Here is a 54,451-nt window from a genome sequence, read left to right on the forward strand (position 1 = left end):
CCAACAGCAGCTTCTACATTCCACAGTTCACTCTTGATACCCTGTCGTGGTCGCCACCAATATATGACACTACAGCCACGGACCTGGCTTACGATGCCTACACCACTTTACTGCCTGCCAAAGCATACGTCACACCGGGCGAAACCTACCACATCAAAATTGGTATTGCAGATGCTGGGGACGGGGTCTATGACTCCGGTGTTTTCATTGGGATTACCAGTCTGGGCGGTGACTCCCTGCTTACCCCTACTGCTAACGCGAACCTTAGCGTCATCGATAATCAACTCATTGCGGAGAATACTTCTTCATTTGCCAAGGCCTTCGAATGGGACTTTGGTGATGGCACCACTTCCACAGAGCGGCATCCGGAGCCTCACACGTACGCAGCGTATGGGACGTACACAATAGAGCTCAAAGTACATACCTGGTGCTGTTCCGCCACTTTCGTGGAAACCGTGACGGTAGCCCCGCCGTTGCTCACCAATTTTGGCGTCACCCCCGAGGCAGGGAATTGCCCCGGCGATGCTTTTTCCTTTGAGGACCTCTCGGAAGGCGCCGTTGACACCTGGTCCTGGGCTTTCCCCGGCGGGCAGCCGGCGACTGCTGATGCCCCTAATCCAACCGTAACCTACGATGAGCCTGGCGTGTACCCCGTAACGCTCACCGTCACCGATACCTTCGGGCAGACAGCGACGATTGAAATGGAGGCCGCCGTTGAAATTCAGGCCCTGCCTATCGCTGCTTTCGAAGCCACGGTCAATGAGCTGCAGGTGGCTTTCCAGAATAATGCAGCACATGCCACGTCCTACCTATGGGATTTCGGGGATGGCCAGCAAAGCACGGAGCAGTCGCCCACGCATACCTACGCTTCTGAAGGTAGCTACACCGTAACTCTCACGGCTATGAATGACTGTGGGGAGGCTATTGCGGTGTCACAGGTGAGCGTTATGGTCGTCAGTACCCGGGATTTGCCTGCTACGGCTTTTGCGCTATTCCCCAACCCGGTCAAAGACCGCCTGACCATCCGCCCGGCAATGACCGCAGCTTATGACGTGTCTGTTTTTCGCGCCGACGGACAACTGTTGCTCTGCCGGCAGGGGCTACAGGGGCAGTCCACCATTCCAATGGAGCAGTGGAGTGCGGGTGTTTATGTCATCGAACTGACCAATGAGCAGGGCGCTTTACAACGGCTGGTGAGTAAGCAGTAAAGGGTTTCTGCCGGTAAAATAGGGCTGTTAGGCAGGTGGGGAACTTCCCTGTCTGCCTAATCTCACCCTCTTCGGTGACCATCCTCACTGTAGTTCAGGCTTTTGTCGCTTACTTTTCGGAGAATAAAAAAATTAGCGATGAAAAAATGGATACTCGCCGGTCTGCTGCTGGCTACTTTGAATACATTAGGCACTGCCCAAACCGAAGAATGGGTGTGCAAAGATCAGGAAGCCATCACCGCCATGGAACGTGGCGCAGCCGAGCGGCAGCTGAATTTCCGTTCCTCCGCATTGACCGATGACTACGATATCAAGTACCATCGGCTGGAGTGGAATATCAACCCCAACAACTACTACATTTCCGGTACGGTTACTACCTACTTCATGCCTAAGGAGGCCAACTTCGTAGCGCTCCACTTCGATCTTGCCAATACCCTGCAGGTCAATAGTGTCATTTTTCACGGGCAGGAAGTGGAAACCTACAGCCAAAGCAACAATACGCTGACCATCAACCTCCCCAATTCCCTGTCAATGGCGGAGCTGGACTCGGTAAGCGTTACCTACGAAGGCGCACCGCCGTCCAATGGCTTCGGCTCCTTCGCGCAAGCCACCCATAGCGGCAATCCGGTGCTCTGGACCCTTTCCGAGCCCTATGGTGCCCGGGATTGGTGGCCCTGCAAGCAAGACCTGAGCGACAAAATTGACAGTATTGATGTACTGGTGCGTACCCCGGTTGCCTACAAGGTGGCCAGTAATGGTTTGTTGCAAGAAATTATCGAAGATGGCAATGAGCATATCTACCACTGGAAGCACCGCTATCCCATCCCTGCCTACCTGATTGCCATTGCAGTGACCAACTATGCGGAGTACTCCGACTTCGTGCCGGTGGAAAACGGAGCCCCGATCGAGGTGCTCAACTACGTCTTCCCTGAAAACCTGGCAGATGCCCAACAGGCTACTACTGCTACGGTGGAAATCATGCAACTCTTCAACGAGCTCTTCGGGCTGTACCCCTTTGCTGAAGAAAAATACGGCCATGCCCAATTCGGCTGGGGCGGTGGCATGGAGCACCAAACGATGAGCTTTATGGGCGGCTTTTCCCACCTTTTGCAGGCGCACGAGCTGGCCCACCAATGGTTTGGCAACAAAGTTACCTGTGGCAGCTGGCAGGATATCTGGCTCAACGAAGGCTTCGCCACCTACCTGGAAGGACTGACGTATCAGTACGACCTGGGGCCCAATACCTGGAATAACTGGCTGTCCGGTAAAATCAACCATGTGACAAGCGCACCCGACGGCTCCGTTTTTGTGTATGACACGAGCAGCGTAAGCCGCATTTTCAGCAGCCGCCTGTCCTATTCCAAGGGGGCGATGCTCCTCCACATGCTACGCTGGAAACTGGGCGACGAAGCTTTCTTCCAGGGCGTACGCAACTATGTAGATGCACCTGAGCTGGTCTTTGGCTACGCCAAATCTGAGGACCTCAAAGGGTATCTGGAAGCCGAAAGCGGGCAGGACCTGACCGAATTCTTCGACGACTGGCTCTACGGTCAGGGCTACCCGTCCTATCAGATGCGTTGGTTTCAGGAAGGGAGTACGCTGTACGTCCGCCTGGATCAGCAGACCTCCCACGCTTCGGTCGACTTTTTCGAAATGCCGGTCCCCGTACGCTTCCTGATCAGCGGCGGTATTGACACCACCATCGTCTTCGACCATACTTTTGATGGGCAGCAATTTGCCATCGAGGTGCCGGGGAATGTTGGGATTGTCTACTTTGATCCCGAGCAGCGTATCGTGAGCCGCAACAACAGCGTGACGCAGGGGCAGTTTACCAATACCGAAGGCGCACTGCTGGAAGCGGTACAGGTATTCCCTAACCCGGTACAAGACAAGCTAAATCTAAGCCTCCCCGCCGGCACAACCCTTGAGCAAGCCCGCCTTTACCATGCCAACGGGCAGTTGCTGGCTCAGTGGGCAGGTACCGTCCGGCAGCTCGAGGTAGGGCAGTGGCCCAATGGTGCTTACACGGTGGAGTTGCAGACGAATTATGGTGTTGTCCGCAGGTTGGTGATGAAGCAGTAGGGACGGCTGGGGGTTAGGCGCTAAGGTTTTCTCTGAGGTTGCAGGCGGTCTGGTGTTATGGCTTTTCCCCTCCTTCGCCTGAAAGCTTCGGTGGGTAGAGGGTGTTATGGTTTTTCCGACCCGGTGCCTGAGCTTGCGTCGCCGATCGCAGCTTCGCCCCTGCGGGGAGCTTTCTCCCGGTGTTTTATCTGGGTCCGTCGGACTAAGCTGGAGCAGAGCCTTGTGAAGTGCTTGGGCTCAAGCTCTACCCCAGCAGTCTTGGCAAGTGCCGGGCATTCACCCAGTGTGCTTTATGTCAAAGTCAGTACCTGCGCCGAATGCCCCTGGCTATTCCCATTCCACCCCCTCATAAACAGCTGACAATGGGATTTCAAGATTTAGGGCCTCAATAGCGAGGCTTTTGTCTAATCCAGTGGTGCGGGTAATTTGCCAAAGGTCGCCGATGCGGTTGTAGGTTTCGATGCTTGGTGAATACTGGTCGATGAGAATGTAAGCCTTCAAGGTGGGGATTTGGCGGTAGAAGAAGAATTTATCCCCCCGGTCATAGCGCTCTGTGGATGCAGACAGGACTTCCACAATAATGGTTGGGTTAATAATGGCATCTTGATGTTGCGGTGCACGCTGCAGTGGTCCGCAAATGGCCATGGCATCCGGATATAAATACTTATTGAAACTGGCAATGTGAAGTTTGACCTCGCCATTGATGGCTCTGCAGGGCTTTTGATGACCGCGGAGTCCCAATTTGAGTTCACCAAAAATATTGCCGCTAATTAATCCGTGTTCAATGGTGCCGCCTGCCATAGCGACTACAGTACCATCGTGGTACTCATACTTTATCCCGGATTCCTGTTCTAAAGACAAATAAGCTTCTAACGAAAAGTCTTTAAGGGGCTCTGCTTCCATGGCATAGCTTTAAGTGTTCAGTAAAAATACATAAATCCATAGCCAAAGCCGCGTTTTTCCCCGACCTTTCGTTTTAGTTGGGCAATCAAACGCTTTGCCATGAAAATCACCCATTGGGCCGGCTTGCTGCTGGCCGTAACGTTTTTAGCTGGCTGCTACACCGAGCCGGTAGAGATTCCGGAAGAAACGGTAGGGCTGGCGCCTGTCTATTCTGATGGCGACTGGAAGACCATTGAGAGCCAACCCCCTCAGCCCATCATTGAGCTCAACAAAATTTACTACAAAGACAGCCTTATCTTCGTAGGCGAAGCCCAGAAAGGCATCCACATCATTGATAACCGCAACCCGGCAGAACCGGAGCGCATTGCCTTCATCAGCATTCAGGGCAACTCTGATATTTCCATCAAGGGTAATCTGTTGTATGCCAACAACCTTGCCGATCTGGTGGTCCTCAATATCAGTGACATCAACAACGTGGAGCTGGTAAGCCGGGTGGAAGGGGCTTTCCCGCAGAGCGGTGCAACCCTGCCCCAAGGCTACTTTGGCTTCTTTGAATGCCCGGACCCCGCCCTCGGGACCATCGTGGGCTGGACCGAAAAGACCCTCCAATCGCCGGAATGCTGGCGCTAATCTCTAAACTGAATACGACCATGACTAAGATATCCACTTTTATCCTTGCCTTACTTGCCTTCTTTGTATTGAGCTGCGCAGAGGATAGCGCCGATATTAGTGCGGCTGCTTCCAGCGGGACAGGCGTCGGCGGTTCACTGGCCCGTTTTACTATTATTGGCGATTACCTGTACACAGTAGACAATACGACTTTGGCCACTTTTGATATCAGTGCGCCGGAAGCGCCCGAAAAGATAGACGAAACCGTCGTCACCCGGGGTGTTGAGACCATCTTCCCGCTCAAGGACCACTTGCTGCTGGGTACACAAAACGGGATGTATATCTATCGGGTAAGCGACAACGGGCTGCCGGCTTATGTGTCTGAATACCAGCACGTAGTCAGTTGCGACCCGGTAGTAGCCAACCAAAATTACGCTTACGTAACCCTGCGTGTATCTGAATGCCGGGAGGCAGCTGCTGGCGCAGCCAATACGCTGGATGTAATCGACATCAGCAATATCGAAAGCCCCAATCTGGTCAACTCCCTTTCCCTGGATGGCCCCTACGGCTTAGGGCTGGACGGGAATGTCCTTTTTGTATGTGAAGGGTCAAACGGGCTCCGTGTTTTCAACCTTGATGACCCGGAGTCGCCGGAGGAAATCCGCTACCTCAATGACATTAACGCCATCGACGTCATCCCTCTTGGTGGAACGTTACTTGTGGTTGGCACGGATGCGCTCATTCAATTAGACTACACCGATATCAATAATATTCAGGTGATTTCCGTAATGTCAATTGGCGCTTAAATGAAGCATTCTGCAGCGATTGTCGTGTTGCTCCTTGGTATTGCAGGTTTTCTCAATGCCCAGCCCGAAGCTTCGGTTCCTAAGATGACGGTCAAGCTCGGTGCGCTGAGCCTAATCGATCCTGTTTTACCCTCCTTTAATCTGGCAGGAGAGTTTCAGATTAGTGGTCGCTGGTACGGGCAGATGGAGGCAGGGCTGATCCTTAACCTTGAGGATCAGGTGGATGGACTGAGGACTGGCGACAAAAGTGGTTTCAGGTTACGGCCAGCCGTTCGTTTCTACTACCAGGAACAGCGCAACCGGTACTTTCTGGAATTTTTGCTGGTATACCGGCAGGTATCAATGGATATAGATGGCGAGTTTTGGATTGCCCCACCAAACGAACTCTCCTATAACCGATTGGTCAATTACTCTGTGGACAGCCGGAAATTATCAGCATTCCTTAACGTCGGCCTGTTTGACCACAGTTTTAATGAGCGCCTGTTAGTTGAGTTAGGCATGGGGCTGGGCCTAACCGGGCAAGACAATTCCTTCAGCAATATACCTGATTATGGTTCCCTTCGGCGGACGAGTATCTTCAGTGGGGCCTTTGATCCGGATTATGCAATCAATACAGCCGATATCCGGGTCACGGGCATGTTGTACCTGAATATTGGGTACGTCCTTTTCTGACAGCGTCACTGACGCTCATCCTTCCATGCGGCCTGTTTTTCCTGAACAGTCTTCCCATACCGGGCTTTGAAGTTGTTATCTGCCAGCTTTAGTGCTTCAGATGTTGCTTCGAGCGCAGCCTGGTAAGCTTCCTGTTTGGCGTTAATGCGGGCGAGGAGCCAATAGCCTTGTGCTGTGGGCTTATTGTCTACTGATTTTTGCGCGTAAGTTCGGGCCGGGTTGACAGCCCCTGACCAAAAAAGGAAATCCGCCGCCTGAAGGTAAATTTCCCATTCCCCTTCATCCGGCGTGGCTGCAAGGGCTTCTTCTATTTCCGTGATGGCCCGGTCCATAGTTTCCACTTTGATTGGCAGGTAGAGCCGTAGCTTTTCCCAGCTGAGTAGTATGTAGCCGTTCTCAATATTTTGCCGGACGATCTCATATTGCAGCATTTCCTGGTGCCGGGTACGTGCAAATTTTGGGCGGATGTCTACCCTGAGGGCATCTTGTTCGGGTTGGTAGCCATTGGTGCCACGCAGGGAGGTGTTCTGATTGAAAATCACGGTCCAGGTACTGTCTTTTCTGGGCAGGACCAGCAAAGCATACTTACCTGCTTTCAGGGGTTGCCCATTGACCTTGACATCGGTACTGAACCCGATTGTGGTAGCCGCATTAGCGCCGGCGCGCCAGAGGGTGTCATAAGGTACGAGCCCGCCCCATATTTCACGGTCCAGTACTGAAGGGGCGCTATAGTCTATAGAAATATGAGTATAGCCGATGGTAAGCGCAGTACTTGCAGCCGGGCTTTTCAGGGGTAGCTCAACCGTTTGGGCAAAGGCCAGTGTTTGTTGCAGCAGTAGGAACAGGAAGAAAAGAGTAATTCGCATGTTGGTTGGTTTTGTGTGGCACAGACCATTGATTATGCAATGTCTGTAATGGAAAACGAAGCCGGGAAAGGGTTTGTTTTACCAGCTACAGATTGAAAATATTATAAAAAAAACTATTAGTTTTGGGCTGATTTCAGCCGTGAGGCCTGCTGTACTATTCCAAAAACTGATTCCAATGGCACGTATCTTCTTCGGGCTGTTCCTTATATGCTGTTTCTTTACGACTGCCGCCCAGGTAGTGGACCCTGGTGATGCGGTGGATTTTTACAAAGCCGGGGAAGAAGCCTTGCTGGCCGGGAAGGAGGAACAGGCCCTTCGGTTATTTAGGAAAGCAGTAAAAGCAAAGCCTGATTTTAATGCTGCCAGACGAGGTATGGCGCTCTGTCTGGAACTGCAGCGGGATTATGCAGGTGCTGCACAGGAGTACAAACAGATTCTTGACCGGGATTCCCTTTTTTCGCGGGCCATGTACTTTCAGGCCGGAGAGGCGTTTTATAAGGCTGGAAAGCCGGAGGAAGCGCTGGCCTATTTTTCCCGCTATAAAGCACTCCTGGCATGGGGTGTGGATACCTTCAGCCTAAATACAGAAAGAGAGCTTGAAATAGAAGAAGAATACCTGCAGCGGCTGCCAGGTAGCATACGTGCCTGCGAGGTCTCCCTTGATTCCATCAAGTTTATCAACATTACTACCGTAGAACCGCTCAATGGGCAAGTCAATACAAAAGCAGACGATTATTTCCCCTTTCTGACCAACGATCAGAAGCTGCTGTATTTCACCCGTAAAACGGATAAGGGGGACGAAGACCTCTATGAAAGCGAATTCACTAACGGGCAGTGGTCCAGAGGGCGCCCCGTCCGCGACCTGAACACCAGCAAGGATGAGGGCATGAGCACTTTTGTACGGGATGGGCGGGTATTGTTTTACACTGTTTGCGGCCGGGAAGGCGTGCTCGGTGGTTGCGACATCTGGCAGGTGGAAATGGACCAAAACAGGGAGGTAACTGCCATGGCGCCTTTGGAAGGCTTTGCCAATTCCGGAGGGTGGGAATCTCAGGCGGCGATCAGCTGCGATGGGCAAGCCCTCTATTTTGCCAGTAACCGCCCCGGTGGAGTGGGAGGAACAGACCTCTACGTTTGTGAGCGGCAGGCAGATGGATCCTGGGGGGAGGCCGTCAACCTGGGGGCAGGCATCAACTCGAAATTGGACGAAGAAGCCCCCTTCATCACCAACGATGGGCAGACCCTGTACTTCTCCTCCAATGGTCATCCGGGTATGGGCGATCAGGATATCTTCATGAGCTGGAAAGATAAAGACGGGGAGTGGTCGGTGCCTATCAATCTGGGGCCACCCGTGAATTCTGCCTTCCGGGAACTGGGGTTTTTTCTTACCGCAGACGGGCAGACCGGCTATTTTGCCTCTGACCGGCCGGAGGAAAGTACCGGCGGGCTTGATATTTTTCGCTTTCGACTGGATACACAACTGTATAGCCGCCCGATAACTTTTGTTGAAGGGCTGGTCATCGACAGCTCGCTGGAGATGACCGTGAGCGCTACGGTTTCCATCGCAGGGCGTCAGGATATTCAGGTTGGGCGGGACGGGCGGTTTTTCCTTTGTGTACCCGCTGGCGACACGCTATTCACGGCGGTCAGCAAAAAGTTTTTTCACCCCTATGAAAATGCCTTTATCATCCCGCGATGGAACAACCGTCAGTTCTACACCATTGAGCTGTTGCTCCATTCCACATTTGATATACCTGATGCTGCTCCGGCCATTGAGCAGGACACCCTTCAGGCCATAGCTCAACCGCTGCCACGCAAGAAATTTGTTGAGTACACCCATACCGTTTTCTTCCCCTTTGATGAAGACAAGATGGAAATAGAAGAGCGGGAAAAACTATTAGCTTTCCTGAAGCCGCTGCAGAAAAAAGATGCTCAGGATATTCGTATTGTGGGGTTCTCTGATGACATTGGAACGGATGATTACAATCTACGGCTCTCCGAAGAACGTGCCAAGCAGATTGCACTCGTCATCATGGACAACGGGCTGGAAGTAGACCATATATACATGGAGGGCAAAGGGGAAGTGAAAGATGAAACCACAAAAGCCCTTAACCGCCGGGTGGAAGTGAAAATCAGAGTGCTGGAATAGCGCTAGGGTAGGGTATTCTGTACCCTTCGTACACCATATACCCAGCACTTGCGCAAACTTGTCAAATTAACCCTATCAGAATGGTGAACAAAACCATTGAGGCTCTGTTCCGCATTTGTAACCTTGCCTGAGTTCTTTTTCTAATCTGCATTCGGAATTCAACTGCTGCTTATGGCCACAAAAATCAACGAAGAAAAACTGGTGCGCCGCCTTCAAGCGAGGGACAAGTCAGCCATTGCCGAAGTGTATGACGCCTACGCACCTTCACTGTACGGTATTGCGCTGCATATTGTAAGGTCTGAGGCCATAGCTCAGGATGTGGTACAAGAGACGTTCATCAAAGTCTGGAAAAATGCGGCCACATATGACACCAGGAAAGGGACTTTATTTACCTGGTTGCTAAATATCACCCGGAATGGAGCGATTGATAAAACCCGATCTGCGGCATTTCGGCGAAGGCGGCAGAACCTACCTGTAGATGAGCATTTGAAAAACAACCATAAACTGAGTACCGCGCAGAACACGGATCAAATAGGGTTAAGGTCCTTTGTGAATCAATTAGAGGAAAAGTACAGAGACATAATCGAACTGGCCTATTTTCAGGGGTACACTCAGCAGGAAATTGCTGAAGACCTGGATTTGCCAATTGGTACGGTAAAGTCGAGAGTTCGAATAGGACTCCGTGAGTTGAGGAAAATCTTTTCAGAGCCAGGTCTAACCCACCTCCTGATCGCAGCTTTTTGCCTGTCGGTATATTGGTTCGTCGTTTAAGAATAATGCCATGAATAAAGATAAATTTTTACAAACCGGATTATTAGAGCAGTATATCCTTGGTCTGACGGATGAGGAAGAGACCAAGATTGTAAAAGATTATGCGGAAACCTACCCGGAGGTTCAATCGGAAATTGATCAGATGCGGGAAGCACTGGATCAGTATGCAAAGCAGTACGCTGTCATGCCTCCGGAAGAGCTGAAGTCAAGAGTCATGAAGGGGGTAGATCAGGCTGATCAGCGTTCTGATACGGGTACAGCTGTCCCTGGCCCCGCCAGTTCAGGCTCCAACTGGATGGGAGCAGCTCTAATGGTTCTGTTAATAGGGGCTTCGCTGTTTTTATACAGGGGCAAAGCTGCCGCAGAACGTGATTTGGCTTCATTGGAAAGCCGGCATACCATTTTCCAGGAAGAATGTGAGCGCCAAAAAGCCGCGCTTCAGCAGCAACAGCAAATATTTGCCATTCTAAATCATGAGGCAACAGTGCCTGTTCGCCTTCATACCACAGGGCTGCAAGCAAATGCAGAAGCCGTAGCTTACCTCAACGGCCTCGAAAAAGTAGCCTATATCAATACTGGTTTGCTGCCAGAATTGCCTTCCGGGAAAACCTATCAGCTGTGGGCTGATGTGGAAGGGGAAATGATCAACATGGGGGTCCTCGAACAACAAAGCAAAGGGTTAAAAGCCGTATCTTATATCGATCACGCAGAGAGCCTTAATATCACTATAGAGCCTGAAGGCGGGAGCGATGAACCTACCGTCGAACAGCTCATTGCAAACGGTGAAGTGTAGCTTTAATCCCCTTTTGAGCTTTTGCCATTTTACAGTGTCGGGTTTTATTAAAAAATATGAGGAATAATTATGTAGAGTATTAAAAAATCACCATTTTAGTAGCGCCCTCAGAACATATCCACCCTAATAGTCCAAAATTTATTGTTTAATTTTAAATCCAATCGGCCTATGTTAATCCTATACATTGCCTCAGGCGCATTTGTTGTAGGTGGAGGGTTAGTGTTCTTTTCAAATCTTATGGCTCAAAAAACACGCAGCCGTTACTATTAATTGATCTGATCACCCCCCCTACCTTGTAAGAACGGAGGACTGCCAAAGCTCCTCCCTGCATTAGTAAGCTATGGCACACACCCCAATCAAAACCAAACACATTACTATACTCACTGCATTCGTCCTTCACTGCTTCAGTGATGGCAGGCAGTAACGAAGCCCTTCGGCTTCTGGTACTTTCCCATGAACTTATTGGTGACGGGGCTTTCATTAGCTTTGTCTAATCCATATGGTGCGATGCTGCATTACAGTTGCCATTCATGCCGGGCGATCTCGTTCGGCTGACTGCAACGTAGTGCTAAAACACCTAAAGCACAGTTATTGTCCCTCCTGCCTGTTTACAGGTGAGCAGGGGCAATAGCTTTTGTTGCATAAGCTGTCAAAACAAAACGAAAAACGAACCTACTACAGCTTCATGCTAAAAACAGCAAAGGCACTGCCTACCCATTGGGTAAGACAGTGCCTTCTGCTTTTTGTAGGAAACCCCGCACGCAGGGCACCTGTTTGCTTTTTGTATTAGAGCTTCAGCACGTCAAGGAATGCCTTTTGGGGCACCTCGACTTTTCCAAACTGCCGCATACGGCGCTTACCAGCCTTCTGCTTTTCGAGCAGTTTCCGCTTCCGCGTAATATCACCACCGTAACACTTGGCTGTTACATCCTTGCGCAGGGCGGAGATGGTTTCCCGTGCAATGACCTTGGCGCCCACTGCCGCTTGTATGGCAATAACGAACTGTTGGCGGGGTAGTAGTTCCTTGAGCTTTTTGCAGATTTGCCGGCCAAAGGCTTCAGCTTTAGACCGGTGCACCAGCGCGGAGAGTGCATCCACCGGCTCACCGTTTAGGCGGATATCCAGTTTGACCAGGTCCGTCTCCCGGTACTCTATAGGCTGATAGTCGAAACTCGCGTAGCCCCGGGAGACCGACTTGAGGCGGTCGTAAAAGTCAAACACGATCTCAGCCAGCGGCAGATCAAAGGATAGCTCCACCCGTTCAGGCGTAAGGTAGTGCTGCTTCGTCAGCGTGCCCCGTTTCTCCATGCAGAGGGTCATGATGGTTCCGATAAACTCGGGCTTGGTGATGATCTGAGCCGTGATGTAGGGCTCTTCCACCATTTCAATGGTATGCTGTTCAGGCAACTCCGAAGGCGTCCGTACGGTGTATTCCTCTCCGGACTTGTCCATTAGGTTATAGGAAACGTTGGGAACGGTCGTAATGACATCCATATCAAACTCCCGGTAGAGGCGCTCCTGCACAATTTCCAGGTGCAGCATACCCAGAAATCCACAGCGGAAACCGAAGCCCAGTGCAGCGGAAGTTTCCGGCTCAAATACCAGGGATGCATCGTTGAGCTGCAATTTCTCCAGGCTGTCGCGCAGGTCTTCAAAGTCATCGTTGTCGAGAGGGAAAATCCCGGCAAAGACCATGGGCTTGACATCTTCAAAACCCTGAATCGCCTTTTCGCAGGGGCGTTCCACCGTAGTGATGGTATCCCCCACCTTAATCTCCTTGGACTCCTTAATGCCGGTGATAATATAGCCTACGTTGCCAGCCTCCAGTTTGTCCTTAGGGTGCTGCGTCATTTTGAGCACGCCAATCTCGTCCGCTTCGTACTCCTTGCCTGTATTCACAAACCGGACAAGGTCGCCTTTGCGCATTGTGCCGTTGAGTATCCGGAAGTAAGCAATGACACCGCGGTAGGCATTAAAAACGGAATCAAAAATCAATGCCTGCAGTGGGGCCCCGGGATCACCCTCCGGTGCCGGGATGCGCTCCACAATGGCTTCCATAATGTCAGGTACGCCCAGCCCGGTCTTGCCGCTGGCCAGAACAATGTCTTCTTTTTCACAACCGATGAGGTCAATGATCTGATCAGAGACTTCATCGATCATAGCACTTTCCATATCTACCTTATTGAGAATCGGGATGATCTCAAGGTCATGGTCAATCGCCAGATAGAGGTTGGAAATGGTCTGCGCCTGAATACCCTGAGAGGCATCCACAAGCAGGAGCGCGCCTTCGCAGGCGGCAATAGAGCGGGAAACCTCGTAGCTAAAGTCCACGTGGCCCGGTGTATCGATAAGGTTGAACGTATATTGTTTCCCATCGCTTGGACGGTCGTAATACATCTGTATGGCATGGCTCTTAATGGTAATGCCACGCTCCCGCTCCAGGTCCATGTTGTCCAGGGCCTGGTCTTGCATCTCCCGGTCGGCAATCGTTTTGGTATACTCCAAAAGCCGGTCGGAGAGCGTACTCTTCCCATGGTCAATATGGGCGATTACACAAAAGTTTCTAATCTGCTTCATAGCTTGCAAATATACGCTATTTTAGATGTTGGTATGCACTATTTCTGCGACAGGGCTGATTATTACATCTATTTTACGTCGGCATACCCGTTTAGATGCCCTGCGCCTTCTTATATAATGGAATGCGCTGCAAATAGTTGGCTTGGGCCAAATTGATATTCGTCAAACTTTTATATTTAGAAAAAGCTGATGTGCTGCTGAAACCTTCAGTGCCCTGTAGCGTATACCTACTTACGAATTAGCCGGTTAAATCAATCCAATACAAACAACCTGATACGGGTTCTGCCTCTCCCGGGGCGAAGCCTGATGGCAGCAAAACCGATTTGAAGTATGGCCAAAGTTCTCATCGTTGACGACGAAAAAAGTATTCGCCGAACCCTGCGGGACATCCTTGAATTCGAAAAGTACGAGGTGGAAGAAGCTTCGGACGGCATGGAGTGCCTGGTAAAGCTAAAGCAATCCCGGTACGATGTGGTGATTATGGACATCAAGATGCCTAAAATGGACGGCATGGAAGCACTGGAGCGCGTTCAAATATTGGCACCGGATACCCCCGTCGTCATGATTTCCGGGCATGCTAACATCGACACAGCAGTGGAAGCCGTAAAAAAAGGCGCTTTCGACTTTATTTCCAAACCACCGGACCTCAACCGACTGCTGATTACTATCCGGAATGCGATGGACAAATCCAGCCTCGTTACCGAAACTAAGCTGCTCAAGCGTAAGGTGTCCAAGTCTAAAGTACAGGAAATCATTGGGGAGTCGGAAGGCGTACAGGAAGTCAAAAACACCATCGATCAGGTAGGGCCAACCGATGCCCGGGTGCTCATCCTCGGGCCAAACGGTACCGGCAAGGAGCTCGTAGCCCGCTGGCTGCACGAAAAGAGCGCCCGCTCGGATCAGCCCATCATAGAAGTCAACTGTGCGGCCATACCAGCTGAGCTGATTGAAAGCGAGTTGTTTGGCCATGAGAAAGGCGCGTTTACTTCCGCTCACAAGCAGCGCATCGGTAAATTTGAGCAAGCTAACGGCGGCACCCTCTTCCTGGATGAAATCGGCGATATGAGCCTTTCCGCTCAGGCTAAAGTACTTCGGGCACTACAGGAAAGCCGGATCACCCGCGTAGGCGGGGACAAGGAGATCAGCGTCGATGTCCGAGTAGTAGCAGCTACCAACAAAGACCTGCGCAAAGAAATAGAAGAAGGCCGCTTCAGGGAAGACCTTTACCACCGCCTGGCGGTGATCATCATCCGGGTGCCGTCGCTGAATGAGCGCAAAGATGATATTCCTACCCTGGCCAGGCATTTTGTCAAGCAGGTCTGCCAGGAGTACGGTGTCCCTGCAAAGCCCATAGCCCCCAGTGCGCTGGAACGGCTCAAGGAAGTCAACTGGACCGGCAATATCCGCGAGCTGCGCAATGCCATAGAGCGGCTGGTGATCCTGAGCAAGGACCGTATAAACGAAGGTGACGTGGAACATTACGTGCTTCCTACCAGCGCTGCGCCCAGCCAGAAACTGAAGGATATCTTCGCCCGCTTCGAGAGCAAGGAGGCCTTGCTGGCCTTTATTGACGAGCAATTTGCCGTCTATCAGAATGCCTGAATTGAACTAAACGCTCGTTTCAGTTGTCTTTATATGCCCCTTTGCCACGGCTGCCTTTTCCAAACAGGAAAGGCAGCCGTTCGATTGTACAGGCAGAAGGGATGAACCAACTATACTGAATAAAAGAATAGCCTATGACCAGTAATCAAGTGAAAAAGCACGAAATGCGGCAGTGGGGCCGCGCGATGAAAGGGGAGAATTCCTGGACGATGTTCAAGGTCATCTCCGAGTTTGTAGATGGCTTTGAAACCCTGAACAAGATGGGGCCCTGTGTGTCCATTTTTGGCTCTGCCCGCACTAAGCCGGACCATCCTAATTACAAGAAAGCCGTTGACATAGCGCGTATCCTCACAGAAGCAGGCTACGGGGTGATTACCGGTGGCGGTCCAGGTATTATGGAGGCTGGCAATAAAGGTGCGCACCTGTATGGCGGCCGCTCCGTGGGGCTCAATATCGACCTGCCCTTTGAGCAGGGCTCTAACCAATATGTAGACCACGATGCTAACCTCAACTTCCGTTACTTCTTCGTCCGTAAGGTCATGTTTGTGAAGTACGCTCAGGCCTTCGTTGCCCTGCCCGGTGGGTTTGGCACCATGGATGAGTTGTTTGAGGTGCTGACGCTGGTACAAACCAAAAAGATTACCCAAGTCCCAATTATTTTGGTAGGTACTGAATTCTGGGGAGGCATGAAGGAATGGATCAAGCAGGTGATGCTCGAAGAACACCACAATATTAATCCTGATGACCTGGACCTGATGCCGATCGTCGATGATCCGGAAGATGTGGTAGCAATTATCGACCAATTCTACGCAGATAAGGGCGAGGAACTCAGTCCGAATTACGAATTATAGACCCTGTCGTGCTCATGGTAGTGCCTCCTGTTTGCAGGTAGCAGGCGCAGGATGGTAAAAGACAATGAAAAGACCAATCGGTCTTTTTTTTCGACAAAATTGAAAAACGTCAGGCAACCAATTGGCGATGGTGTTCGTTATCTACCTCGAAAAGTAACGCAATACCCGCTATGACAAATCAGATAATTGTAGAATCATCATCTACCCCAAACGCTATACAGGATCGCATCATTGACCTGATCAGCTGGCGTTTGAATATGCCGGTTGATAATATTCACCCTTACAGCCGCCTTCAGGAAGACCTATATCTGGATACTATCGACCTGATGCTGCTGATCGCTGAACTGGAAAGCCGCTTCAACGCTTACCTTTCCGCTGAGGAATATGATGCCATTGAAACCGTGGAGGACGCGACGAATTACCTGATGAAGTATGCCGCTTAGTGACGGAGAAAAAACTGCATCATTTATTCCTGCCTGCCCGTGCCGGCCATGGCCGGGTAAGCAAGTTCATCAAACTACTTGATAAAAGGCAGCTTTGTTAGGTTGCCTGAACTCCTTTCAACAAAGGTACAGGTTCTTACGGCTTGTACAAAAAAACAACAAGCGTTCCCTGTTTACGGAGAGCGCTTGTTCTGTTTCTAAATATCCCATCCGCCTTGAAAGGTCCGCTGCCGGTGTGGAAAACTCTTTCCCGATTTAGTTTTTTGGCTCAACCGAAAGCCCTATTTTCGGTGTTATACTGACGATTGAATGGTTTGCCATAGCAAACCTACTCAATGTCAGCATTTACGCTGAGAAGTGGCTTGCGCTTGCCCTGATAAGCTACGCTTCGTCACGGGCGATGCTGCAAACCACTTCATATTGCGTATATCGTAGAAACTGTCAATAACAGCTCGAAAAACCTGCCTTTTTTCAGCCGAAACCGATAATACCATGCCGGAATTTGTACACCTGCACTGTCATACTCAATATTCACTGCTCGATGGGGCTTCCGAGATCGGGGCCATGATGGACAAAGCCGCCAAAGACGGTCAAAAAGGCGTTGCCCTGACAGACCACGGCAATATGTTTGGCGCTTTCAAGTTTGTAGCGGAAGCCGAAAGGCGTGACCTCAAGCCTATCATCGGCTGTGAATTTTATGTCGTGGAGGACCGGCATAAGAAAGCCTTCTCCAGAGCCAAAGGGGAAAGAGACCGCCGCTACCACCAACTCATGCTGGCCAAAAACCAGAAAGGGTATGAAAACCTGAGCAAGCTTTGCTCTCTGGGCTTCATCGAGGGCACGTACAGTAAGTACCCCCGGATCGATAAGGAACTAATAGAAAAGTACCACGAAGGCCTGGTTGTCACTTCCTGTTGCATCGGCGCCATCATCCCTCAGCTCTTTCTGGCGGGTAAAGATGAAGAAGCAGAACAGGAGTTGAAGTGGTGGCTGAATATTTTCGGGGATGATTACTACATTGAGCTACAGCGCCACCGCGGGCTGGACAATATCGACGTGGGTAAAGATAGCAAAGGCAATCCGATCTACTCCAATCTCAGTCAGGAAGCCGTCAACCAAAAGCTGCTGAAGCTGGCCCAAAAGCACAACGTCAAGGTCATTGCCACCAATGATTCTCACTACGTGGAGGAGGACGATTGGATGCCCCACGATATCCTGCTCTGTATCAATACCGGCAGTTTGCTGGAAGAGAGCACCCGTTTCAAGTTCCCGAGTTCTGACTTCTACTTTAAGACACAGCAGCAGATGTCAGAGCTCTTCCACGACCACGAAGAGGCACTGGCGAATACCATTGAGATCTACGACAAGATCGATAAGCTCACGCTTGCCCGGGACATCCTCCTGCCGGCTTTCCCCATGCCGGAGCAATTTGCCACGCAAGACGATTACCTGCGCCACCTGACCTACGAAGGCGCTAAAAAAAGATACGGCACCATCACGCCTGAGATCAAAGAACGCCTCGACTTCGAGCTTTCTGTGATTGAGAACTCCGGCTATCCAGGCTACTTCCTTATCGTGCAGGATTTTACCACCACGGCGCGGGAAATGGGCGTTTCCGTTGGTCCCGGACGGGGTTCGGCGGCGGGTTCGGCAGTGGCCTATTGTATCGGTATTACAAATGTCGATCCGATCAAGTACGACCTCCTGTTTGAGCGATTCCTCAACCCGGAGCGGATTTCCATGCCGGATATTGATATTGACTTTGATGACGAAGGCCGGCAGAAGGTCATCGACTATGTGATCGACAAATACGGGCAAAACCAGGTCGCCCAAATTGTCACCTACGGTACGATGGCTGCTAAATCCAGCCTGCGCGATGTAGGCCGGGTGATGGATGTGCCGCTTTCTGAAGTGGACCGGGTGGCTAAGACGTTCCCCAACCACCTCAAAGCCAGCCTCGCTAAAGTGCTGAAGGATGGCGATATCGACGACAAGCTCAAAGGCGCCCTCAACAGCGAAGAGCGCGAAAAAGCCTACCAGTTCCGGCAATTGGCCGAGGCCGACGACAAAATCGGGCAGATGATCCAAACGGCCCGTAAACTTGAAGGCTCCGTCCGGAATACCGGCATACACGCTTGTGGAGTGGTCATTACACCAGATGACATCACCCGCTACGTACCGGTGACGGCGGACAAGGACACGGGCATGCTCGTCTCTCAGTTTGACAACAGCGTGGCGGAAGACGCCGGCCTGCTTAAGATGGACTTTCTGGGCCTGAAAACCCTGACCATCATCAAAAAAGCGGTGGCCATGGCAGAACGGAACCACGATGTCAAGCTCGATATGGATATGATCCCGCTGGATGACCCCAAGACCTACGAGCTTTTCCAGCGTGGGGAGACGGTTGGCATTTTCCAGTACGAGTCCGCAGGCATGCAGAAGTACATGAAGGAGCTCAAGCCCACCGCCTTTGAGGACCTCATCGCCATGAATGCCCTCTACCGCCCCGGCCCGCTGGAGTACATCCCGGAATTTATCGACCGTAAGCACGGGCGCAAACCGGTGACTTACGACTTGCCCGATATGCAGGAGTACCTGGAGGAAACTTACGGTATTACGGTCTATCAGGAGCAGGTAATGTTGCTTTCGCAAAAGCTGGCCGGCTTTACCAAAGGCCAGGCAGACATGCTGCGGAAGGGCATGGGTAAGAAGAAAAAGAAGATCATTGACGAACTGCACCCTAAGTTTATCGAAGGAGGGGTGGAGCGCGGCCATGATAAGGACAAGCTGGAGAAAGTCTGGAAGGACTGGGAAGCTTTTGCCTCTTATGCCTTTAATAAATCACATTCTACCTGCTATGCTTTCGTCGCCTTCCAAACCGCCTACCTCAAGGCGCATTACCCGGCGGAATTCATGGCCAGCGTGCTGACCAACAACAAGAGCGATATTAGCAAGGTGACCTTCTTCCTGCAGGAATGCAAGCGCATGGGGCTGAATGTACTTGGGCCAAGTGTGAATGAATCGGTTGCCGACTTTTCGGTAGACAAGAGCGGACATATCCGCTTTGGTCTGACTGCCCTGCGTGGGGTGGGAGAGGGGCCCGTGGAAGCTATTGTGGAGGAGCGGGATGAAAATGGGAAGTTTGAGAGCATCTTCGACATGATGCGCCGGCTCAACCTCCGCTCCGTTAACAAGAAGGTGATGGAAAGCCTGGCAATGGGCGGTGGCTTCGACTGCTTTGAGGACACCCACCGGGCACAGTATTTTACCCCCTCCGATAAATTCGACAGCCTCCTGGAGCACGCCCTGCGCTACGGCAATGCCTATCAGGCGCAAAAGGCACAGGCGGTGAATTCCCTTTTCGGAGATTCAGATGAAGTTCTGATCCCTGAGCCCGAGGTGCCCGAGTGCGAGCCCTGGCCGCTCATCGAGCAGCTCAACAATGAGAAAAACGTCACCGGCATCTTCATCAGCGGGCATCCGCTGGATGACTACAAAGTGGAAGTGGAAAACTTCACCAACTGCCCGCTGGACCAGGTGGAAGACAGCAAAAACCGCCCCTCCCTCAACGTAGCCGGCATGGTGATCAATGCCCGCCACCTCATCAGCAAAAATGGCAATGGCTGGGGCATCTTCGAGCTGCAAGATTACAATGGCTCCCTGGAGTTCAAGCTGTTTGGAGAGGACTATCAGAAGTTCAAGCACCTGCTGGAAATCGGGAAAGCCCTCTACCTCAACCTGGGTTGGCAGAAGAGCTGGCGCGATGAAAGCCTGGAAATCAAGGTAAAAGAAATCAAACTCCTGGACGGCATTGCAGAAAACATGACCGATGCCATCACCCTGAAAATCCCGGTGGAAGGGCTGACCATGGAGCTCATCGAAGCTGTGGACAAAGCCTGCGCTGAGCACGCCGGCCCGCACAGCCTCCGCATGGAGATCATCGACCGTTCCAAACGCCTGAAGCTGAAGATGAAAGCCAAGCAGCGGAAAGTGAATGCCGCGAATGGTTTTATTGCGGAGCTGGAGAAGATTGGGGTGGAGTATGTGTTGAATTAACGCGGGTAGGTGGAAGGGCCCTTCCTCCTACCCGCGTTAAGCCCGAGATCTGGGCATAAGTTTGCTTTATTGGTCGAAACAGAGTATATTACATTGTTCTTTCTGGGAAATCAAGTTTTCATTTGCTCTCCCCAGTCTCTCTTAACAGTTATGTAAATCAAGCATGATGAAAAAGTTATTCTTCTTTCTTTCTTTCTTTCTTTCTTTTGAACTATTAGCCCAATGTCCGCCTACAGGTTTTGGAAAGTGTTTGGAAAACGATCCATCTGAATATATCTGCATTGAAGCCCCTCCGTCGGGGGCATTCAAAATCAGTGACTTTGTTGGTTCTAATCCTGGCGATCTTCCACTTGGTGGTGGGGTTGTAAGCGTTATAATTGATGGAAATTTAATTGTTGATATAGATTATTTATTCAATCCCGGCTCTCATGTGTTGTTAACCTCTAATTCAAGTATCAGTGTGACAGATCAACTTGCTGTTCCTAATCAGAATAGCCCTAAATTAATATTTGATGGTACTATTATCTCATCATGTGGGAACGATAGGTGGTCTTTTATTAGCGCTACAGATGAATTTTCAGAGATAAGTTTTATAAACGGAACAATTGCAAAGCAAGGAACTTCAGGCATATTTATTGGAGAAAACGCTGTACTTACTGCTACTAATTCGACATTTTCGGACATTTCCATAAGTTGTATTACTCTAGGGTCTACAGCTGGTTCCTATGCTCAAAATGTTAATGCCACCATAGTAAATAATGTCTTTGAGTTTAGCCCTTTTGGCGTACGGGTCTTTCATACTCAGCCAATAAGTATTGGAACTGGAAACATCTTTAGGTTTCCGGTAGCCGCTCCGCCTTCGTTTGGTAATCCAGTGGCAATCCTTGGTAGTAGCAGCTCAATATCAGTCGCTTCAGGAAATGCGATCGAGGGGTTCCCCATTGGCATCTGGTCCAATAATAAATCAGCTGATTTTCGCTATTTAAGCTGTTCAGGAATTGATATTTCTGATTGTGGTACAGGAATTGATATTAGAGCGCTTAATGATGGTACATCCTCTCCTCAAGACGGGGTAAATCTATATCTTCGTTCATCTCTCTTTAAAAATAATACCACGGATATATCTGCAGATGCACAATTAGGAAATTCCTATTTGATTTTTGATAACCAATTCCTGAATCAAGGGAACAGCACAACTAGTGTTGCAATTGGTGGAACAATACCTCAATCTATCAGGTTTCAGAATAACATAATAGACCGTCCAACTGGGAATGGCATTAGGTTAAGTTTACCCGTTTGGGATGCAGGGGCATCAGGGCTGAACGTTGAAAACAATGATATTACAACCAATATAGATGGAATAGGTCTGTCACTGTTCAGGGGTGGCAGGATTGGGGATAATATTGTCACTTGTTCTGGTAATACTGCCATTGAGATTGTTAATTGTGATGGCGCTTACATTTATGATAATGAGGTTTCGGCTACAGGAATTGGCGATGGCCAATTTTCAGGTTCAATCTATCTGGAAAACTCTGTCAATTGCATTTTGGAGTGCAATCAAACAGATGGAATGGGGAATGGAGGAGGCATCAGCTTTTTTGAACACTGCGACAATTCAATAATTCTGCGTAATACTATGTCTAATCATGTTCGGGGGCTGGCTTCAGTTGCATTTGCAGGTGATCCAGTAATTGGGCAACAGCCCTATAGCGATAATATTTGGCTGGGCGGTAGCACCGCTGAAGCTGCTTTGGAGGCGTTTAGCGGTACAGTACTTCCATTTTTCTTTATTGCTAGCCAGTTTACAGTTCAGAATAATACAGGGCAGATATGGCCTGCCCCTATCATTCCTCCTCAGGATCCTTTGGGCGCGGATCCCTTGGCATGGTTTCGTGTTGTGCCTTCCCCTTCAAATCCTCCCCAAGCGTGCTTTGACACCCCTCCTATTGAGGAGGTATTTAGAAATCTAACTCGGTTTGAGGAAGGGCTTATAGATGGAACGGTTAATCCGCCGGTTGGCTCTTCCGGTAAATATCGGGATATAGACTTTCAGATTTTTTCGAAGTTAAAGAGCGATTTATCTCCTTTGAATATCAATAGCTATGTATACTATGAGTCACTTAGCTCTTCCTACTTCAATGATCGTTATTCGCTTGAGGAGCATATAATGCTTGCATCCGATGCATCAGCAACCTTGGATATTGGAGAAGAGAATCAGCTTCTATTGGAGAACTTAGAACTGCTGGCTAGTATAGATGATGGCACTCAGGAATCTCTTAGGGATAGTACATTGGAAAGTGTTCATTCACTCTCATCCTTAATCTCTGAGTCTGTACTTTTCTATCAAACGGGAATGGAAGAAAAAATAACCGATATACAGTTATTGCTTCAGGGAATGTCAGGTACAGTGCCTTCCGATTCTGCATTTATTGAGGTAGCTACTGTTTATTTCAATAATTTTGGAACGGTATATGAACAGTACTCCCAGACAGACCAGTCTGTTGTAGACTATTATGCAGGACTTTGCGTATTGGAATATGGAGAGGCTGTGTACCTGGCTAATGCAATTGCAGGAACTGCGTTCAAATATGACCTGATCTCAGCTTGTACGACTGAAAACTTATTTTTTCAGGCAACGGATAAGCCTCAAACCAATATGAGTTTTCGGATATACCCATCTCCAACAAGGGGTGAAATCAATATTCATTACCCTTTTGAAGAGTTTAAGTTAGTGAAGGTGTACAATGCCCTTGGTAAAGTCATCCTGGAGTATAAAAGCCCTCAGCAAACAATCAACCTGAACGGCGAAGCAACTGGAATCTACTTTGTTGAACTGATCAACCAAAACAACGAACGTTATGTACAGAAGGTTATCCTTCAATAACCTCTTACTATGGTCAATGCTTTTGATCTGCTTCCTCCCTGGCGAGGGGGCAGGCCAAAAGCATGACCATATTTGGTTTTATGGCTGGAACAATTCAACCGATCAGCCAGATTTTCACGGTGGAAGGATAGACTTTAACTACGCTCCACCCCTGGCGACTCCGGATTTACGAAATGTAAATATGGAGCTCTATGGCCATATTATGTCCGATAGTACAGGCGAAAATGTACTGTACTATTCTCAGGGTCGGCATATCTTTCATATGGGAGGTCAGGTAATGGAAGGCGGCAATAATATTAACCCTGGTTATTGGTGGGACATTAGCCACCCTGGTCCATACATATCTTCAATGTCGGGGTTGTCAATACGCTATCCGGGCAGGGAGAATGAGTATTTATACTTCCATCAGCGGTATGATTCTCTGCGTACGCCGCCCGTTTGCTGCCTTTTTCCAAGGGATATTTATTATTCTGTTATCGATATGTCAGCGAACGAAGGGTTGGGAGCGGTCACATCCAAAGGGACCGTGCTGACGGATGCCTACAATGCGGGCTTTGGAATGACCAAAACCGCCGATAATGCTGGTTGGTGGCTGGTTTTTGGCCAGCATCAGTCCAATATCTATCATACTTATCGGGTAGACAGCAGCGGCGTGCACCTGCACCGGTTTGATACCCTGGGCATCAATATTTACGAAAATCCGGAGAAAGTGGATCAACCAGGCTATAGCCTTTTTTCTCCGGACGGGACTATGTTTGCCCGTTCTGACTTTTGGAATGGTATAACCGTCCTTTCCTTTGACCGCTGTGAAGGCAGGCTGTATAATGCACGGTTCTATCCTACAGAATTCAGGAATACCTTTACGGGGTTAGCCTTCTCGCCTAATTCCCGTTTTGTTTACTACAACACCTCTGGACAATTAATTCAGTTAGACACCCGGGAAGAGCCGGAAGCCTATGCTTTGGATACGATTGCCAACTGGGATCGTTACCACGAGCTGGATATGCTCCCTTTTAGCGATGGTTTTGCCTTTAGCGAATTGGCGCCGGATGGGAAAATTTATATTTCTGCGATAGGGTCCAGCCGTCATTTGCATGTGATTGAGCGGCCGAACCTTCCGGGGCAAGCCTGTGGCTTCCGGCAACATGGTTTTCCACTGCCTACTTCAAATGTAGCCACGGTCCCGCATTTTCCAAATTACCGGCTAGAGCCCATAGACTGTGAATAAATGAAGCGACTATACCTACTTATTACGTTAACTGCTTTGCCGATGCTCATCGGCGCACAGGAATTTTGGGCTGGAGGCTATACCGAAAGCCTGGATACGATTGTGAACGGCAGAATGCTTATTAAAGCGATGCCAGATACGGTTGTGTTTGAGCCTTTTGATTCGCCAGTACAGTTTGAAAGCACGATGGCGGGGGTATTCGATGAGGCGGGGGAGGTACTGTTTTACACGAATGGCTGCCATCTTTACGGACAAAACCATCACATCTTAATCGGAGGGGAAAATTTGAACCCCGGGCCAATACACGATTTGGTCTGTGACGACTATGGTTACATAGCCCCCAAAGGTGCCACAATTGTAAATTTCAGGACACACCCTCACCTATACTATGTCCTTCATCTGGGGGTGCAGGACGATATTTCGCACTCCATTAGTTACGGCCCGCTTTATCTGACCCAAGTGGAGCATGACGCGTCCTCCGGGGAGTTGACCGTACTTTCCGCCAATGAGATTTTATTGGATGGAGAAGTAGACCCTTTCGATATGATCCGGCATGGCAATGGCAATGACTGGTGGCTGATAACCAATGACTTTGGCACTTCCAGCTACCACAAAATACTGCTTACGCCAGACGGTGTGCAACAGCACGAGGTGCAGGAGATTGGGTATGCGTTTCCCTTTCCCCCATGCCGGGGGCAGCGCTCCTTATCGGCCTCACCCTCCGGTGAACGGCTCGTGCGGTATGGCTCTAAATGTGGAGCGCAGTTCCTGACCTTTGACCGTTGCAGCGGTGATCTTGAGGAGGCAGGCTTTTCTCCACTGCCCTACAATGTAGTAGGTGGGGGAGGAAGCGTCTTTTCTGATGATTCCGAGTATGTCTACCTGACTTACTGGCATCAGATTATGAAGGTAACATTTAGTGATCCGCCAGATACGCTGCGCCATGCTTATCGCCCGCCCCTCAATATTGGAGCGAGTTTTATACATGCTTATCGTGCCCCTCACGGTACATTATTCATTGCACCACATGCATCTGAGCCTTACCTGCATACCATCCCTGCCAATGATGATCATCCGGATACGGCTATGGTAGCACTCGAGGGCCTGCCGCTGCCTTACCGCATGCAGCGTACCATCCCGCACTATCCCAATACGGCGTTGGGGGACTGGCAGGATGCGCCCTGTGATACTTTGCTGACCAGCACGAAGGAGACAGCCCCTGGTCCGCAGCACGATTTATTAAAACTATATCCCAACCCTGCCCATCAATATATTACGCTGGACATAGCATTGGAAGGGGAGAAAACTGTGACGCTGGTCAATGGCGTAGGGCAAGTCATCCAGGAGCAGACCGTTCGAACCGATCACTTGCGCCTGCCGCTGGCGGGTTTTCCGCCGGGGCTCTATTTTATGGTATTGAGTCAGAATGGTGTCTCTTTGGATGTGGAGCGGTTTATCCGGCAGTAGGGTGGAGGCAGGCAACTGCATTGTTTTCGAGCATTTTAATGTAAATATTTGGCAGAGGATTGATTTTTTGTGCCCAACATTGCTGGTTTTAAAAAATTCATTGCCGTACACTTTTAGCTCGGCAAAAAGTTCATTGAAAGTTTGGAAAGAGAGACAGAAAAAATAAGGGTTTTCTGAGATTTTAAAAATCTTTGCAGAAAACCCTTTCAAAATGCCGTTCTGCAAAGATCTAAAAAATGGTTGATAAAGCATCAATCTGAGGTTCCACAAGGCAACGCCTTGCGTCGATTAACCGTCTTATCTGGTTTATTAGGTGCCTTAATCAAAGGTGGCCGGGCATCTTTATCAGAGTTGGGCCGCCATATGGAAGACCCCACTGACCTGGAAAGTCGGGTCAAGAAGGCCAAGCGTTGGTTGCAAAATAAGTGGACCGATGTCACGGTACACTTTATACCCTACCTTCTTCCGATTCTCCACTCTCTGAGCAAGGCTGGAGAGTTAGTTCTGGCCATCGATGGCTCCTGTGTGGGCAAAGACTGCATGGCGCTGATGGTCAGTGTAATCTGGCGCAGGCGAGCCATTCCCATTTGTTGGGTAGTTCGTAAAGCTCCCAAAGGCCATTTCCCGGAACACATGCACGTGGCCATTATCGGTCAAGTGGCGATGCTTATGGACAGTATCCTGGAACAGGATTGCCGGATTTTCCTGCTGGGAGATGCCGAATTCGACGGCTGCGAGTTGCAACAGTCTTGTTTGGCTCACGGTTGGGAGTACGTGCTAAAAACGGCGAAGGATACTTTGGTAGCCGATCATCCGAACATGGAGAATGCTTCGGCTTTTGGCCATTTGGCCGCAAGTATCGGTCAAAAAAGCTTGTTCCTGCCCCAAATGTATGTGACTAAGCAAGGGTTTGGGCCAGTCAATGTCTTGTTCTGGCATGACCGGACCCGATATGACCGACCTTTGTATCTGTTGACCAGCTTGGAATATGGCCCGCAAGCCGAAACATATTACCGAAAGAGGTATCACATTGAAACCTTTTTCGGCGATATCAAATCTCGCGGATTCCACATTCATAAAACCAGGATTGAAGAGCCTCAAACCTTGTTCAATCTCTTGATCGTGGCTAGCCTGGCTTTCATCATCTGTATCTTGTTCGAGTTTGATGCCCGAACCTCAGCCCAGTTGGGTAAATTCTGCCGTAAAGACCGAATCGATAGCTTGTCCGTGTTTCAGATTGGACTGAGGGCTGTCCGATTTTATGTCAGGCATGCTTTAAATCTTTCTTTCCAATTTTCAAAGAACTTCCCGTAAAATAAAAGTGTACGGCAATGAATTAAAAAAAAGCCTTAACTTAATGTTGTGAAATTTTCGGAACGCCTCTTTTATCTCTTTTATCTCTTTTATCTCGGGTGTAAAAAGGCTGTTCGAATGTACATTTAGTCTGGTACTAAAAGGCTGATGCGTCGAGCATCGGTAGTGCTTCTATTGACGCATCAGCCACATTATTAATATCAAAAGTTTAAATTATGCAATTTAAGCGAAACATTCAAAGCGTAAGTGTAGGCGTTTTATTCTACTTTGCGATGGGGGCTTTTATTGCCCCCCTATTCGGACAAACGGTCTTTTACCAGGGGCAAGTTGTTGATTATTGTTCAGGCGACCCATTAGAGGGAGTTGAAGTTCGTTTTCTACCTTGAATGTACAAGTCAGCCAGACAGAAGATGCCCAAATAGAGCTTACGTTATTGAACAGTACCGGGCAGGTGCTGCAAAATATCGAAGATGTCCAAGCGGTTGAAGGCTTCAACCGCTACGAGATTGACGTATCCACCTACCCTCCGGGATTGTATATGATTTTCATTTCCAATCGAGAGCAGCGGATCAGCCGTAAGGTGATCGTAGAGTAATTAAATTGCAGGGTGGCAGATGTTTCTCTGCTGCCCTGCCCATTATACTTTTCTAGCTATGAAAAAGTATTTACAATGCTTATTTCTTCTGTTTCTTCTGTTCCCAATATTGTCTAGTGCCCAACAAAATCTAGTCATCAACCCAGGATTTGAAGATTATGAAAACTGCCCAACCGAGCCAGGTTTATTTTCAGGATATTTATTGGATTGGACCTATTATTTTGCAGCTCCAGAATACCTTAATGTGTGCGGATATACGGACATGAGGGCTTTCCCAAGAACCGGAGATGGTTTCGCTGCTGCTTACCTTTATAATATAATTACCAATACGTATTCTCACCATGAGTATTTGTACGGTCAGTTATCAGAACCCCTAGAAAAAGACAGCTTTTATTACGCTGAATTCCATATCCGGCCTGATTCTGATCGAGGCTTCATCAATAAATATGAAATGATCGTAACTCTTGAGCCTATCGACTCCACATTGCCTTTCGATGGCGTGCTCAACATGGAGCCGACTATCGAGTACGTAGGGGACATCATCACCGATACCACTCAGTATACCAAAATTTCAGGCTGCTTCACGGCGCAGGGGGGCGAGCGCTACATCACCCTGGGCAATTTCAATGCCGACCAGGAGACCGATTTTATCTGGGACCCCAATACTGCTATTGAGAAATCCAATTATTCCTACTTTGACGATGTTGGGGTGTTTAAGTTCAGCTTCGAGCACCTGCTCAATTTTGATACGACGATATGCGCAGGGAGCTGCATCAACATCGCCAACCGTATAGACGGAGACTACAACTGGCAGTTTGCCGGCGCTTCCCCAAGTGTTTCTCAGGAGATCGCGCCCCAGCAAATCTGTTACGACGAGCCCGGCGTATTCGACATAGAGGTAGTCATGACCCACTGCGCCGGCCAAGACACCCTGCTGCTGGAAGGGGCTGTGACGGTAGTGCCGCAGCCCACGCTCACCGCTGATACTTTGCAGCAGCTGCAAGTCACTGCGGGGGATACCGTGCCGTTACAAGCTTGTGCTACGGGCGACACCTACCAATGGGAACCCAGCCAGGGGCTGAGCTGCACCGATTGCACCAATCCCCTGGCTACGCCGCAGGAGGATATAACGTATACCGTGCAAGTTTGGAACGCCGGGCAGTGCGCCCAAAGCTGCACTTACGAGGTGGAAGTTTTCGAGCAGCCTGACCCAAGTTTTGCTTTATCTCAGGATACCATTTGTAGCGGACAGTGCGCCACTGTAGAATACACCGGCACAAACTTGGATATCGGGCTGGCATTCTGGTCATTCGAGTCGGCTGCGCCTGCGCAGGCAAGCGGGCTGGAGCCGCAGGAAGTTTGTTTTGACGAGCCTGGCCAATACGAAATCAGCCTGCAGGTAGGCACTGCACTTGATACCCTCACCGCTGTGGACACCATCGTGGTCTTGCCTCAGCCGGAAGCTTCCACTACTGCTCCAGTGCCCTACCGCTTGCAGTTTGGAGAGCGTCTGCGCTTGTCGCCCTGCGCCGATGGGCAATTCTACGCCTGGCAGTCCAGCTACCCGCTTTCCTGCCGCGATTGCCCTGACCCGGAGCTGGAGGCGATTGGCAACGATACTTTGCAGCTTTTGGTAAGCAATGGTGGCAATTGTGCTGTAACATGCCGCTATTTTGTGGAAGTCGAAGTCCCGGATAATATCTATTTGCCTACGGCTTTCTCCCCCAATGATGACGGGCGCAATGACTTTTTTGAGCCGCTGGGGCCTTATCATGAAACCCTTAGGTTAGAAGTTTATGACCGCTGGGGCGGTTTGCTATATAAAGGTGAAGGTATTGCTGCACGTTGGGATGGCATTTCCGGAGGGGAGCCAGCCACTGCAGGGCTTTATACTTATCAGTTGTTGTACCGTGATGTTCGCGATGGTCTGGTAAAAAAGGTCTCCGGAGGTGTGATGCTATTGAGGTAGCTAATGTATATTTCAATAATTTTGGAACGGTATAGGAGGAGGAGGTGGAAGGCACTTCAGAAGTGCCTTCCACCTCCTCCTCTGCCCTCTTTACTTCTTAAGCAAGTCCCGGATTTCAGCCAGCAGTTCTTCCTGCGAAGGACCCTTAGGTGCAGGTGGAGCCTCCTCTGCCTCTTTCTTTTCCGTCAGGCGGTTGTAAGACCGGATGATCATGAAAACAATGAAGGCGATGATCAGGAAGTCCAAAATCCGCTGTATGAAAATACCATAGCGGATGGCAACCTCCTCCTGCACGAGCTCGCCCGCGTCATTGGACACGCCCTCCTGAAGCACAATAGCGAGGCTGGAGAAGTCTACCCCGCCCAGCGCGAGGCCAATCGGTGGCATAATGACATCAGCCGTGAGCGACTTGACAATGGCTCCAAATGCACCCGCAATAATTACGGCTACGGCCAGTTCCAGTACGTTGCCTTTCATGATGAAGGCCTTGAATTCTTTTAGCATTGTTCAGTGTGTTTGGTTTAAGGCCTGAAAAATACGACAGAATCTCAAATAGTTGATCACTAAAACGGGCGAAACAATGCTTTTCTACATTTTCCGTGGCTTTGGCAGGAGCGAACAAATAAAGCCTGCCGCTTGCGCTATATCATATTTATCCTTACTTTAGCTGTGCACGTTGAAACACAAGGGCAGTAGCGCTTCCCCCCGGATTCCTGCTGCCCGCTTTTTTGCCTCCTCTTTTCCTAATAGTAATACTATATCTCTTTCTTTAAAGCATCTCCCGGAAGAATGGCCAGCCATTTTATTGCTATCAAAAAAAGTAGCTTTTTCGCGAACCAAGCTCAGTTTGCTTTGTTTTTATAGTAAAGCTATCAATAAAGCTAGTTTTGCTGAAAAGATGGCTTTCGTTTGGGCTCACGAAACGCGTCCTGTGGTACTAAATCATCAATGTTATGGTTTATTGATCACCTTAAAATTAATGGCTATGAAAAATTTCCTGTTTTTAATGATGTGCTTGGCGCTGTCCGCGCTTACGACCAGCTGTACCGTAGTAAAGCAAGGAGAGGTCGGCGTCAAGCGCACTTTTGGGAAGTATGCTGACCGGCCATATACCGAAGGGCTTCGGGTATTCAACCCCTTCACCACTACGGTAGTCAAAGTGCCGGTCCAAACCGAAAATATGGAGGTCAGCCTCAACCTGCCTTCCAAAGAAGGGCTCAATATCCGGGCCGACATTTCTATCCTGTATAATCTAAAGGCAAACAAAGCACCTGATCTGCTCCGGGAAATTGGGCGGAATTATGAAAACAATGTTATCCTTCCCGTCTTCCGGTCCACGGTTTCCGACGTTACTGCCCGTTACTTCGCCAAGGACATGCACACCGGCGAGCGTGCAACCATCGAAGTGGCGATCCGCGATCAGATGGCGGGCCTGCTAGAAGAACGCGGGATCCTCATCGAAGCGGTGCTGATTAAGAGCATACAGCTGCCCGCCAACCTGGCCCGGGCGATCGAGGAGAAGCTGGAAGCCGAACAGCGCGCGCTCCGTATGGAGTTCGTCCTGCAGGAAGCACAGCAGGAAGCGCAGCGCCGCCGTATCGAAGCCGAAGGTATCCGGGATGCGCAAAACATCATCTCGCAGGGGCTCGACCCCAACGTGCTGCAGTTCAAGTCCATCGAAGCATTCCTAGAGCTGGCCAAATCTCCTAATACCAAGGTCATTATCACCGACGGGGATATGCCTATGCTGATGGACCCGCAGCAGCCGGGCGCGCTGCAAAGCACGCTCAAGAACTAAGGTTGTAAGAACCAAGTGATTTCATACTAATTACTATTTTGGAAGGGTGCCGTGTATGCGGCACTCTTTTTTTAAACCCTTTACGCCCGCCACCGTTTTCTCAAAGTGTAAGTATGGAAAAACAACAATCATGAAAACAGGACTGATGCTCGCGATATTGCTGCTGACTGGCGGGTGTGGTGTCTCAGAGCAGCAAGAAACAAGCAGCAATACCTCTGATCAGCAAGAAGAAGCCGCCGTTTACGAAGACTATCCGGAGGCGGACAGCCTTTTGTCGGGCATCCCCGTTTATCCAAAGTTTGAAGATATAGCGCCCTTACTGGCGCTGAATAACGATACCACTTACGTAGTCAACTTCTGGGCCACCTGGTGTAAGCCCTGCGTTAAGGAGTTGCCTTACTTCATAGAACTGAGCAAAAAATATGCCGACCAACCGGTTCGAATATTGCTCATCAGCCTTGATTTTCCGGCTCAGTTGCAATCCCGCCTTGTCCCCTTCGTTGAAGAGCGGGAGATTAAGCCACTGGTAGCCGTACTGCTGGATGGCAAGTACAATGACTGGATCGACCGGGTTTCCCCGGAATGGAGTGGCGCCATACCGGCTACCCTTTTTTACCGGGGCAAGGACCGCCACTTCGTTGGAGAAGCGGTGCACAGCCTGGAAGAGCTGGAACAGGAACTCAATACCATTTATCAACCATAACACTTTGACCATGAAACACCTGATGACTGCCCTGTTGCTTGGGCTTTTGCTAACCGCTTGCGGCAATGCCACCGAAGCCGGAAAAGAGCAAGCCGCGAATACGGAAACGACGGAAGCCACCGAGACCAAACCTGAAGCCAAAACGGTATCTCAGCGTGCTGAAGGCATTGCCGTTGGCGAGCAGGCACCTGACTTCGAGCTCAAAAATGTAGACGGAAAGACCTATAGCCTTGCCGGTATCAAAGATGCGAATGGCCTTGCTCCAAAGGGCTATGTCGTTATCTTCACCTGCAATACCTGCCCTTTTGCTGTAGCGAGCGAGCAGCGCATTATTGACTTGCACAACAAGTATGCCCCGCAGGGCTATCCGGTAGTAGCCATTCAGCCCAACGACCCTGCCATTCAGCCGGGCGACAGTTTCGAGGCGATGCAGGAGCGGGCAGAGGAAATGGATTACCCTTTCGTTTACCTCTTTGACGAAGGGCAGGAAGTATACCCTGTTTATGGCGCCACCAAAACGCCTGAGGTATTTCTGTTGGATGCCGACCGCTATGTCAAGTACCACGGTGCTATTGATGACAGCGTGCGCGACCCTGAAGGCGTAGAAGAAAAATACCTGGAGAATGCCATCAATGCCCTGATGAAAAATGAAACGCCCCATCCGCCTGTAACTAAAGCGGTAGGCTGTGGCATTAAGGCTTAAGCTTTCACTTACCGATGCCCGGCTCTGGAGAAGAGCTGCTTACGGAAGCGCTCCGGAGTAGTGGCTTCGTACTTCTTGAAAAAGCGGCAGAAATAAGCCGCATCCTTAAAGTTAAGCGCATCGCTGATTTCACCGACCGTCCGGTTTTCGTGAGCCAGCATGCGCTTAGCTTCCAGCATCACCCGGTGCCGGATGAGGTGGCCGGCCGATTGCCCTGTCTTCTCCTTCGCAACAGCATTTAAATAGTTAGGCGTGAGGTGCAGCAACTTCGCATAGTCTTTTACCAGCCTCGTCTCGCTGTAGTGCAGATCAATCAGCTGCTCAAACCGCTGTATGATATCCCTCAGCTGCGGCGTTTCGCTTGGGTTAGCTTGAAACCGGTCTTCGTAAACCTGTTGTGCCCGGCAAAGGATGACATTCACATAAGAGCGCAGCATGCTCATCATCCCGGTCTTGTTTTCGTGATACACTGCCAGCATCTGTTCGAGCAGGGTGCAGCAGGCTTCGTGATTCCGCTCATCCAAATCCACAAACGGATGCTCATAGCTGGAAGAGTAAAATGGAAATTCATACAGCTTATTCATGTTGTAGCGCTGTGTGAAAAAGTCGGCCGTAAAGAACAGTACATATCCTTTCAGCCCCTCATCCCGTTCCCAGGCATGTATCATTCCTGGTGACATCAGGAAGAGGCGCCCCGGCTTGACATCATAGGCCTTGAAGTCGATCAGCTGACTGCCGTTGCCGGAAGTGGCGAGCAGCAGCATGTAATAGTTGTGCCGGTGGGGGTAGGCAAACCCGTCCGTCTCAGACATGAAAACCTCGTGCCGGGCCAGGTCAAAATGTTTGCCTGCCCGGGTGAAGGCATTACAGCGCAGCTCGTCAATATTAAAGCTCTTGGGTTCTGACATGGTGAATAGGTCTCCATCATTTTCAACGTTGCTAAAATAGCTTTTTTCGCAAGCAACGGTTGGAAAGAGCCGCCAGCTTTTCTATTCTGCCCCCAGCGGTAGCATAATGGCAGGTATCTGATAAGTCTTATACAATTCGTTGAAAGCGGAAATGTCATCTTTGGTGATTTTCCGCATTTCTTTTTTCATGCCAGCCCACTGTTGCAAAAGGTGCTCCAGCCGCAGCAGAGCTCCTTTCGTTACCACCGGTTTAGGATGGTCGATCCTGGCTTTCAGGTCCATTAGTTCTGCACTCAGCCGATTGGGGTAGTTGATCACATCCTGATGGGTTTCCTGCTTCGGCTGAATAAGATTGTCTTCCCAGGCCGTAATCCGGTTGATAAGGTGCTCGCCGGCATCCAGAATTTCCTGGGTGCAGTCAATTTGCTTAAGGTTGGCATGTAGCTGCTTAACCTGTTGCTTGACGTTGCGCATATGTTGTATCGACTGATGGACCTCACGGACCGCCGACTCAATGCTCAGCAGTAATTCCTGTTGGGCCAGATAAGCCTCCTGAGGAGCCTTCAGCCGGGGGTCTGCCTGTAGGACAGCATCGCTTTTCAGCACCCCATAGGGGGTGGTCAGCCGGATACTGTATTGTCCGGGCGGGACCAGGCTGCCCTTGTAGTCTCCCAGAATGAAAACATTGGGCACGCCAGGCATAGGCTCCCGCCTTAGGTCCCAGTGGAAAACATTGAGCCCCCGGCAGGCGGGCAGGGTGGGTTCCGGTTTGGGCCCGCCTTCGTAGCTGTCTGCGGTTTCAGGTGCTTCATTGGTGAAGGTCCGAAGCGTATTGCCAAAAGCATCGAGTACCTCCAGTTGTAGCCGGAAGCTGTCCAGGGCTTCAGGCAGGTAATAAGCAATTTGCATACCATTGAGAGGGTTTTCTCCAAGGCCGTATACCGGCTCATCCGGCAGGTCGGCAAGGTAGCGGATGGCAGGCTCCGGCCCGAAAAGGTGGGCGCGCTGTATAATATTGTCTTCAATTTGCCGCAGGGGGGATAGCCCATCAAGAATCCAAAACGAACGGCCCGAAGTCGCAGCGATGAGGTCATTGCCCTGCACTTTCAAATCAGTAATCGGGCACACGGGCAGGTTGAGCTGAAAGGACTGCCAGCGCAGCCCGTTGTCAAAAGAAATGTAGAAGCCTCTTTCGCTCCCGCCATAGAGCAGGCCGGGACGAACAGGGTCTTCCCGAACGACTCTAATAAAGTGTTCCGCGTCTATACCTCTGGTAATTTTTCGCCAGGTTGCTCCCTTATCCTCAGACAGATATACTAGGGGCTCGAAGTTGTTAAATTTATACTTCATCGCCACCACATAGACCCGGTCGGGGTCGTGAGGAGACACTTCGATGCAGTTGATGTAAGCCTCTCCGAGATTGGGCGGAGTGACGTCCACCCAGTTTTCACCGTCATCGGTAGTCAGGTGCAACAGGCCGTCATCACTACCTGCCCAGATGACTTCCGCTTCATGTGGGGAGTAAGCCAGGTAGCTGAGGGTATTGTAGTTTTCGCCCCCGGCGCCCTCGTTGGTGTAGGGACCACCGCCTTGTCCCTGTTTCTCCGGTTCGTTGCGGGTAAGGTCAGGGCTGATTTCTGTCCAGGAAAGCCCGCCATCTTCACTACGCAGTACCACATTGGCACCATGCAGCAGTACATTTGGTTTTTTGGGTTGCACCAGCAGCGGGGCATTCCAGTTGAAGCGGTACTTCATGTCTTTGGGCGCTTTGCCGAGGCGCAGGGCCGGGTAAGCCATAATGTCGTTTGTCAGTTTTGTTTCCTGGTCATAAACCGAAAGGTTGCCCTGATAGCTGCCGCCGTAGACCCGTTTGGGATTGTCGGGATCAAGGGCGATGAATGCGCTTTCGCCCCCTGCAACCGGGTACCAGTGGCGGTCCGTAATACCCGCATCGGCTGTCCGGCTGGGAATGGCAATCGTGGTATTGTCCTGCTGCCCCGAATAAATGTAGTAAGGGAAGCGGTTGTCAGTCGCGATGCGGTATAGCTGAGCGGTGGGTTGATTGTATTGGGAAGACCAGGTTTTGCCGCCGTTAAGAGTCACAGTTGCCCCTCCATCGTTGCCCAGCACCATGATTTCCGGGTTACGCGGGTTAATCCACAGGGAGTGCTGGTCGGTATGCGGATTGGAAATACTGGTAAAGTCTTTTCCTCCGTTGTTAGATTTCAGCAAAGGTGCATTGAGTACATACACTGTTTCCTCATCGGTGGGGTCCACTGTGATTTTGGTGTAGTACCAGGCCCGGGCCACGGTGACCCGCTGATTGTTGACGAGCTCCCAGTGCTCCCCCCTGTCTTCAGAGCGGTACACGCCTCCGTTTTCAGCCTCAATTACGGCGTAGACTTTTGCCGGGTTGGAAGGAGCGACACACACCCCTACCTTGCCCATTTCTTCAGGCAGGCCTTCGCCCAGTTTTTCCCAGTTCAGCCCGCCATCTGTGGAGCGGTAAAGGCCGGATCCTTCGCCACCACTCCGTATGCTCCAGGGTGAGCGCAGGTGGTCCCACATACCGGCGTACAGTATTCTGGGGTTGGAAGGGTCTATGCTCAGGCTGGCAGCGCCGGTTGTTTCGTTGATGAAGAGGGTTTTCTGCCAGGACATGCCGCCGTCCATACTCCGGTACACGCCGCGGGTCTCAGAGGGGCCATGTACCGCGCCCTGTACGGCTACGTAGACGATGTCCGGATATCTCGGATGGACCACAATAGCAGAGATATGGCGGGCATACCTCAAGCCCAGGTATTGCCAGGAGCGGCCTCCGTCCTGTGATTTATACACGCCATCTCCGGCACTGGTCATCACACCCCGGACCGGATGCTCTCCTGTGCCTGCGTAGATGGTATTGTGGTCAGAAGGCGCTACCGCAATGGCGCCTATGGAGCCGGTATTAAAGAAGCCATCCGAGCAGTTGTCCCAGCTCTGGCCGGCATCCTCTGTCTTCCAGATGCCCCCGCCTGTAGTGCCCATGTAAAAGCGCAGAGGGTAACTGGGCACACCGGCAACAGCAACGCAGCGGCCACCTCTGTAGGGGCCAATGTTGCGCCAGGACAGGCCCTCCAGCAGCTTTTGCCGGACGAGTTGTTGAGGCTGTGCTAAGGCTTGTGCGGATAGGAAAATTAGCGTGGCCCATACCAGGAATTGTTTCATACCTATGCGTTTAGTTATGAAAGGACTATGGGGGGTAAGGGCACGCTTTCCCGTAGATCGTTTTCTCACCGTATGTGTTTTTTCGGTAGTGCTTAGGTTACTCCCCTGTTTGGCACTGCCTTCTCAAAGTATGCTGAATGTTGTTCTAAAGCTGAGCTAGTGGTCTGTCAAGGCTAAAACTAGGGGTCGCCTGCGGCGACTTTTGAGGCTACTCTTCGTTGGATAACCCCTTGCGTAGCGCTGCTATGCGCGGGAACATCCGCCTTGATTAGCCTCAAAATTCGCTCCCACTCAACCCATAAATTAACACTTGACAGACCACTAGGTCCAGCTTTTGCTAGTGTTTGCGGCTAAATATAAGCATAGAAGTCATTAATGATGTGTTTTCCACTGTTAAGCTTGCCGCTATGTCTGGTTTTTACGTATAATAACACGGAAATGTTGCACCAGGTTAGTGGATCACTCCAAACTGCTGAAGGGTGGTGCGCAGGGCCGTTGGGTTGGTAAAGTGGATGGTGCGTATGCCTTCCTGTCGGGCAGCCTGTACATTCCGGTGGCTGTCATCGATAAAAAGGGCTTGTCCGGGGCGGACACCGTTGCGCTCCAGCAGCAGGTGATAGATTTTGGGGTCGGGTTTTTTGAGCTTTTCCTTTCCGGATACCAGAATGTCTTCAAAGTATTTCAAAAAACCATAGCGTTCCCAGGCGACCGGCCAGGTCTCATGGCTCCAGTTGGTGAGGGCGAGCAGGCGGTAACGCTTTTCCCGGTGGATTTGCTCAAGAATGGAGACGGTGCCCTCAATCGGCCCGCCGAGCATCTCTGGCCACCGTTCAAAGAAGGCTTTGATCTGCGGCTCGTATTCAGGAAATTCAGCTGTTTTCAAGGCTATTGCTTCGGCAAACGGGCGCCCGCCGTCCTGTTGCTCATTCCAGTCGCCTGTGCAAACATGTTCCAGAAAATGCTCCATCTCCTGCTCTTCCTCAAAGAGCTTACGGAATAAATGGCGGGGGTTCCAGTCGATCAGGACGCCCCCAAGGTCGAAAATAATCGTATCCATTGGTGGTGGGTTCATAGATTAGCTTTATTGCCGCAAGATAGGAATATTTAGACCGCCTGAAATAGATCGGGTATTCGGATCTCACCTTCCGGATTTCCTGTGTTTTGTCTGGTAGCGGGCATTTTTTCATCTTTTGTCTTGCAGGGCAGCTCAATGAATCGGTGTCGTTAGTAAAGTGACCAAATAAACAAGATGAAGTTAGATCCACAGTTTGTAAGAGCAGAGGGCTTTAAAGCATTCCAAACGGGGTATAACCCTCTCAACCGGGTGGTTTATTCAGATCTTCAGGATTGGGTCTCCTGCCGGGCAAGTCAGGGCATTGGAATTAAGTATGTGCAGGAAGGGGAAGAACAGTATGAAGTAGATGGGCAGTTGCATCATGTTAAAGCCGGGCAATTCCTAATGGTCAACCATCAGCAGAAGGTTACGGCTTTCGTGCGGTCCCGCAAAACCGTAAAAGGGCTTTGCCTGTACATCGATCCGGAACAGGTCAGCCAGGCGCAATCCCTGCTCGGGCAGTCTGCTGAACAATTGCTGGAGGGGCAGGCCTCAGCAGAGACCTTCGAGGTGCGTCAGCGGACTTATTCTGTCCGGCATTCTCCTATCGAATCCATCGTCCGGAATTTGATTCAGGGCCCTCATGCTTTGTCTCAAAATAATGATACCCTGTTCGAGCAACTGGCCATTGCGGTGGTCCGCAAAGAATATCAGGTCGGAAAAGAAGTTTTCGCGATCCCTGCCAAGCGCCGTGCCACCCGGGAGGAACTGCATCAGCGGCTGACCATTGCAAAGGCCTACATGCTGGACAACCTCAGCCAGCCCATGCTGGTCAGTGAAGTGGCCCGGGAGGCGGCTTTATCGGAGTTCCATTTTATCCGGACATTCCGGCAGGCGTTCGGGCTTTCCCCAAATCAGTTTATGCAGCAGGAGCGTATTCGTCAGGCCAAGGCCTTGCTTCGCCAGCCTCACCTGAGTGTAACCGACGTTGCTGCACAGTGCGGTTTTAGCGACCTTCAGTATTTTAGCCGGACCTTTAAACGCCTTGCGGGCGAATCTCCCTCTCGTTTTCGGGCACAATGCCCATGATTTTCCGTCCTCTTGTGTATATTGTCTGAAAATCCCAGTATACTATGCACTCCCGAAGGAAGTTCTTCTCTCATATGGGCACCGTCGCTGGTACTTTGGCTACGCTGCCTTTCTTTCAGTCTGATTCCGGTAAAGCGCTGCTGGAAGCGCTCGCCCGGCAACCAGATGCCACCGATGAGGACTTTTGGCGGCTGATCCAGCAAGCCTATACCGTATCTCCAACCATCCTCAACCTTAACAACGGCGGCGTCAGCCCTTCACCAAAAGTAGTACAGGAAGCCGTGGAACGCTACAACCGCCTGAGCAACGAAGCGCCCTCCTATTACATGTGGCGTATTCTGGACAACGGGCGGGAACCCCTGCGGGCTCAGTTAGCTGGCTTGCTGGGCAGCAGCCCGGAGGAAGTGGCCATCAACCGGAACGCCTCAGAAGCCCTTGAGACCGTCATTTTTGGACTACAGCTGAAGGCTGGAGATGAAGTGGTGCTGAGCAAGTACGACTATCCTAATATGATGAATGCCTGGAAACAGCGGGCCCACCGGGATGGGGTCGTCCTCAAATGGGTCGACCTGGACCTGCCGATGGAAGAGGAAAGCGCCATCGCCGAGCGTTACATCAGTCAGTTTACGGATAAAACCCGTGTTGTCCACCTGACGCATATGATCAACTGGAATGGGCAGGTATTGCCGGTGCGTACTATCGCGGAGCAGGCCCGGGCAAGGGGTATCGACGTTATGGTAGATGCTGCTCACTCCTTCGTACACCTGGATTTTAAGGTGGAGGAACTGCAGTGTGATTACCTGGGCACCAGTTTGCACAAATGGCTCTGTGCCCCCTTCGGTAGTGGGTTGCTCTATGTGCGCCAACCTAAAATTGAGACCATCTATCCCTTATTCGCAGCCCCTGAGCCGGACAGCAGTGATATCCGCAAGTTCGAACACCTGGGCACCCGTTCCTTTGCCATTGAGCAGGCGATCGGGCAGGCCGTGCAGTTTCATAAACTCATTGGCAGCGCCCGTAAAGAGGCCCGGCTGAAATACCTGCGCACCTACTGGCTGGATCAGGTGCGGGACCTGCCGGGCTTCCGGAGCTACACGCCCGAAAACCCGGACTTGGCGGGGGCGATTGCTAATGTCGGGTTTGGAAACCGTGATGCCGGGGAACTCTATGACCATCTTTTCAAGAAATACAAAATCCATACCGTCCCCATCAAATGGGAAGGCATCAATGGGGTGCGCATCACGCCCAATGTCTACACGCTCACGGAAGACCTGGACCGCCTGGTGTTTGCCATTAAAGACTATGTGTGGTCTAATTAGCAATTTAGTGCAACCCCGGCTTTAGTTGAGCGGCTACCTTTGTTGAAAAAGGAAGTCATGAGAATAGGGTTACTATGGTGTGCGCTCGTCCTGAGTGTTACAGTATTGCAGGCACAGCACCTCAAACGTTCTGGTACGTTGGGCATTTATCCTGCAGCCCTAAGTGCAACGGAAGCGCTTAAGGTGGGCATGGATGCTCCAAAGGGGATAAAAGTGGCGAAGGTGATGCCGGGGTCTGCCGCCGAAGCAATTGGAATAGCAGAAGGCGACCTGGTCCTTGAGGTCAATGGTGAAGCGGTGGAAAGCCCGGCCGGTATTGTAGCCCAGCTAGGTGAACTCAGCGCTGGGGAGGAAGTTGTCCTGACTACCATCAGAGACGGCCGTAAGCTGACACAAACAGGCCCTATGGGTGCCCGTCCGCTCCCGCTGGCTCCGGGGGCTACTATCGACTTTGGTGAGGTGCCCTATGGTGGGGGGCACCTGCGGTCTTTCCTCGAAAAACCGCAAGGAGATGGTCCATTTCCGGTCATCTATTTCCTGCAGGGCTACACCTGTCAAACCGTAGAGCATGGTAGCCCACATAGCCCGATGCGTAAGTTGTTTAACCAATGGGTGTCCAATGGCTATGCCGTATTCCGGGTGGAAAAGCCCGGGGTGGGGGATAGCGCCGGCACACCGGACTGTGAAAGCATAGATTTTGATGCGGAGCTGTTAGCATTTAAAGCTGGATATAAGGCTTTGCTGAAGCAGGACGGCATTGATACGGAACAACTATTCCTTTACGGGCACTCCCTGGGCGGAGTAGTGGCGCCCTTCCTTGCGGCTGAGTTCCAACCTGCCGGCGTAATGGCTTACGGTTTCGTGCTCAAGCCATGGAAGGACTATATGTTTGACATCCACTGGGACCAGCGTATACGCATGGGCGAAGACCTCGGGCAGGCAATGGCAGATTTGCAGGCTGGCCGGCACCTGCTGAATGCTTACTTTGATGATGAGTTAGCTCCTGCTGAGTTCCTGAAGACCGATGAAGACCGGGCTGTTTTTGCCGGTTTGATGTCCTATGATGGCCAGGATCATTGTTTTGGAAGGCATTACTCCTTTTGGCAAACCCTGGATCGGAAAAACCTGCCTGCCGAATGGCAAAGGGTGGACTGCCCGGTGCTGGCCATGTACGGAGAATACGACCTGGCTGCGATTGATGACCGGGGTGCAAAGCAACTGGCCGCCTTGATCAACCGGGAGCGCCCTGGCAATGGTACGTTTCAGCTCATCGAAAAGACCAATCATTCCCTGCTCAAAATGGACAATTTTGAAGAACAGCTGGATTTTGCCACCGGGCAGAGCGAGGTCCGGGCAGCGTACTACCAGAACAACTTTAATGATCAGTTTGCAGATGGCCTGCTCAATTGGATGAATAGTGTAATGGGAAAAAACCGCTAACCTAAAAGAAAAGTATGATGCGTATTTGTCTAGGTGTCAAATTGCTGATGCCCCTGGGCTTATTTGCCCAAAACTATGTGGATGCCACGAATCAGATGCCTGCCGCATTTACCAGCGGCGCTACGATGGATGTGGAAAGCGCAGATCTGGATGGAGATGGTGACCTGGACCTCGTCCTGGCGGGCGAAGCCTTGGAAAACCTGATTTTCTTTAACGACGGGAGCGGGCATTTCACGCTCAATCCGGAGCGGATGCTGCCGGAGTACGATACTTCAGATAATTTCCCCGGGGAAGACAGCTAAGACGTAACAGTTTTCATAGTGTCAGACTTTCTTCGGAAAGCCCGGCAAGAGAGTGGTTTCGAGCCTGCGCTTCGGCGTGGGCTTTTTTTATCGCTTCCGCTCCGTAACGAAAGTCACCAGGTCCTCCAGCGACTGCCGGGAAGGCGTTTCCGGGAAGGTCCGCAGCAGCTCAAACGCCTCTGACCGATAGCGCAACATAGCTTCCTTTGCATAATCGAGGCCGCCACTTTGCCGTACGAAGTCGACGACTTCCTTCACCTTCTCCGGTTGGTCGCTGTACCGCTTAATGCTGTTGATGATGTGCTTGCGGTCCTTTCTGGGTGCCTGGTCCAGTGCATAGATCAGAGGCAGGGTCATTTTCTTTTCCTTGATGTCTATGCCCAGGGGTTTGCCTACGTCATCCGTTCCGTAGTCAAAGAGGTCGTCGCGGATTTGAAACGCAATGCCGATCTTCTCTCCGAAGAGGCGCATTTTTTCAATTTGTTCATCATCCTGCACGGTGGAGGACGCCCCGGCGCTACAGGCAGCAGCAATCAGGGAAGCCGTTTTTTGGCGGATGATATCGTAGTAGATTTCCTCTTTGATATCCAACCGGCGGGCTTTCTCAATCTGCAACAGCTCTCCCTCGCTCATGGCTTTGACGGCGTTGGAGACGATTTCCAGCAGGCGGTACTCTTTGTTCTTCAGGGCGAGCAGCAGCCCCTGCGAAAGAAAATAGTCGCCGACGAGGACGGCGATTTTGTTTTTCCAAAGCGCATTGACGGAAAAGAAGCCCCGGCGTTCAAAGGAGTCGTCCACCACATCATCGTGGACGAGTGTTGCGGTATGCAGCAGTTCTACGAGGGACGCCGCGTGGTAGGTGGAGTCGCCCACGGTGCCGCAAACTTTGGCAGAGAGGAAGACAAACATAGGCCTGACCTGCTTGCCCTTTCGGCGAACGATGTAGTAAGTGATTTTATCGAGCAGGGAAACCGGGCTGCGCATAGCTTCCCGAAAGCGCACTTCAAAGTGGTTCAGCTCTTCTTCGATCGGTTGTTTTATCGCTTCTAAGGATGTGGCCATGGACTTGGTTTTACTGCCCAAAACTACAAAACTTCATCGTTTGACCACTTGATATTTCCGGAGTACCTCCTTACCGCTACGAATGATGAGCAAATATTCCCCCTCTGGTAGCGACGCATTAATCGGAAATTTCTTGACGCGTTCACCTGCTTGTTCCGCAGGTATATTGAACCGGTCCTGAATAGCATAATCCCGGTTAATGAGCTGCGCAGCAACCGGGCCCGGCCGGGGCATGGTAAACTTAACAATGACAAAGTTTTGCGCATCGGGCATTACCTTGGTGTAGGGCGACCAGTCATTGGGGTCAGAAGGCTCTGTTTGGGCAGGTGGCGGAGGAGCAACGGTTTCGGATGGCGCAGGGTTGTTGTCTGCCAGCCGCTCTTCCTGCCGGTCCTGAATGCTTTCGCGTGCAGCATCCCGTATCGGTTGACGGGAGGTTTGAGCCACCTTGTTATTTTGAATGTAGACTACATCTCCTGTGGGGGGCGTCCAGATGTTAAGCCCGAGAGGAATTTCGAAGAGGTTATTATGGCTCACCTCCGCCACATTTAGGGATTCATCTGTTTTTACAGTTCGGACCTCCATCCGGTCCGGCATAACGAATATCCACTTGAATTGATTGAAGCTGCCATGCGCCCGGGTCCATTGTTTGGCATCATCGGAATTCCTGAGAGGCGCGCCCCAGCAGCCTTCCCCGATGTATACGGTTCCACGCTCATCGTCCCTGATGAAGCCTTCCTCACTGCCCACACCACGGAAAGGCCGGATAGGGTAAGTGGTTTTGACCACGTGTGCATCAGACTCCAGGACCAGATCTACTTCGTAGGTATAAAATAATCTGGCCCAGTTGTTGTAGAGCTCATCTTTTTCGGGCTTTCGCTGTGTATGGGGGCGCATACCGTGGTGATACTGTGCCATTTTCCAGGTCACCTGCTGATTGGCATCCAAGTCTCCTTCCAGCCAGATGGCCTGACTGCCGGCAGGTGCGATCATCGAGTTGAGGGTATACAAACGGAAAAGGTCGCCCCCGAAGGTTAGCGCATAGTATACATCAATGCTGGGAACATCGAACAGCTCTGTAATGGAGGCGTTTTCCCGCTCGTGATTGCCCCGGGAGGCTACGATTGGAAATAACCGCCCATCACTACCGAAGGTTTCCTGCCAGTCATCAAACCAGTCGCGCCAGTTTTCGTTGGTGTCTCCGCCGGTCATGTCCCCATTAAAAATGACGAAGTGAGGGCGCAGTTTGCTGACGAGACGGTTGGCGGTCACCCTTGCCTGCCGGTTATTCCGGGAGTCGCCCCCGGCAATGATGGACAAGGGCTGATTCGGGTTGTTAGGCGTGGTCTTAAACGACATGCGCCTGCTCATCCCTTCACTATCCTGAATGACAAAATAGTACACCGTATTAGGCTTGAGCCCGGTCAGGCGTACAAATTGGTTTTGCATGCCCTTTGCCCTGATAAAGCGGTCCGGGGCTTTGCGGTAACGATAGGCATTGGCCTGCCCGCCGTAGTCGATTTCGTCAAAATGCAGGACCGGATTGGTACCGGAGACCTGATCCCAGCCAATAACCATCGTGGTAGCCGGATCGTCGCGCCACATACAACGATAGCGGGCAGTCAGCCCCATCAGCTCAGTAGCCGCGGACAATACGAAAGTCAATAGCAATAAGTAAGGCAGATGATGGGTTACACGCATCTATGGTTGATTTTTTCAGTCGCTCTGGAACAGTATATTATGTGCCAAAGGTATAGGCATTGGGCTAATCCCGGAAATAAATCCGGCCAGCACCGTTATTGTTTATACTGCTGTAACGGTTTTCAGTTGCAAAAAATGATGAGAGACGATGAAAAAAGCCAGTTGAGGCACGAAAAGTTAGTTTTACCGCCCCTCTTGCCGCCCGTTCAGCAAGTAAATCATACCGGAATTCATTCGCAGGGCTGGTACTAAAGGCTTACATTTCGGGATCGTAATTTAAAATTCAGCCATGAAACAGCAACTTACCTTACTTCTGACTTGCCTGGTGTTACTGGTACAAGCCCGGCAGCGCTACTCGACGGTTACTTATTTTGAGACAGATTCTTTTTCGCTGGAGCTTGATCTTTTCCTGCCGGAAACGCCTTCGCCCGTACTTAAGCCATTGCTGATTTATGTGCACGGCGGTGGTTTTTCGGGTGGAGACCGGGCCGGAGGGCACAAGCTGTGTGCCTACCTTTCGGAAAAGGGCATTGCAGCAGCAACGATTACCTACACCCTCTACATGAAAGACAAAAGCTTTAGCTGCGATGGCATCCTTTCAGAAAAGATTCAGGCGATTCGTTTGGCAGCCAATCAGCTTTGGCAGGCCACTGCCTTTTTGACCGGGCAGGCGGATAAGTACGGAATCGATCCGTCCAAAATTTTTATTGCCGGGAGCAGTGCCGGGGCAGAGACGGTCTTGCATGCCGCCTTCTGGGACCGTTCGGTCATGCAGCTTTACGGTGATCCTTTGCCCAGTCGTTTTCAGTACGCCGGGCTGATTGGAGGTGCCGGTGCGATCATGGATATGAATGGGATAACGCCAAAAACGGCGATTCCGGCATTGCTTTTTCATGGCACTGTCGACCCGCTCGTGCCTTACGGTACCGCTGCCCATCATTACTGCGACACAGACGCCACCGGATGGCTAATGCTCTTCGGTTCGCACTCGATCTATGAACGCTACCGCGATATTGGTGCGGATGTCGAACTGCATTCCTTTTGCGGAGGCGGGCATGGTTTTGCCGGAGCTTACTTTTATAAGGATCAGGAGCGGGTGGCTGATTTCATCAATCGGGTGCTGGACGGGGCGCACTTTCAAAACCACCTGATTTTTCAAAAAGGGGATAAGAACGCTCCCAAAGGACAGGTCTTCTGCCGTGATTAGGGATCGTAAGCCGGGAAAAAACACGATCCGGTCAAAAACAGGCTTCGATTTTATTCTTATTTGCAAAGGGCTTACCTTTGCGGCAGAACGCCAAACCAGCATCCGCTGATTTTCAAAACCGTATAGCGACATCATGAAAGATACAACCGTTTTTAACCTCATAGAAAAAGAGCTGCGCCGTCAGCAGCACGGTATTGAGCTGATTGCCTCTGAAAACTTTACGAGCCCGCAGGTGATGGAAGCCGCCGGGAGCGTACTGACCAATAAATATGCGGAAGGCTATCCCGGCAAGCGCTACTATGGTGGTTGCGAAGTGGTGGATGAGATCGAGCAGCTGGCTATTGACCGGCTCAAGGAGCTCTTTGGAGCTGCTTATGCCAACGTGCAGCCCCACTCCGGTGCACAGGCCAATGCTGCCGTCTTCCTCGCTATTCTGCAGCCTGGTGATGCGATTCTGGGCTTTGACCTGGCGCACGGTGGCCATTTGTCTCACGGCTCTCCGGTCAATTTTTCCGGTAAGGTGTACCGCCCGCATTTCTACGGTGTGGAGGAGGATACCGGGCTTATTGACATGGACAAGGTAGAGGCGAAAGCGCTGGAAGTAAAGCCTAAGCTGATTATCTGCGGCGCTTCGGCCTATAGCCGTGACTGGGATTATGCGCGCTTCCGGGCCATTGCGGATAAGGTAGGCGCCTTGCTGCTGGCGGATATTGCCCACCCGGCCGGGCTGATTGCGACTGGTTTGCTCAATAACCCCATGCCCCACTGCCACATCGTAACTTCTACCACTCACAAAACCCTGCGTGGGCCACGCGGTGGCATCATCATGATGGGCGAAAACTTTGACAACCCCTGGGGCCGTACAACGAAAAAGGGCAATCCGATCAAAATGTCGGCTATCCTTAACAGCGGAGTCTTCCCTGGCATGCAGGGCGGTCCGCTTGAGCACATCATTGCCGCCAAAGCGGTGGCTTTCGGCGAAGCGCTGCAGCCCGGCTTCAAAACGTACACGGAGCAGGTCGTTAAGAATGCGCAGGCCATGGCTCGGGTCTTTGTGGAGAAAGGCTACAAACTGATTTCCGGTGGAACTGACAACCACCTTATGTTGATTGATCTGCGCTCCAAAGGCGTGACCGGTAAGGTGGCAGAGCAGAAACTGGGAGCGGCAGACATCACCGTCAATAAGAATATGGTACCTTTCGATACACAATCGCCATTTGTTACTTCCGGCATACGGGTAGGCACAGCAGCGGTAACCACCCGCGGCCTTAAGGAAACCGATTGTGAAAAAGTGGTGGGATGGATCGATACGGTCATTACCAATCCGGAAAACGACAGCCTGATTGCGGAAATCCGGCAGGAAGTCAATACCTTCATGGCTCAATTCTCCTTATACGAGGTGGCAGACGCCACCATTGGCTAGAACAAACACCATTTTTGCCCACACTACTGGGAATATCTAAGACTCTAAATCTGAAAGTGCCTGGCTGGCTTTGCCCACGCCGGGCGCTTTCCGTTAGAAAGCTTTCGTAAGTGACCATTATCAATGGCCTGATTGCTAATTTTCATTGCGCATGAAGCCCGGTAAAGCCTATTATGAAATTGTGGTATCCTGCTGTACCTTTAGGAACCAAGTATCTAACCAAAACCAACGACATGCTAGCATTCAAGCGCGCCCTTGTGGCATTAGATCTGTCAGAAATGGACCTGCAACTGCTGCAGTTCCTGGCGCAACACTACCAGGCACTGGGTATCCAAAAACTGTATGCACTGCACATTATGCCTGACTTTACGGAGCCGTCCCACCCTGACCTGGATTTTCAGAAGCGGTTTGCCCCGGAGTCTCCGGTGGATGAGCGGGTAGAATTGGCGATTAAGGCCCGTGTGGAAGAGGTCTTTGGCGAAGCGCCCGGGCTGGACATCGATATTGAAGTCCGGGAGGGCAAACCCTATGAGAAATTGCTGCACTGGACAAAAATCAAAGAGGCAGACCTGCTGGTCATGGGCAAAAAGCGTTTGAGTGAAGGCAGCGGTATTACGGCTAAGCGTGTGGCACGCAATGTGCATGCGGCGGTATTGCTGGTACCCGATGGTGCTGGTGCTGAAATTGCCAATCTTGTCGTCCCTAATGATTTCTCTGAGAATGCTGCCCGCGCCCTGCATGCTGCCCTGGCCCTCAGCCGCGCAATGAAGGGGCAGCCCGTACACAGCCTGCATATCGTTGACCTGCCGCCAGGGCATTACTATAACCGTTCTTCACCCGATCGCGGCTACCTGGGCATGCTTATGGAGTCAGCCCGGCTGGCGGCCGGAAAATTTCGGGATGCTCAGGGCATTGCCGATGATGATATTGTGGATGTATTTCAGGAAAACAACCGGAATAATCTGGCTGCTCACATCATCCGCTATGCTGCTGACCAACAGGATTCACTGCTGGTTATGGGGGCAAAAGGGCATACCCCCTTCGAGACGTTCCTATTTGGTTCTGTGACGGAGCGGCTTGCTCAGAGTATTGAGGGGCAACCGCTGCTCATTGTCCGTTAGGCGCTAACTTCACCAAAAAGCTTAAACTGATGGTAAAACGCTACATCTTTTCCCTTTTGCTGCTGACTGGGTGCACGCTCCTCCTGGCTCAGCCCACCGCTTACTTCCCAAAGAGTGCCCCCGAAGCGCAAAGCGTGGTTTCGGATTCCATTCTGTCCTTCATTGACCGGGTGGAAGCGGAGCTCGATGCGGTGCACAGCTTCATGATTGTCCGGCATGGCTATTCGGTAGCCGAAGGCTGGTGGGCACCGTACGAACGGGAGGCGCCCCATATCATGCATTCGCTCAGCAAAAGCTTCACCTCTACCGCTATTGGCTTTGCCGTTCAGGAGGGGGTACTGACGCTGGACGATTTGGTGGTCTCCTTCTTTCCGGACAAAACCATCGGCAAGCCACACCAGTACTGGAATCAACTGCGCATCCGCGATTTGCTGACGATGAATACCGGTCATGCAGAAGAACGATGGCCGGATGCTACCACAGAGGACTGGGCACAGTTCTTTCTGGGCACTGAGCTGGACTTTATGCCCGGTACTCATTTCCGGTACAACAGTATGGCCACTTATATGCTCTCTGCCATTTTACAGCGCGCCACAGGCGAAAAGCTGGTGGACTATCTGGAGCCACGTCTGTTTCAACCACTCGGTATTCCTAAGCCAGACTGGAAGACCTGCCCCGATGGCGTCAATACCGGCGGCTGGGGCCTGCAGGTACGTACGGAAGACATTGCAAAGTTCGGGCAGTTCTACTTGCAAAAAGGGAAGTGGGAAGGCGAGCAGCTTTTGTCCGGAGACTGGGTGGAAATGGCAACTTCAAAGCAAGTGTCCAACGGCAGTGACCCTGCTAATGACTGGGCACAGGGCTATGGTTTTCAATTCTGGCAATGCCGGCACAATGCCTACCGCGGAGATGGAGCCTGCGGGCAGTACTGTATTGTGATGCCGGAGCAGGATGCGGTGATCGCCATTACTTCCGGCACACCGGATATGCACCGCCTGTTGCAGGTGGTTTGGGAAACTTTGCTGCCTGGCATGAAAGATAAGCCGCTGTTCTCCCAGCCGGAAAAGGACGCGGAGCTCCGGGAGCGCCTCAATCATTTAAAATTACCCCTGGTGGCTTCTGATGGCGTTAAAGTCGAGGCTAAGGATTGGGCCTACCGGATGAAAGACAATAATGCCGGCCTGGGGACTGTCCGTTTCCATTTACAGGAAGAAGAACCTTACTTGGTATTCGAAACCAAGACGGGCAACGATACCCTCTGGGTGGGGAAAGCGGCTTACCGCAAAGGCGTGGTTGCGCACCCCCTGCCTTATACCGAAAACCTGGAGCCGGAGGTCGCCGCTCATGGGGGCTGGGTCAGTCCGGCTGCTTATGAAGCCAGGGTGTACCTTTACCATTCTCCCGCCCGGGTAACTTACACCTTTAATTTCGAGGGAGATAAGCTCACAATGAAAACGGATCTCCATCAGGCACTGCTGGGCAGGCGGGATTTGGAAGTGATTACCGGGCAGCGGGAGTAATAGCGGATCGGAGAAGCGTACTTTTGTTAAAGTTAAGTAAGCTTTCTGTCAAAAATGCTTAAACAAAAAAACGGGGTTGCTGTTTCTCCCTTGTCACCAAACCAAAAGTAGTCTTGGCAAAGAAAGTTATCGTTATAGGATCAGGGTTTGCAGGGCTCTCCGCAGCCTCCCATCTTGCCCAAAAAGGGTATAAGGTTACTATTTTAGAAAAAAACAGCATTCCGGGCGGACGTGCCCGCAAGTTTGAGCAGGACGGCTTCATGTTTGATATGGGGCCGAGCTGGTATTGGATGCCGGATGTGTTTGAGCAGTACTTCGCACAGTTCGGTAAGAAACCTTCCGACTATTACGAATTGGTGCGCCTTGACCCTTCCTATGAGGTGATCTTTGGTAAAGGGGACAGCATGGAAGTCCCTGCCAAAATGGAAGAGCTGGAAGCCATGTTCGAGCATTACGAGCCGGGCAGCAGTCAAAAACTCCGGCAGTTCCTCAAAGAAGCGCAGTACAAATATGAGGTGGGCATGAACGAGTTTGTGCACAAACCTTCTCATTCCATTATGGAGTTTGCGGACACCCGCATCCTGATGAGCCTCTTCCGCCTGCAGATGTTCACTTCTATTTCCAAACATATCCGCAAGCTATTTAGGCACGAGCAGTTGATTCAGCTGCTGGAGTTCCCAGTCTTGTTCCTGGGGGCAACGCCTGAAAATACGCCTGCGCTTTACAGCATGATGAACTACGCCGATATGGCTCTGGGCACCTGGTACCCTATGGGCGGTATGCACAAGATAGTGGAGGGCATGGTGAGCGTAGCGGAAGAGCTGGGCGTGGAAATCAAGCTCAATGAGGAAGTCCAGCATATTTACGTTCCGAACGGGCATGCCACCAAGGTCATTACCCAAAACGGCGAGTATGAAGCTGATATCGTAGTGGGTGGTGCCGACTACCACCATGTGGAGCAACAGCTGCTGCAGCCTGAGCACCGCATGTACAATGAAAAATACTGGGATAAGCGCACGATGGCGCCTTCTTCTTTGTTGTTCTATCTGGGGATTGATAAAAAGATCGAAGGTTTGCACCACCACAACCTCTTCTTCGATGCTGACTTCAAGAAGCACGCTGTGGAAATTTACGATCAGCCACAGTGGCCGAGCGATCCGCTGTTTTACGTCTGTGCACCATCAGTCACCGACCCCAGTGTAGCACCCGAGGGTAAAGAGAATTTGTTTGTCCTTATACCGCTGGCGCCCAATCTGGAGGATACAGATGAGAAGCGCGAGACCTATTTTAACATCGTAATGGACCGTCTGGAAGATCTGACCGGGCAGGAAATTCGTAAGCATATTGTCTACAAGCGGGCTTTTGCCCACCGGGATTTTGAAAAGGATTACCATGCTTACAAGGGGAATGCATACGGGCTGGCGAATACGCTGTTCCAAACTGCTTTCCTAAAGCCAAAGCTCAAGAGCAAGAAGGTCAGCAACCTTTACTATACCGGACAGTTGACTACACCGGGCCCGGGCGTACCGCCTTCCCTGATCTCAGGCAGCGTGGTAGCCAATGAAATTTTTAAAGCTGTGAAACCTTAGCAATTAAAATGTGCGTATTCTTAGCCGTAAGCTGCGCCCGCTGGCAAATGGGAAAAGAGCTTATCAGCCTACGCACCGGATTGCAAAACCGATAACGTTATGATGGAATTGTACAACAAGGTTTGCCAGGAGTGCAGTAAGCACATCACGAACCGCTACAGCACCTCCTTTTCCATGGGTATCCGCGTCTTCGACAAGCGGTTCCGGCCACCTATTTATGCCGTGTATGGCTTTGTGCGCTTTGCGGATGAAATTGTGGACACCTTCCACGATTTTCCCAAGAAGGCACTCCTCGACCGTTTCCGGGAGGATACCTACCGGGCTATCGAAGAGCGCATCAGCCTCAACCCGGTGCTGCATGCCTTTCAGGAAACCGTGCATCAGTATCAGATTGAGCGGGAACTGATTGATGCCTTTCTGGATAGCATGGAGATGGACCTGCACTTTGACCGTTACCATGACAGTCTGTACAAAAAGTACATTTATGGCTCTGCTGAGGTGGTGGGGCTGATGTGCCTGCGGGTCTTTGTGGAGGGCGACGATGAGCAGTACGAACGCCTCAAGGCTCCGGCCTGCAGCCTGGGCTCTGCTTTCCAGAAGATCAACTTCCTTCGGGATATGAAAAGCGATTTTGACGAGCGCGGACGGGTATACTTCCCGGGTGTGGACTACACGCGGTTCTGTCAGCAGGACAAGCTCGAAATCGAAGCGGATATCAAGAAAGACTTCGATGATGCCTACAAGGGCATCGTACAGCTTCCCGAAGGCGCACGGTTCGGGGTTTACCTGGCTTACATTTACTACACTAATCTGTTTAAGAAAATCCGTTCGGCGCCGGCCGACCGGGTCACGCAGGAGCGTATCCGGGTACCTAACCGGCGCAAAGCCGTTCTTTTGTTCAGTTCGGCCCTGCGCAACAGCCTGAACTTATTGTAGATTATGGATTCAGTTGTTTCTCAGCCTTCCCGGGTTCAGGCCCGGGTGCGTCCCGTTTTGCAGGCTATTGTGGTGTTGGTCCCTCTGCTGCTTGTAGGCTGGCAGTGGGCTACAGACCTGGTTCTCCCCGACAATTACCTGATGCAGGTACCGGAGGTAACCCGTTTGCCCTGGCTGGAAACAAAGTGGGCGTATTTCTACCTGCATATTTTTACATTCGTACCGGTCTTTCTCTTGAGTTTCGACAAAAACGTGCATTACTACCGCAAGTGGAAGCCATTGATTCCGGCTATCGTGATTGTCGGCGGGCTCTTTATCGCCTGGGATGTGTTCTTCACCGCTCAGGGCGTCTGGAATTTCAATGAGCGTTACTTTGCCAATATCCGCTTTCTCCACCTGCCCGTGGAAGAGTGGCTGTTTTTCTTTACAGTGCCTTTCGCCTGTGTATTCATCTATGAATGCCTGAATTTTTATATCAAAAAAGACCTGCTCGCGCGCGCAGAATCCTGGTTGACGCCGCTCATGGGCTTCGGTTTCCTGCTCACAGGGCTGCTGTACTGGGGGCATTTGTATACCACCACAACCTTTCTGCTCACCGGCGGCTTTATCCTCTACCACTGGCTCTTTCTGGACGGCACCTACCGCAGCCGTTTCTACCTGTCCTACCTGGTTGCCCTTATCCCGTTTTTGATTGTGAATGGCGTGCTGACTGGTGGCTATACTGAGCAGCCGGTGGTCATTTACAATCCGGAAGAATACCTGGGCATTCGCATCACTTCTGTACCGTTGGATGATTCCGTCTACGGCTTCCTGCTGATGTTTGGCGTGGTGACGTTGTTCGAGCGCTGGCGGTAAAAAGTGATCCTTGGAACTATTAACCACCTATTTATTGTATTATATTTCATTGCCGTACACTTTTATTTCACGGGAAGTTCTTTGAAAATTGGAAAGAAAGATTCATAGCATGCCTGACATAAAATCGGACAGCCCTCAGTCCAATCTGAAACACGGACAAGCTATCGATTCGGTCTTTACGGCAGAATTTGCCCAACTGGGCTGAGGTTCGGGCATCAAACTCGAACAAGATACAGATGATGAAAGCCAGGCTAGCCACGATCAAGAGATTGAACAAGGTTTGAGGCTCTTCAATCCTGGTTTTATGAATGTGGAATCCGCGAGATTTGATATCGCCGAAAAAGGTTTCAATGTGATACCTCTTTCGGTAATATGTTTCGGCTTGCGGGCCATATTCCAAGCTGGTCAACAGATACAAAGGTCGGTCATATCGGGTCCGGTCATGCCAGAACAAGACATTGACTGGCCCAAACCCTTGCTTAGTCACATACATTTGGGGCAGGAACAAGCTTTTTTGACCGATACTTGCGGCCAAATGGCCAAAAGCCGAAGCATTCTCCATGTTCGGATGATCGGCTACCAAAGTATCCTTCGCCGTTTTTAGCACGTACTCCCAACCGTGAGCCAAACAAGACTGTTGCAACTCGCAGCCGTCGAATTCGGCATCTC

General features: G+C 51.0%; 42 protein-coding genes (1 of these 42 cut by a window edge). 32 read left to right on the forward strand and 10 right to left on the reverse strand.

Features of this window, described 5'->3' with window-relative positions; translation table 11 throughout:
- Positions 1 to 1,208 carry the 3' portion of a choice-of-anchor L domain-containing protein gene (locus IX84_RS34435; protein ID WP_081968748.1) on the forward strand. It extends 589 nt beyond the left edge of the window, so the window shows 1,208 of its 1,797 coding nt (coding positions 590-1,797); its start codon lies beyond the left edge, outside the window; the stop codon is at positions 1,206 to 1,208.
- Positions 1,209 to 1,346: 138 nt separating this feature from the next.
- On the forward strand, positions 1,347 to 3,290 hold the full coding sequence (locus tag IX84_RS13465) for a M1 family aminopeptidase (RefSeq protein WP_044221487.1): 1,944 nt from the start codon (positions 1,347 to 1,349) through the stop codon (positions 3,288 to 3,290).
- Between the two features lie 327 nt (positions 3,291 to 3,617).
- Here IX84_RS13465 and IX84_RS13470 read toward each other — a convergent pair whose 3' ends face one another.
- Positions 3,618 to 4,193: a Uma2 family endonuclease gene (locus IX84_RS13470; protein WP_044221492.1), complete on the reverse strand. Its 576-nt coding sequence runs from the start codon at positions 4,191 to 4,193 to the stop codon at positions 3,618 to 3,620.
- Positions 4,194 to 4,292: 99 nt separating this feature from the next.
- Here IX84_RS13470 and IX84_RS13475 point away from each other — a divergent pair, with 99 nt between their 5' ends.
- Genes IX84_RS13475 through IX84_RS13485 form a run of 3 tightly spaced genes read left to right on the forward strand, consistent with a single transcriptional unit; the run spans position 4,293 to position 6,280 of the window.
- Complete coding sequence (locus IX84_RS13475; RefSeq protein WP_052515997.1) at positions 4,293 to 4,823, forward strand: hypothetical protein; 531 nt, start codon at positions 4,293 to 4,295, stop codon at positions 4,821 to 4,823.
- Between the two features lie 20 nt (positions 4,824 to 4,843).
- Positions 4,844 to 5,608, forward strand: coding sequence for an LVIVD repeat-containing protein (locus IX84_RS13480; RefSeq protein ID WP_044221667.1), 765 nt, complete (start codon positions 4,844 to 4,846; stop codon positions 5,606 to 5,608).
- Positions 5,609 to 6,280, forward strand: a complete 672-nt coding sequence (locus IX84_RS13485; protein WP_044221495.1) for a hypothetical protein — start codon at positions 5,609 to 5,611, stop codon at positions 6,278 to 6,280.
- 5 nt (positions 6,281 to 6,285) lie between these two features.
- On the opposite strand, the gene IX84_RS13490 is transcribed toward IX84_RS13485, so the two are convergent.
- Complete coding sequence (locus IX84_RS13490; protein ID WP_044221498.1) at positions 6,286 to 7,146, reverse strand: DUF2911 domain-containing protein; 861 nt, start codon at positions 7,144 to 7,146, stop codon at positions 6,286 to 6,288.
- A gap of 175 nt (positions 7,147 to 7,321) precedes the next feature.
- Here IX84_RS13490 and IX84_RS13495 point away from each other — a divergent pair, with 175 nt between their 5' ends.
- The 3 genes from IX84_RS13495 to IX84_RS13505 all read left to right on the forward strand — a co-directional run bounded on the left by IX84_RS13495 (position 7,322) and on the right by IX84_RS13505 (position 10,859).
- Entirely contained in the window at positions 7,322 to 9,295 is a 1,974-nt protein-coding gene (locus IX84_RS13495; protein WP_152605048.1) for an OmpA family protein, read from the forward strand.
- 171 nt (positions 9,296 to 9,466) lie between these two features.
- Positions 9,467 to 10,066 carry an RNA polymerase sigma factor gene (locus IX84_RS13500; protein WP_044221503.1) on the forward strand — a complete coding sequence of 200 codons (600 nt, stop codon included), beginning with the start codon at positions 9,467 to 9,469 and terminating at the stop codon, positions 10,064 to 10,066.
- 10 nt (positions 10,067 to 10,076) lie between these two features.
- Positions 10,077 to 10,859 (forward strand): anti-sigma factor, encoded by a 783-nt coding sequence (locus IX84_RS13505; RefSeq protein WP_044221507.1) that lies wholly within the window; start codon positions 10,077 to 10,079, stop codon positions 10,857 to 10,859.
- A 786-nt stretch (positions 10,860 to 11,645) separates the two neighbouring features.
- Here the strand turns inward: IX84_RS13505 and lepA are convergent.
- Positions 11,646 to 13,436: a translation elongation factor 4 gene (lepA, locus tag IX84_RS13510; RefSeq protein WP_044221510.1), complete on the reverse strand. Its 1,791-nt coding sequence runs from the start codon at positions 13,434 to 13,436 to the stop codon at positions 11,646 to 11,648.
- A gap of 330 nt (positions 13,437 to 13,766) precedes the next feature.
- Between lepA and IX84_RS13515 the strand changes: the two genes are divergently transcribed.
- The 10 genes from IX84_RS13515 to IX84_RS13555 all read left to right on the forward strand — a co-directional run bounded on the left by IX84_RS13515 (position 13,767) and on the right by IX84_RS13555 (position 29,845).
- On the forward strand, positions 13,767 to 15,038 hold the full coding sequence (locus IX84_RS13515; protein ID WP_044221514.1) for a sigma-54-dependent transcriptional regulator: 1,272 nt from the start codon (positions 13,767 to 13,769) through the stop codon (positions 15,036 to 15,038).
- 134 nt (positions 15,039 to 15,172) lie between these two features.
- Positions 15,173 to 15,889 (forward strand): LOG family protein, encoded by a 717-nt coding sequence (locus tag IX84_RS13520; RefSeq protein ID WP_152605049.1) that lies wholly within the window; start codon positions 15,173 to 15,175, stop codon positions 15,887 to 15,889.
- Positions 15,890 to 16,059: 170 nt separating this feature from the next.
- A complete protein-coding gene (locus IX84_RS13525) occupies positions 16,060 to 16,332 on the forward strand; it encodes an acyl carrier protein (RefSeq protein ID WP_044221517.1) in 273 nt (90 codons plus the stop codon).
- A gap of 492 nt (positions 16,333 to 16,824) precedes the next feature.
- The gene (dnaE, locus tag IX84_RS13530) at positions 16,825 to 20,388 is read left to right on the forward strand and encodes a DNA polymerase III subunit alpha (protein ID WP_044221521.1); all 3,564 of its coding nucleotides are present in this window, start codon (positions 16,825 to 16,827) and stop codon (positions 20,386 to 20,388) included.
- A gap of 163 nt (positions 20,389 to 20,551) precedes the next feature.
- Positions 20,552 to 23,272, forward strand: a complete 2,721-nt coding sequence (locus tag IX84_RS13535) for a T9SS type A sorting domain-containing protein (protein ID WP_081968749.1) — start codon at positions 20,552 to 20,554, stop codon at positions 23,270 to 23,272.
- Positions 23,247 to 24,500 carry a hypothetical protein gene (locus IX84_RS13540; protein WP_152605050.1) on the forward strand — a complete coding sequence of 418 codons (1,254 nt, stop codon included), beginning with the start codon at positions 23,247 to 23,249 and terminating at the stop codon, positions 24,498 to 24,500. Before IX84_RS13535 ends, IX84_RS13540 begins: the two co-directional genes overlap by 26 nt.
- Positions 24,501 to 25,967 (forward strand): T9SS type A sorting domain-containing protein, encoded by a 1,467-nt coding sequence (locus IX84_RS13545; protein WP_081968750.1) that lies wholly within the window; start codon positions 24,501 to 24,503, stop codon positions 25,965 to 25,967.
- Positions 25,968 to 26,207: 240 nt separating this feature from the next.
- Positions 26,208 to 27,281, forward strand: coding sequence for a transposase (locus IX84_RS13550; RefSeq protein WP_044217682.1), 1,074 nt, complete (start codon positions 26,208 to 26,210; stop codon positions 27,279 to 27,281).
- Between the two features lie 382 nt (positions 27,282 to 27,663).
- The gene (locus IX84_RS32125) at positions 27,664 to 27,876 is read left to right on the forward strand and encodes a T9SS type A sorting domain-containing protein (protein WP_072013658.1); all 213 of its coding nucleotides are present in this window, start codon (positions 27,664 to 27,666) and stop codon (positions 27,874 to 27,876) included.
- Between the two features lie 451 nt (positions 27,877 to 28,327).
- Complete coding sequence (locus IX84_RS13555) at positions 28,328 to 29,845, forward strand: T9SS type B sorting domain-containing protein (protein ID WP_160213766.1); 1,518 nt, start codon at positions 28,328 to 28,330, stop codon at positions 29,843 to 29,845.
- 90 nt (positions 29,846 to 29,935) lie between these two features.
- Here IX84_RS13555 and mscL read toward each other — a convergent pair whose 3' ends face one another.
- On the reverse strand, positions 29,936 to 30,349 hold the full coding sequence (gene mscL / locus IX84_RS13560; RefSeq protein ID WP_044221541.1) for a large-conductance mechanosensitive channel protein MscL: 414 nt from the start codon (positions 30,347 to 30,349) through the stop codon (positions 29,936 to 29,938).
- A 481-nt stretch (positions 30,350 to 30,830) separates the two neighbouring features.
- Here mscL and IX84_RS13565 point away from each other — a divergent pair, with 481 nt between their 5' ends.
- From IX84_RS13565 to IX84_RS13575, 3 genes are all read left to right on the forward strand, one after another.
- Entirely contained in the window at positions 30,831 to 31,643 is an 813-nt protein-coding gene (locus IX84_RS13565; protein ID WP_044221545.1) for a prohibitin family protein, read from the forward strand.
- A 130-nt stretch (positions 31,644 to 31,773) separates the two neighbouring features.
- A complete protein-coding gene (locus IX84_RS13570) occupies positions 31,774 to 32,346 on the forward strand; it encodes a TlpA family protein disulfide reductase (protein ID WP_044221549.1) in 573 nt (190 codons plus the stop codon).
- 10 nt (positions 32,347 to 32,356) lie between these two features.
- Positions 32,357 to 33,049, forward strand: a complete 693-nt coding sequence (locus IX84_RS13575; protein WP_044221553.1) for a thioredoxin family protein — start codon at positions 32,357 to 32,359, stop codon at positions 33,047 to 33,049.
- A gap of 8 nt (positions 33,050 to 33,057) precedes the next feature.
- Here IX84_RS13575 and IX84_RS13580 read toward each other — a convergent pair whose 3' ends face one another.
- From IX84_RS13580 to IX84_RS13590, 3 genes are all read right to left on the reverse strand, one after another.
- Entirely contained in the window at positions 33,058 to 33,957 is a 900-nt protein-coding gene (locus tag IX84_RS13580; RefSeq protein WP_044221555.1) for a helix-turn-helix domain-containing protein, read from the reverse strand.
- Between the two features lie 81 nt (positions 33,958 to 34,038).
- The gene (locus IX84_RS13585; protein ID WP_044221558.1) at positions 34,039 to 37,164 is read right to left on the reverse strand and encodes a glycosyl hydrolase; all 3,126 of its coding nucleotides are present in this window, start codon (positions 37,162 to 37,164) and stop codon (positions 34,039 to 34,041) included.
- 451 nt (positions 37,165 to 37,615) lie between these two features.
- The gene (locus tag IX84_RS13590) at positions 37,616 to 38,236 is read right to left on the reverse strand and encodes an HAD family hydrolase (protein WP_072013659.1); all 621 of its coding nucleotides are present in this window, start codon (positions 38,234 to 38,236) and stop codon (positions 37,616 to 37,618) included.
- Positions 38,237 to 38,413: 177 nt separating this feature from the next.
- Here IX84_RS13590 and IX84_RS31005 point away from each other — a divergent pair, with 177 nt between their 5' ends.
- Genes IX84_RS31005 through IX84_RS13610 form a run of 4 tightly spaced genes read left to right on the forward strand, consistent with a single transcriptional unit; the run spans position 38,414 to position 42,368 of the window.
- Positions 38,414 to 39,307, forward strand: coding sequence for a helix-turn-helix domain-containing protein (locus IX84_RS31005; protein WP_052515999.1), 894 nt, complete (start codon positions 38,414 to 38,416; stop codon positions 39,305 to 39,307).
- A 44-nt stretch (positions 39,308 to 39,351) separates the two neighbouring features.
- Positions 39,352 to 40,626: an aminotransferase class V-fold PLP-dependent enzyme gene (locus IX84_RS13600; RefSeq protein WP_044221563.1), complete on the forward strand. Its 1,275-nt coding sequence runs from the start codon at positions 39,352 to 39,354 to the stop codon at positions 40,624 to 40,626.
- A 57-nt stretch (positions 40,627 to 40,683) separates the two neighbouring features.
- Positions 40,684 to 42,066 (forward strand): alpha/beta fold hydrolase, encoded by a 1,383-nt coding sequence (locus tag IX84_RS13605; protein ID WP_081968753.1) that lies wholly within the window; start codon positions 40,684 to 40,686, stop codon positions 42,064 to 42,066.
- A gap of 14 nt (positions 42,067 to 42,080) precedes the next feature.
- On the forward strand, positions 42,081 to 42,368 hold the full coding sequence (locus IX84_RS13610; RefSeq protein WP_152605052.1) for an FG-GAP-like repeat-containing protein: 288 nt from the start codon (positions 42,081 to 42,083) through the stop codon (positions 42,366 to 42,368).
- 87 nt (positions 42,369 to 42,455) lie between these two features.
- Here IX84_RS13610 and IX84_RS13615 read toward each other — a convergent pair whose 3' ends face one another.
- Both IX84_RS13615 and IX84_RS13620 read right to left on the reverse strand, forming a co-directional pair.
- Complete coding sequence (locus IX84_RS13615; RefSeq protein ID WP_044221571.1) at positions 42,456 to 43,430, reverse strand: polyprenyl synthetase family protein; 975 nt, start codon at positions 43,428 to 43,430, stop codon at positions 42,456 to 42,458.
- 33 nt (positions 43,431 to 43,463) lie between these two features.
- The gene (locus IX84_RS13620) at positions 43,464 to 45,131 is read right to left on the reverse strand and encodes a purple acid phosphatase family protein (protein ID WP_052516000.1); all 1,668 of its coding nucleotides are present in this window, start codon (positions 45,129 to 45,131) and stop codon (positions 43,464 to 43,466) included.
- Positions 45,132 to 45,420: 289 nt separating this feature from the next.
- On the opposite strand from IX84_RS13620, the gene IX84_RS13625 reads away from it, so the two are divergent.
- The 7 genes from IX84_RS13625 to IX84_RS13655 all read left to right on the forward strand — a co-directional run bounded on the left by IX84_RS13625 (position 45,421) and on the right by IX84_RS13655 (position 53,782).
- Positions 45,421 to 46,338, forward strand: a complete 918-nt coding sequence (locus IX84_RS13625; protein ID WP_044221575.1) for an alpha/beta hydrolase — start codon at positions 45,421 to 45,423, stop codon at positions 46,336 to 46,338.
- Between the two features lie 130 nt (positions 46,339 to 46,468).
- Entirely contained in the window at positions 46,469 to 47,761 is a 1,293-nt protein-coding gene (glyA, locus tag IX84_RS13630) for a serine hydroxymethyltransferase (RefSeq protein WP_044221579.1), read from the forward strand.
- A 233-nt stretch (positions 47,762 to 47,994) separates the two neighbouring features.
- The gene (locus IX84_RS13635) at positions 47,995 to 48,882 is read left to right on the forward strand and encodes a universal stress protein (protein ID WP_044221584.1); all 888 of its coding nucleotides are present in this window, start codon (positions 47,995 to 47,997) and stop codon (positions 48,880 to 48,882) included.
- A gap of 29 nt (positions 48,883 to 48,911) precedes the next feature.
- Positions 48,912 to 50,402: a serine hydrolase domain-containing protein gene (locus IX84_RS13640; protein WP_052516001.1), complete on the forward strand. Its 1,491-nt coding sequence runs from the start codon at positions 48,912 to 48,914 to the stop codon at positions 50,400 to 50,402.
- A 113-nt stretch (positions 50,403 to 50,515) separates the two neighbouring features.
- Complete coding sequence (locus tag IX84_RS13645) at positions 50,516 to 51,991, forward strand: phytoene desaturase family protein (protein ID WP_044221587.1); 1,476 nt, start codon at positions 50,516 to 50,518, stop codon at positions 51,989 to 51,991.
- Between the two features lie 99 nt (positions 51,992 to 52,090).
- Complete coding sequence (locus IX84_RS13650; RefSeq protein WP_044221590.1) at positions 52,091 to 52,927, forward strand: phytoene/squalene synthase family protein; 837 nt, start codon at positions 52,091 to 52,093, stop codon at positions 52,925 to 52,927.
- Between the two features lie 3 nt (positions 52,928 to 52,930).
- Positions 52,931 to 53,782, forward strand: coding sequence for a lycopene cyclase domain-containing protein (locus IX84_RS13655; protein WP_081968755.1), 852 nt, complete (start codon positions 52,931 to 52,933; stop codon positions 53,780 to 53,782).
- 67 nt (positions 53,783 to 53,849) lie between these two features.
- On the opposite strand, the gene IX84_RS13660 is transcribed toward IX84_RS13655, so the two are convergent.
- Positions 53,850 to 54,451 (reverse strand): transposase (locus tag IX84_RS13660; RefSeq protein ID WP_044217932.1); only part of this gene is annotated, 602 nt, incomplete at its 5' end.

This window comes from Phaeodactylibacter xiamenensis (assembly GCF_000759025.1).
In the GTDB taxonomy this organism is placed as follows: Bacteria; Bacteroidota; Bacteroidia; order Chitinophagales; family Saprospiraceae; genus Phaeodactylibacter; species Phaeodactylibacter xiamenensis.

Coding starts and splice junctions, on each gene's coding strand:
- IX84_RS13465 (WP_044221487.1), top strand. CDS start 1,347: ATGAAAAAATGGATACTCGCCGGTCTGCTGCTGGCTACTTTGAATACA.
- IX84_RS13470 (WP_044221492.1), bottom strand. CDS start 4,193: ATGGAAGCAGAGCCCCTTAAAGACTTTTCGTTAGAAGCTTATTTGTCT.
- IX84_RS13475 (WP_052515997.1), top strand. CDS start 4,293: ATGAAAATCACCCATTGGGCCGGCTTGCTGCTGGCCGTAACGTTTTTA.
- IX84_RS13480 (WP_044221667.1), top strand. CDS start 4,844: ATGACTAAGATATCCACTTTTATCCTTGCCTTACTTGCCTTCTTTGTA.
- IX84_RS13485 (WP_044221495.1), top strand. CDS start 5,609: ATGAAGCATTCTGCAGCGATTGTCGTGTTGCTCCTTGGTATTGCAGGT.
- IX84_RS13490 (WP_044221498.1), bottom strand. CDS start 7,146: ATGCGAATTACTCTTTTCTTCCTGTTCCTACTGCTGCAACAAACACTG.
- IX84_RS13495 (WP_152605048.1), top strand. CDS start 7,322: ATGGCACGTATCTTCTTCGGGCTGTTCCTTATATGCTGTTTCTTTACG.
- IX84_RS13500 (WP_044221503.1), top strand. CDS start 9,467: ATGGCCACAAAAATCAACGAAGAAAAACTGGTGCGCCGCCTTCAAGCG.
- IX84_RS13505 (WP_044221507.1), top strand. CDS start 10,077: ATGAATAAAGATAAATTTTTACAAACCGGATTATTAGAGCAGTATATC.
- lepA (WP_044221510.1), bottom strand. CDS start 13,436: ATGAAGCAGATTAGAAACTTTTGTGTAATCGCCCATATTGACCATGGG.
- IX84_RS13515 (WP_044221514.1), top strand. CDS start 13,767: ATGGCCAAAGTTCTCATCGTTGACGACGAAAAAAGTATTCGCCGAACC.
- IX84_RS13520 (WP_152605049.1), top strand. CDS start 15,173: ATGACCAGTAATCAAGTGAAAAAGCACGAAATGCGGCAGTGGGGCCGC.
- IX84_RS13525 (WP_044221517.1), top strand. CDS start 16,060: ATGACAAATCAGATAATTGTAGAATCATCATCTACCCCAAACGCTATA.
- dnaE (WP_044221521.1), top strand. CDS start 16,825: ATGCCGGAATTTGTACACCTGCACTGTCATACTCAATATTCACTGCTC.
- IX84_RS13535 (WP_081968749.1), top strand. CDS start 20,552: ATGATGAAAAAGTTATTCTTCTTTCTTTCTTTCTTTCTTTCTTTTGAA.
- IX84_RS13540 (WP_152605050.1), top strand. CDS start 23,247: ATGTACAGAAGGTTATCCTTCAATAACCTCTTACTATGGTCAATGCTT.
- IX84_RS13545 (WP_081968750.1), top strand. CDS start 24,501: ATGAAGCGACTATACCTACTTATTACGTTAACTGCTTTGCCGATGCTC.
- IX84_RS13555 (WP_160213766.1), top strand. CDS start 28,328: ATGATCGTAACTCTTGAGCCTATCGACTCCACATTGCCTTTCGATGGC.
- mscL (WP_044221541.1), bottom strand. CDS start 30,349: ATGCTAAAAGAATTCAAGGCCTTCATCATGAAAGGCAACGTACTGGAA.
- IX84_RS13565 (WP_044221545.1), top strand. CDS start 30,831: ATGAAAAATTTCCTGTTTTTAATGATGTGCTTGGCGCTGTCCGCGCTT.
- IX84_RS13570 (WP_044221549.1), top strand. CDS start 31,774: ATGAAAACAGGACTGATGCTCGCGATATTGCTGCTGACTGGCGGGTGT.
- IX84_RS13575 (WP_044221553.1), top strand. CDS start 32,357: ATGAAACACCTGATGACTGCCCTGTTGCTTGGGCTTTTGCTAACCGCT.
- IX84_RS13580 (WP_044221555.1), bottom strand. CDS start 33,957: ATGTCAGAACCCAAGAGCTTTAATATTGACGAGCTGCGCTGTAATGCC.
- IX84_RS13585 (WP_044221558.1), bottom strand. CDS start 37,164: ATGAAACAATTCCTGGTATGGGCCACGCTAATTTTCCTATCCGCACAA.
- IX84_RS13590 (WP_072013659.1), bottom strand. CDS start 38,236: ATGAACCCACCACCAATGGATACGATTATTTTCGACCTTGGGGGCGTC.
- IX84_RS31005 (WP_052515999.1), top strand. CDS start 38,414: ATGAAGTTAGATCCACAGTTTGTAAGAGCAGAGGGCTTTAAAGCATTC.
- IX84_RS13600 (WP_044221563.1), top strand. CDS start 39,352: ATGCACTCCCGAAGGAAGTTCTTCTCTCATATGGGCACCGTCGCTGGT.
- IX84_RS13605 (WP_081968753.1), top strand. CDS start 40,684: ATGAGAATAGGGTTACTATGGTGTGCGCTCGTCCTGAGTGTTACAGTA.
- IX84_RS13610 (WP_152605052.1), top strand. CDS start 42,081: ATGATGCGTATTTGTCTAGGTGTCAAATTGCTGATGCCCCTGGGCTTA.
- IX84_RS13615 (WP_044221571.1), bottom strand. CDS start 43,430: ATGGCCACATCCTTAGAAGCGATAAAACAACCGATCGAAGAAGAGCTG.
- IX84_RS13620 (WP_052516000.1), bottom strand. CDS start 45,131: ATGCGTGTAACCCATCATCTGCCTTACTTATTGCTATTGACTTTCGTA.
- IX84_RS13625 (WP_044221575.1), top strand. CDS start 45,421: ATGAAACAGCAACTTACCTTACTTCTGACTTGCCTGGTGTTACTGGTA.
- IX84_RS13635 (WP_044221584.1), top strand. CDS start 47,995: ATGCTAGCATTCAAGCGCGCCCTTGTGGCATTAGATCTGTCAGAAATG.
- IX84_RS13640 (WP_052516001.1), top strand. CDS start 48,912: ATGGTAAAACGCTACATCTTTTCCCTTTTGCTGCTGACTGGGTGCACG.
- IX84_RS13650 (WP_044221590.1), top strand. CDS start 52,091: ATGATGGAATTGTACAACAAGGTTTGCCAGGAGTGCAGTAAGCACATC.
- IX84_RS13655 (WP_081968755.1), top strand. CDS start 52,931: ATGGATTCAGTTGTTTCTCAGCCTTCCCGGGTTCAGGCCCGGGTGCGT.